59 protein-coding genes and 4 pseudogenes (2 of these 63 running past the window's edge) are annotated in these 57671 nt (G+C 36.6%); 16 read left to right on the forward strand and 47 right to left on the reverse strand.

The window, feature by feature from the left end; all coding sequences use genetic code 11:
• The 4 genes from mdh to AC3WVZ_RS21820 all read right to left on the reverse strand — a co-directional run.
• Positions 1 to 381, reverse strand: the beginning of a protein-coding gene (gene mdh, locus AC3WVZ_RS21805) for a malate dehydrogenase (protein ID WP_233935390.1). It extends 558 nt beyond the left edge of the window; 381 of the gene's 939 nt are visible here — the first part of the coding sequence; its start codon is at positions 379 to 381; the stop codon falls past the left edge of the window.
• 19 nt (positions 382 to 400) lie between these two features.
• The gene (gene icd, locus AC3WVZ_RS21810) at positions 401 to 1693 is read right to left on the reverse strand and encodes an NADP-dependent isocitrate dehydrogenase (RefSeq protein WP_000206898.1); all 1293 of its coding nucleotides are present in this window, start codon (positions 1691 to 1693) and stop codon (positions 401 to 403) included.
• A 160-nt stretch (positions 1694 to 1853) separates the two neighbouring features.
• Positions 1854 to 3002 carry a citrate synthase gene (gene citZ / locus AC3WVZ_RS21815; RefSeq protein WP_000503652.1) on the reverse strand — a complete coding sequence of 383 codons (1149 nt, stop codon included), beginning with the start codon at positions 3000 to 3002 and terminating at the stop codon, positions 1854 to 1856.
• A 387-nt stretch (positions 3003 to 3389) separates the two neighbouring features.
• The gene (locus tag AC3WVZ_RS21820; protein ID WP_000625507.1) at positions 3390 to 3851 is read right to left on the reverse strand and encodes a DUF441 domain-containing protein; all 462 of its coding nucleotides are present in this window, start codon (positions 3849 to 3851) and stop codon (positions 3390 to 3392) included.
• Between the two features lie 419 nt (positions 3852 to 4270).
• On the opposite strand from AC3WVZ_RS21820, the gene ytvI reads away from it, so the two are divergent.
• The gene (gene ytvI, locus AC3WVZ_RS21825; protein WP_233935392.1) at positions 4271 to 5389 is read left to right on the forward strand and encodes a sporulation integral membrane protein YtvI; all 1119 of its coding nucleotides are present in this window, start codon (positions 4271 to 4273) and stop codon (positions 5387 to 5389) included.
• Positions 5390 to 6021: 632 nt separating this feature from the next.
• Here the strand turns inward: ytvI and AC3WVZ_RS21830 are convergent.
• The 8 genes from AC3WVZ_RS21830 to dnaE form a co-directional block, all read right to left on the reverse strand.
• Positions 6022 to 6411: an FxsA family protein gene (locus AC3WVZ_RS21830; protein WP_000871628.1), complete on the reverse strand. Its 390-nt coding sequence runs from the start codon at positions 6409 to 6411 to the stop codon at positions 6022 to 6024.
• A gap of 196 nt (positions 6412 to 6607) precedes the next feature.
• A complete protein-coding gene (gene pyk, locus AC3WVZ_RS21835) occupies positions 6608 to 8365 on the reverse strand; it encodes a pyruvate kinase (protein ID WP_001232673.1) in 1758 nt (585 codons plus the stop codon).
• Positions 8366 to 8418: 53 nt separating this feature from the next.
• Positions 8419 to 9378, reverse strand: coding sequence for a 6-phosphofructokinase (gene pfkA, locus AC3WVZ_RS21840; protein WP_000821157.1), 960 nt, complete (start codon positions 9376 to 9378; stop codon positions 8419 to 8421).
• A 128-nt stretch (positions 9379 to 9506) separates the two neighbouring features.
• Positions 9507 to 10481 carry an acetyl-CoA carboxylase carboxyl transferase subunit alpha gene (gene accA / locus AC3WVZ_RS21845; RefSeq protein ID WP_000818804.1) on the reverse strand — a complete coding sequence of 325 codons (975 nt, stop codon included), beginning with the start codon at positions 10479 to 10481 and terminating at the stop codon, positions 9507 to 9509.
• Positions 10469 to 11338: an acetyl-CoA carboxylase, carboxyltransferase subunit beta gene (accD, locus tag AC3WVZ_RS21850; protein ID WP_000942856.1), complete on the reverse strand. Its 870-nt coding sequence runs from the start codon at positions 11336 to 11338 to the stop codon at positions 10469 to 10471. The genes accA and accD overlap by 13 nt, the downstream gene beginning before the upstream one ends.
• 185 nt (positions 11339 to 11523) lie before the next feature.
• Entirely contained in the window at positions 11524 to 12168 is a 645-nt protein-coding gene (locus AC3WVZ_RS21855) for a FadR/GntR family transcriptional regulator (protein WP_000204448.1), read from the reverse strand.
• Between the two features lie 14 nt (positions 12169 to 12182).
• Positions 12183 to 13391 (reverse strand): NADP-dependent malic enzyme, encoded by a 1209-nt coding sequence (gene ystJ / locus AC3WVZ_RS21860; protein ID WP_161508111.1) that lies wholly within the window; start codon positions 13389 to 13391, stop codon positions 12183 to 12185.
• 133 nt (positions 13392 to 13524) lie between these two features.
• Positions 13525 to 16851, reverse strand: coding sequence for a DNA polymerase III subunit alpha (dnaE, locus tag AC3WVZ_RS21865; protein ID WP_233935394.1), 3327 nt, complete (start codon positions 16849 to 16851; stop codon positions 13525 to 13527).
• 42 nt (positions 16852 to 16893) lie between these two features.
• Between dnaE and AC3WVZ_RS21870 the strand changes: the two genes are divergently transcribed.
• Together AC3WVZ_RS21870 and ytrI are read left to right on the forward strand one after the other, a co-directional pair.
• Complete coding sequence (locus tag AC3WVZ_RS21870) at positions 16894 to 17307, forward strand: YtrH family sporulation protein (RefSeq protein ID WP_002005839.1); 414 nt, start codon at positions 16894 to 16896, stop codon at positions 17305 to 17307.
• Positions 17304 to 17807: a sporulation membrane protein YtrI gene (gene ytrI / locus AC3WVZ_RS21875; protein WP_001265736.1), complete on the forward strand. Its 504-nt coding sequence runs from the start codon at positions 17304 to 17306 to the stop codon at positions 17805 to 17807. The genes AC3WVZ_RS21870 and ytrI overlap by 4 nt, the downstream gene beginning before the upstream one ends.
• Before the next feature lie 51 nt (positions 17808 to 17858).
• Here ytrI and AC3WVZ_RS21880 read toward each other — a convergent pair whose 3' ends face one another.
• Positions 17859 to 18791, reverse strand: a complete 933-nt coding sequence (locus AC3WVZ_RS21880) for a DHH family phosphoesterase (protein ID WP_000545136.1) — start codon at positions 18789 to 18791, stop codon at positions 17859 to 17861.
• 159 nt (positions 18792 to 18950) lie between these two features.
• Here AC3WVZ_RS21880 and AC3WVZ_RS21885 point away from each other — a divergent pair, with 159 nt between their 5' ends.
• The gene (locus AC3WVZ_RS21885) at positions 18951 to 19256 is read left to right on the forward strand and encodes a YtpI family protein (RefSeq protein ID WP_079004416.1); all 306 of its coding nucleotides are present in this window, start codon (positions 18951 to 18953) and stop codon (positions 19254 to 19256) included.
• A gap of 7 nt (positions 19257 to 19263) precedes the next feature.
• On the opposite strand, the gene AC3WVZ_RS21890 is transcribed toward AC3WVZ_RS21885, so the two are convergent.
• Both AC3WVZ_RS21890 and AC3WVZ_RS21895 read right to left on the reverse strand, forming a co-directional pair.
• Positions 19264 to 19527 (reverse strand): DUF3949 domain-containing protein, encoded by a 264-nt coding sequence (locus AC3WVZ_RS21890; RefSeq protein ID WP_000093045.1) that lies wholly within the window; start codon positions 19525 to 19527, stop codon positions 19264 to 19266.
• 210 nt (positions 19528 to 19737) lie between these two features.
• A complete protein-coding gene (locus AC3WVZ_RS21895; RefSeq protein WP_000201572.1) occupies positions 19738 to 21051 on the reverse strand; it encodes a CBS domain-containing protein in 1314 nt (437 codons plus the stop codon).
• Between the two features lie 244 nt (positions 21052 to 21295).
• Between AC3WVZ_RS21895 and AC3WVZ_RS21900 the strand changes: the two genes are divergently transcribed.
• On the forward strand, positions 21296 to 21457 hold the full coding sequence (locus AC3WVZ_RS21900; RefSeq protein WP_000976303.1) for a hypothetical protein: 162 nt from the start codon (positions 21296 to 21298) through the stop codon (positions 21455 to 21457).
• A 40-nt stretch (positions 21458 to 21497) separates the two neighbouring features.
• On the opposite strand, the gene AC3WVZ_RS21905 is transcribed toward AC3WVZ_RS21900, so the two are convergent.
• Positions 21498 to 22181 carry a metal-dependent hydrolase gene (locus AC3WVZ_RS21905; RefSeq protein ID WP_000868919.1) on the reverse strand — a complete coding sequence of 228 codons (684 nt, stop codon included), beginning with the start codon at positions 22179 to 22181 and terminating at the stop codon, positions 21498 to 21500.
• A 149-nt stretch (positions 22182 to 22330) separates the two neighbouring features.
• Here AC3WVZ_RS21905 and pepQ point away from each other — a divergent pair, with 149 nt between their 5' ends.
• Positions 22331 to 23428, forward strand: a complete 1098-nt coding sequence (gene pepQ, locus AC3WVZ_RS21910) for a Xaa-Pro dipeptidase (RefSeq protein ID WP_233935396.1) — start codon at positions 22331 to 22333, stop codon at positions 23426 to 23428.
• Positions 23429 to 23459: 31 nt separating this feature from the next.
• On the opposite strand, the gene AC3WVZ_RS21915 is transcribed toward pepQ, so the two are convergent.
• Entirely contained in the window at positions 23460 to 23825 is a 366-nt protein-coding gene (locus AC3WVZ_RS21915; RefSeq protein WP_001079377.1) for a DUF3221 domain-containing protein, read from the reverse strand.
• Positions 23826 to 23845: 20 nt separating this feature from the next.
• Entirely contained in the window at positions 23846 to 24220 is a 375-nt protein-coding gene (locus AC3WVZ_RS21920) for a hypothetical protein (RefSeq protein ID WP_139846858.1), read from the reverse strand.
• 93 nt (positions 24221 to 24313) lie between these two features.
• Between AC3WVZ_RS21920 and AC3WVZ_RS21925 the strand changes: the two genes are divergently transcribed.
• Positions 24314 to 25141 (forward strand): DUF2785 domain-containing protein, encoded by an 828-nt coding sequence (locus AC3WVZ_RS21925; protein WP_000941475.1) that lies wholly within the window; start codon positions 24314 to 24316, stop codon positions 25139 to 25141.
• A gap of 14 nt (positions 25142 to 25155) precedes the next feature.
• On the opposite strand, the gene AC3WVZ_RS21930 is transcribed toward AC3WVZ_RS21925, so the two are convergent.
• The 8 genes and pseudogenes from AC3WVZ_RS21930 to AC3WVZ_RS21965 all read right to left on the reverse strand — a co-directional run bounded on the left by AC3WVZ_RS21930 (position 25156) and on the right by AC3WVZ_RS21965 (position 30006).
• Positions 25156 to 25362, reverse strand: coding sequence for a hypothetical protein (locus tag AC3WVZ_RS21930; RefSeq protein WP_001248908.1), 207 nt, complete (start codon positions 25360 to 25362; stop codon positions 25156 to 25158).
• Positions 25363 to 25425: 63 nt separating this feature from the next.
• A pseudogene (locus tag AC3WVZ_RS21935) lies at positions 25426 to 25566 on the reverse strand (anti sigma factor C-terminal domain-containing protein); the annotation flags it as partial.
• 228 nt (positions 25567 to 25794) lie between these two features.
• Complete coding sequence (locus tag AC3WVZ_RS21940) at positions 25795 to 26139, reverse strand: DUF6176 family protein (RefSeq protein WP_233935397.1); 345 nt, start codon at positions 26137 to 26139, stop codon at positions 25795 to 25797.
• A gap of 2 nt (positions 26140 to 26141) precedes the next feature.
• Positions 26142 to 26930: a GNAT family N-acetyltransferase gene (locus AC3WVZ_RS21945; RefSeq protein ID WP_233935398.1), complete on the reverse strand. Its 789-nt coding sequence runs from the start codon at positions 26928 to 26930 to the stop codon at positions 26142 to 26144.
• Positions 26927 to 27259: a cupin domain-containing protein gene (locus AC3WVZ_RS21950; protein ID WP_000450925.1), complete on the reverse strand. Its 333-nt coding sequence runs from the start codon at positions 27257 to 27259 to the stop codon at positions 26927 to 26929. Before AC3WVZ_RS21950 ends, AC3WVZ_RS21945 begins: the two co-directional genes overlap by 4 nt.
• Positions 27260 to 27303: 44 nt before the next feature.
• Positions 27304 to 27726, reverse strand: a complete 423-nt coding sequence (locus AC3WVZ_RS21955) for a hypothetical protein (protein WP_000534935.1) — start codon at positions 27724 to 27726, stop codon at positions 27304 to 27306.
• A gap of 140 nt (positions 27727 to 27866) precedes the next feature.
• Positions 27867 to 29000, reverse strand: a complete 1134-nt coding sequence (gene ald / locus AC3WVZ_RS21960) for an alanine dehydrogenase (RefSeq protein WP_001219403.1) — start codon at positions 28998 to 29000, stop codon at positions 27867 to 27869.
• Between the two features lie 214 nt (positions 29001 to 29214).
• A complete protein-coding gene (locus AC3WVZ_RS21965; protein ID WP_002024902.1) occupies positions 29215 to 30006 on the reverse strand; it encodes an SDR family oxidoreductase in 792 nt (263 codons plus the stop codon).
• Between the two features lie 147 nt (positions 30007 to 30153).
• Here AC3WVZ_RS21965 and AC3WVZ_RS21970 point away from each other — a divergent pair, with 147 nt between their 5' ends.
• Complete coding sequence (locus AC3WVZ_RS21970; RefSeq protein WP_233935400.1) at positions 30154 to 30612, forward strand: universal stress protein; 459 nt, start codon at positions 30154 to 30156, stop codon at positions 30610 to 30612.
• A gap of 41 nt (positions 30613 to 30653) precedes the next feature.
• Here AC3WVZ_RS21970 and AC3WVZ_RS21975 read toward each other — a convergent pair whose 3' ends face one another.
• Positions 30654 to 31349 (reverse strand): hypothetical protein, encoded by a 696-nt coding sequence (locus tag AC3WVZ_RS21975; protein WP_001252877.1) that lies wholly within the window; start codon positions 31347 to 31349, stop codon positions 30654 to 30656.
• A 95-nt stretch (positions 31350 to 31444) separates the two neighbouring features.
• Between AC3WVZ_RS21975 and AC3WVZ_RS21980 the strand changes: the two genes are divergently transcribed.
• Positions 31445 to 31624: a hypothetical protein gene (locus AC3WVZ_RS21980; RefSeq protein WP_000342760.1), complete on the forward strand. Its 180-nt coding sequence runs from the start codon at positions 31445 to 31447 to the stop codon at positions 31622 to 31624.
• 43 nt (positions 31625 to 31667) lie between these two features.
• Here AC3WVZ_RS21980 and AC3WVZ_RS21985 read toward each other — a convergent pair whose 3' ends face one another.
• From AC3WVZ_RS21985 to AC3WVZ_RS21995, 3 genes are all read right to left on the reverse strand, one after another.
• Entirely contained in the window at positions 31668 to 32021 is a 354-nt protein-coding gene (locus tag AC3WVZ_RS21985) for a DUF3139 domain-containing protein (RefSeq protein ID WP_000725032.1), read from the reverse strand.
• A 98-nt stretch (positions 32022 to 32119) separates the two neighbouring features.
• Complete coding sequence (gene argH / locus AC3WVZ_RS21990) at positions 32120 to 33508, reverse strand: argininosuccinate lyase (protein WP_000041246.1); 1389 nt, start codon at positions 33506 to 33508, stop codon at positions 32120 to 32122.
• Positions 33505 to 34710: an argininosuccinate synthase gene (locus AC3WVZ_RS21995; protein ID WP_000412315.1), complete on the reverse strand. Its 1206-nt coding sequence runs from the start codon at positions 34708 to 34710 to the stop codon at positions 33505 to 33507. The genes argH and AC3WVZ_RS21995 overlap by 4 nt, the downstream gene beginning before the upstream one ends.
• A 166-nt stretch (positions 34711 to 34876) precedes the next feature.
• Here AC3WVZ_RS21995 and AC3WVZ_RS22000 point away from each other — a divergent pair, with 166 nt between their 5' ends.
• Positions 34877 to 35194, forward strand: coding sequence for a radical SAM protein (locus AC3WVZ_RS22000; RefSeq protein WP_090977624.1), 318 nt, complete (start codon positions 34877 to 34879; stop codon positions 35192 to 35194).
• Positions 35195 to 35208: 14 nt separating this feature from the next.
• Here the strand turns inward: AC3WVZ_RS22000 and AC3WVZ_RS22005 are convergent.
• Positions 35209 to 35414 (reverse strand): annotated as a pseudogene (locus tag AC3WVZ_RS22005) (hypothetical protein).
• A gap of 854 nt (positions 35415 to 36268) precedes the next feature.
• Between AC3WVZ_RS22005 and AC3WVZ_RS22010 the strand changes: the two are divergent.
• Positions 36269 to 36931, forward strand: a complete 663-nt coding sequence (locus AC3WVZ_RS22010; protein WP_233935401.1) for a YitT family protein — start codon at positions 36269 to 36271, stop codon at positions 36929 to 36931.
• Between the two features lie 31 nt (positions 36932 to 36962).
• Here AC3WVZ_RS22010 and AC3WVZ_RS22015 read toward each other — a convergent pair whose 3' ends face one another.
• Together AC3WVZ_RS22015 and AC3WVZ_RS22020 are read right to left on the reverse strand one after the other, a co-directional pair.
• Entirely contained in the window at positions 36963 to 37796 is an 834-nt protein-coding gene (locus AC3WVZ_RS22015) for an EcsC family protein (protein ID WP_001256850.1), read from the reverse strand.
• A gap of 162 nt (positions 37797 to 37958) precedes the next feature.
• Complete coding sequence (locus AC3WVZ_RS22020) at positions 37959 to 38666, reverse strand: IS6 family transposase (RefSeq protein WP_100910607.1); 708 nt, start codon at positions 38664 to 38666, stop codon at positions 37959 to 37961.
• Between the two features lie 88 nt (positions 38667 to 38754).
• Here AC3WVZ_RS22020 and AC3WVZ_RS22025 point away from each other — a divergent pair.
• A pseudogene (locus tag AC3WVZ_RS22025) lies at positions 38755 to 38847 on the forward strand (DUF1796 family putative cysteine peptidase); the annotation flags it as partial.
• Positions 38848 to 38917: 70 nt separating this feature from the next.
• Complete coding sequence (locus tag AC3WVZ_RS22030) at positions 38918 to 39352, forward strand: NUDIX hydrolase (RefSeq protein WP_000283500.1); 435 nt, start codon at positions 38918 to 38920, stop codon at positions 39350 to 39352.
• 23 nt (positions 39353 to 39375) lie between these two features.
• On the opposite strand, the gene ackA is transcribed toward AC3WVZ_RS22030, so the two are convergent.
• The 5 genes from ackA to AC3WVZ_RS22055 all read right to left on the reverse strand — a co-directional run bounded on the left by ackA (position 39376) and on the right by AC3WVZ_RS22055 (position 43735).
• The gene (gene ackA, locus AC3WVZ_RS22035) at positions 39376 to 40569 is read right to left on the reverse strand and encodes an acetate kinase (protein WP_000034575.1); all 1194 of its coding nucleotides are present in this window, start codon (positions 40567 to 40569) and stop codon (positions 39376 to 39378) included.
• Positions 40570 to 40868: 299 nt separating this feature from the next.
• On the reverse strand, positions 40869 to 41855 hold the full coding sequence (locus AC3WVZ_RS22040; protein ID WP_233935403.1) for a class I SAM-dependent methyltransferase: 987 nt from the start codon (positions 41853 to 41855) through the stop codon (positions 40869 to 40871).
• A gap of 198 nt (positions 41856 to 42053) precedes the next feature.
• Positions 42054 to 42554, reverse strand: a complete 501-nt coding sequence (gene tpx / locus AC3WVZ_RS22045; protein WP_000024529.1) for a thiol peroxidase — start codon at positions 42552 to 42554, stop codon at positions 42054 to 42056.
• Between the two features lie 134 nt (positions 42555 to 42688).
• Positions 42689 to 43084, reverse strand: coding sequence for a GerW family sporulation protein (gene ytfJ / locus AC3WVZ_RS22050; RefSeq protein WP_000350003.1), 396 nt, complete (start codon positions 43082 to 43084; stop codon positions 42689 to 42691).
• Between the two features lie 12 nt (positions 43085 to 43096).
• The gene (locus AC3WVZ_RS22055) at positions 43097 to 43735 is read right to left on the reverse strand and encodes a DUF2953 domain-containing protein (RefSeq protein WP_002164419.1); all 639 of its coding nucleotides are present in this window, start codon (positions 43733 to 43735) and stop codon (positions 43097 to 43099) included.
• Between the two features lie 205 nt (positions 43736 to 43940).
• Between AC3WVZ_RS22055 and AC3WVZ_RS22060 the strand changes: the two genes are divergently transcribed.
• Positions 43941 to 44744 (forward strand): NAD kinase, encoded by an 804-nt coding sequence (locus tag AC3WVZ_RS22060; protein ID WP_000785177.1) that lies wholly within the window; start codon positions 43941 to 43943, stop codon positions 44742 to 44744.
• Between the two features lie 152 nt (positions 44745 to 44896).
• Here AC3WVZ_RS22060 and AC3WVZ_RS22065 read toward each other — a convergent pair whose 3' ends face one another.
• The 6 genes from AC3WVZ_RS22065 to AC3WVZ_RS22090 form a co-directional block, all read right to left on the reverse strand.
• Complete coding sequence (locus AC3WVZ_RS22065) at positions 44897 to 46465, reverse strand: amidohydrolase (RefSeq protein WP_233935405.1); 1569 nt, start codon at positions 46463 to 46465, stop codon at positions 44897 to 44899.
• A gap of 71 nt (positions 46466 to 46536) precedes the next feature.
• Positions 46537 to 46968, reverse strand: a complete 432-nt coding sequence (locus AC3WVZ_RS22070) for a VOC family protein (RefSeq protein WP_000600348.1) — start codon at positions 46966 to 46968, stop codon at positions 46537 to 46539.
• Positions 46969 to 47070: 102 nt separating this feature from the next.
• Complete coding sequence (gene mbcS, locus AC3WVZ_RS22075) at positions 47071 to 48657, reverse strand: acyl-CoA synthetase MbcS (RefSeq protein ID WP_000817773.1); 1587 nt, start codon at positions 48655 to 48657, stop codon at positions 47071 to 47073.
• Positions 48658 to 48854: 197 nt separating this feature from the next.
• Positions 48855 to 49052, reverse strand: coding sequence for an alpha/beta-type small acid-soluble spore protein (locus AC3WVZ_RS22080; protein WP_000091640.1), 198 nt, complete (start codon positions 49050 to 49052; stop codon positions 48855 to 48857).
• 80 nt (positions 49053 to 49132) lie between these two features.
• The gene (gene thiI, locus AC3WVZ_RS22085) at positions 49133 to 50347 is read right to left on the reverse strand and encodes a tRNA uracil 4-sulfurtransferase ThiI (RefSeq protein ID WP_233935406.1); all 1215 of its coding nucleotides are present in this window, start codon (positions 50345 to 50347) and stop codon (positions 49133 to 49135) included.
• A gap of 7 nt (positions 50348 to 50354) precedes the next feature.
• Positions 50355 to 51497 carry a cysteine desulfurase family protein gene (locus AC3WVZ_RS22090; protein WP_000638992.1) on the reverse strand — a complete coding sequence of 381 codons (1143 nt, stop codon included), beginning with the start codon at positions 51495 to 51497 and terminating at the stop codon, positions 50355 to 50357.
• A gap of 495 nt (positions 51498 to 51992) precedes the next feature.
• Here AC3WVZ_RS22090 and AC3WVZ_RS22095 point away from each other — a divergent pair.
• Positions 51993 to 53361, forward strand: a pseudogene (locus AC3WVZ_RS22095) (IS1182-like element ISBth7 family transposase); the annotation flags it as partial.
• A gap of 105 nt (positions 53362 to 53466) precedes the next feature.
• Here AC3WVZ_RS22095 and ezrA read toward each other — a convergent pair.
• Together ezrA and AC3WVZ_RS22105 are read right to left on the reverse strand one after the other, a co-directional pair.
• Positions 53467 to 55179: a septation ring formation regulator EzrA gene (gene ezrA / locus AC3WVZ_RS22100; protein ID WP_000377303.1), complete on the reverse strand. Its 1713-nt coding sequence runs from the start codon at positions 55177 to 55179 to the stop codon at positions 53467 to 53469.
• Between the two features lie 210 nt (positions 55180 to 55389).
• Positions 55390 to 56229 carry a LysR family transcriptional regulator gene (locus AC3WVZ_RS22105; RefSeq protein ID WP_000362528.1) on the reverse strand — a complete coding sequence of 280 codons (840 nt, stop codon included), beginning with the start codon at positions 56227 to 56229 and terminating at the stop codon, positions 55390 to 55392.
• Between the two features lie 124 nt (positions 56230 to 56353).
• Here AC3WVZ_RS22105 and AC3WVZ_RS22110 point away from each other — a divergent pair, with 124 nt between their 5' ends.
• Complete coding sequence (locus AC3WVZ_RS22110; protein WP_001036054.1) at positions 56354 to 57298, forward strand: DMT family transporter; 945 nt, start codon at positions 56354 to 56356, stop codon at positions 57296 to 57298.
• Positions 57299 to 57309: 11 nt separating this feature from the next.
• Here the strand turns inward: AC3WVZ_RS22110 and refZ are convergent, their stop codons facing one another.
• Positions 57310 to 57671: the 3' portion of a forespore capture DNA-binding protein RefZ gene (refZ, locus tag AC3WVZ_RS22115; RefSeq protein WP_000814923.1), read on the reverse strand. It continues 277 nt past the right edge of the window; the window shows 362 of its 639 coding nt (coding positions 278-639); its start codon lies off the right edge, out of view; it ends in the stop codon at positions 57310 to 57312.

Genomic DNA, 57671 nt, shown 5'->3' on the forward strand with positions numbered 1-57671 from the left:
AACTGGATTTGTTAACACAACAATAATTGCATTTGGTGAATATTTTGCAATGTCGCGCGTAATACTTTTCATAATTTTAGAGTTTGTTGCTACTAAGTCATCACGGCTCATACCAGGCTTACGTGCAATACCTGCTGTAATAACGACAACGTCAGAATCAGCAGTATCTGCGTAATCAGATGTTCCAATAATGTTAGCATCAAAACCTTGTACTGGGCTCGCTTCTAACATATCTAACGCTTTCCCTTTTGTTGGATTTTCCAGTTGTGGAATGTCCACTAATACAACATCTGCAAGTTCTTTTTGTGCTAATAAGAATGCCGTTGTTGCTCCTGTAAATCCTGCACCGATGACTGAAACCTTCTTGCGTTTGATTGTCATAATTTACCCCCCGCTTTAATTATGCGTTTTTGATTATCGCTACATCCATGTTTTTAATAAGTTCATTAGCGAACTCAGAACATTTCACTTCTGTTGCACCTTCCATTAAGCGTGCGAAATCATAAGTTACTACTTTTGAAGCAATTGTTTTCTCAACAGAAGCAGTTACTAATTTCGCAGCTTCGTTCCATCCTAAGTGTTCTAATAATAATACACCTGAAAGAAGAACAGAAGATGGATTTACTTTATCTAAACCTGCATATTTTGGAGCTGTACCGTGTGTAGCTTCAAAGATAGCATGTCCAGTCACATAGTTAATGTTTGCACCAGGTGCAATACCAATTCCACCTACTTGTGCAGCAAGTGCATCAGAGATATAGTCACCATTTAAGTTCATTGTTGCAACAACATCGAACTCACGTGGACGAGTTAAAATTTGTTGTAAGAAGATGTCTGCAATAGAATCTTTTACGATGATTTTTCCAGCCACTTCAGCGTCTGCCATCGCTTTATTCGCTGCATCTTTACCATCTTTTTCAACGATACGATCGTATTCAGCCCAAGTAAATACTTTGTCGCCGAATTCTTGTTCCGCTACTTCGTAACCCCAGTTTTTGAAAGCACCTTCTGTAAATTTCATAATGTTTCCTTTATGAACTAATGTAACAGAAGAGCGTTTTTCGTTAATTGCATATTGAATTGCAGCACGAACAAGACGCTTTGTCCCTTCTTCTGAAATTGGCTTAATACCAATACCAGATGTTTCTGGGAAGCGGATTTTATTAACACCCATTGCTTCTTTTAAGAAAGCAAGAACTTTTTCTGCTTCTGGAGATCCTTGCGCATATTCAATTCCAGCATAAATGTCTTCTGTATTTTCACGGAAAATAACCATATCAGTATCTTCCGGACGTTTTACAGGTGAAGGAACACCTTCAAAATAACGAACTGGACGTAGACATACATATAAATCTAATTCTTGACGAAGTGCTACGTTTAGAGAACGAATACCACCGCCAACTGGAGTTGTAAGTGGACCTTTAATCGCGATTAAATATTCACGAATTAAGTTTAAAGTTTCTTCTGGTAACCACTCGCCTGTTTGGTTGAATGCTTTTTCCCCTGCAAGCACTTCTTTCCAAACGATTTTCTTCTCACCATCATAAGCTTTTTCAACTGCTGCTTCTAGTACGCGAGATGCAGCTGCCCAAATATCAGGACCAATTCCATCTCCCTCGATAAATGGAATAATCGGATTGTTTGGTACATTCATAACACCATTAGTTACAGTAATTTTTTCACCTGTCGTCAATGTGATAACCCCCATGTTTGAAATTTCATATGTATGAAACTGAGGGAATAACCCCTCAGTTCAAACCGTTAGTCAAATTAAAATATTCTAATCATTACATCTTTCCGAAAAAATCAGACTTTTGAAAGCGTATTTTCACTATCAAAATAGTGTTATTCGCTTATCGTTGTGCAATTGGAACATACACTTGATGCGTTGGTCCATTATAATCAGCACGCGGACGAATTAAACGGTTGTTTTCATATTGTTCTAGAATATGAGCTAACCAGCCTGACATACGGCTAATTGCAAAAATAGGTGTAAATAAGTCATGGTCAATTCCTAAACAATGGTATACAGAAGCTGAATAGAAATCAACATTTGGTGGAAGACCTTTTTCTTTTGTTACAATGTCTTCAATTTTGATAGACATATTATACCATTTCTCTTCTCCTAAAAGCACGCATAATCTCTTAGACATTTCACGTAAGTGTTTTGCACGTGGATCACCCTGCTCATACACACGGTGGCCAAAGCCCATGATTTTCACTTTATTTTGAAGAGCATTATGAATATATGACTCTACATTTTCTTCTTCACCAATCTCAGTTAACATCTTCATTACATTTTCATTTGCCCCACCGTGAAGAGGACCTTTTAATGCACCGATTGCTGCTGTAATACCAGAATATACATCTGAAAGTGTAGCTACGCAAACACGTGCAGTAAATGTAGAAGCGTTTAACTCATGATCTGCATGAAGTACAAGCGCCTTATCAAAAGCTTCAATTTCAACTTCATTTGGCTCGCGATCATTTAACATGTACAAGAAGTTTGCAGCTAATGATAAATCCTTTCTTGGCTCAACAATATCTAAACCTTTACGGATTCTCGCGTAAGCAGCAACTAAAGTTCCTACTTGCGCCTGTAATTTAACCGCTTTCAAATAATTGGACTTTTCGTCCATAATTTCAGCGCTCTCATCGTATAATGATAGCATGGAAATTGCAGTTCGTAAAACAGACATCGGATGTGCAATTTTTAAATCTACTTGTTTCAAATATGTTAAAATCTCACCTGGAACTTTATAGTATTCTGATACAATTTCATTAAATTCTGCTAGTTCTTTTTCATTAGGAAGCTTGCGGTGCCATAATAAGTACACTACTTCTTCAAACGTAGCATTCTCAGCTAAATCATCAATATTATACCCAACATAAGTTAATGTATCATCAATAATAGAGCTCACAGATGATGTTGTTGCTACTACCCCTTCTAAACCTCGAATAACAGTCATGACATTCTCTCCTTTTCCTGAAAATTCTCCCAACCTTGCTCCTTATATCTATTTGCTCCCCTTATGAATTATGAACGCCCGTTCACTCTTTAGGCAAGCAAAATGCACGATCATGCAAATTTGTTGCGATGTTCCCCTCTTATTGTCCATTGTTTACATGGAAAGCATGAGCGTGAATGTCTCCCCGAATCCTCACGCTCAAAACAACAAGTTAGTGAGGAAAATACATTCCGAAGAGTTTTATGATAAAAACAACATAAAACAATATCATTATAAAATTGTTTTATGTTGTTTTTATTTTATCTGGTGTAAAGTCTCTGCTGTTATGTAACTTTTCAAAGTTTCTAATCCTATTATAAACAATTATCTGACTTTTGTGAACAGAAAGAATTCAAAAATTTTATATTACTATAAAATTCCTTATTTAAACATTTGTATAATACTCATAACCGCATAGGCAATTCCAGCCCCAATTAACGGACCAACAGCAACCCCATTAAATAGCGCAACCGCTATAATTGTCCCAAAAACAAGCGCAGTTGTAATGTGGGGATCCGTTGTCAACAATTGTACGCCGCCTTTCGCTAACAAAGCGACCGCTACACCTGAAGCTAAAGCAATCCACGCATAATAAGATTTTGCCGCTTCTCCAAGTTGTTTAAAACCTATTTCCCCCGTCGCAATCGGTACGAGCACCGCTATTGTAATGACCGTTACACCTAGGTTAATTCCTTTCGTTTGTAAATAAGGAAAGACCTTATCTCCTAAAAACGTAAACTTCAATAAAAATAACACACCAATAGCCACAGTAAGCGATTGGTTTTTCGCAATAAGTCCTATAATAAGTAGTATGAATAAAAATAACGTTGACTGACTAATCATGTTTGCACTTCCTTTCTGAAAATAATGAACTCATTTCCAAACAAAAATACCTTTAAACCTATCGTTATACATGATATATCGATGCCTATTCAACATGAATCACTTCATTTTTTATGTATTTTAAAATGATAAATTGAGACTTTCACCATAAAAATTTAAGCGTGTATACATTTTAAAAAACAGACGTCTCTTCTTTCTTTTCTAATTAGAAACAGGTAAAATAAAAAGAAGAGACAATGAAGTTTTTACCATATAGTAGAAGCATCAACACCAAGCTTTCACAGTCACTCACATACTGAAAAAGCAGGAAAAATCCATCATTCCACTATAACATAAAGTGAAACTTTAATCAGTGGGGCACACTCGTTATAAGTTGAACGAATTAGGATAATCCAAATTGGAATGGGAGGTATACATCTTTGAACCGAAACTTACTATATATGATATTGCGACTCATATTTATCATTGTAGCAACGGTAGCTGGGTTCTATGTATTACTATACATGTCAGGGCTTATCTATCCTTTTATTATCGCTTTTGCATTTGCTTATTTGATTAATCCTGTCGTCAATTTCCTTAATCAAAAACTACAATTTCCTCGCGCACTAGCAGTACTCGTTAGCTTAATTCTCGTATTTGGAGCTATCGTTGGACTTGTTACATATCTTGTGACTGAAGCAATATCTGCCACAACATACTTACTACAACTTGTTACAGTAAAGTTTCCAGATATCGTTACATTCGCTCAGCAATTTGCACTTAATCATATTATGCCTCTCTACGATGATTTAATCTCTAAATTTAATCATCTTGGAGAACCACAGCGCTATACAATTACACAAAACATTCAAAACTTAGGAACAGAAGCGACAACACAAATGAAAGAACTTTTAACCGCCATTATAAGCGGGTTAACGAATTTCATTAGTGCACTGCCAACAACTTTAACTGTCCTTGTATTCATTTTATTAGCCACTTTCTTCATTAGTTACGATTGGCACCGTCTTGCTCAGAAAGCAAGAAAATTGCTACCGAATCGTGTACATGGCTATGGAAAAACTATTTTTGTCGACTTAAGAAAAGCTTTGTTTGGTTTTGTGAAAGCACAACTTACACTCGTATCTATGACAACTGTCATTGTACTAATCGGGCTTTTAATATTACGCGTACCATACGCCATTACTATCGCGATTATTACAGGGGTTGTAGATTTACTACCATATTTAGGAACAGGCGCAGTCTTTGTTCCATGGGTTATATACGTATTTTTCACTGGCGATACCGCATTCGCCATTGGTCTTCTCATTTTATACATCGTCGTGATTGTCCAAAGACAAATTATGGAGCCGAAAGTACTTTCATCTAACATCGGTCTCGATCCATTAGCAACACTCGTCGCTCTATTTGTCGGCTTTAAACTTTTTGGCTTTTTAGGATTAATCATCGGCCCAGTCACCTTAGTACTACTTAATACATTACACAAAGCTAATGTCTTCCATGACTTGTGGAAATATATTAAAGGTTCACCTTCAAAATAATAGTTTCTAATTCATACACAACAAAAAACTTACCTGTAATCAGTGGGAAATTCCCACTGATTATTCCTTGTACTTATTTTTCATACTTATTACATAAAACAAGAGAATTGCACTCAAAAAAGATAATTCTCTTGTTTTTTTGCATAAAAAACGCATATTCCGTGGTATTTTTACATATTTATTCTATTTATTTTATAATTATTATTTACATTTATTACTTTTTATGTAAATGAATAAATATACAAAATAGCATAAAATAAGACTTCAACTAACAATCTCCGCCTTTTTATATGAATTTTTTACACCAATCGTTCCTCTATATAAGAAAGCAAAACTTTAATTTAGCAGTGTTTCCCTCCATCTTATTCATCTAAATTAATAGCACTAAAAAATCACAAGTTTAATCGAAGTACACACAAGAGTTCAAACGAAAATTATATAGCAAATATAATAAGCGAACGTTTTGTTCATCCCCACTCATCATTCGCCCCACATCAGACACTTACGAGCAGCCCAGCTTTGAGATAGAAATTCCCCCCCACAAATAGCGCGGTAAAACAAAGCTTCAATCAGCAAGTTCCTCTCCTTTTACAAGACAAAAAAATAGCACTTAGATTTCTACAATCTAAGTGCTATTTCTGAATAATAATAGTAGAATTCTTTCTAAATTTCCATTCCATCCACTTCATAACAAGCGGCTTCAATAAAGCTCTCGTAATAGGGATCACGCAGATAAACCCTAGCATATCTGTCACATACCCAGGAAGCACTAAGAGAATACCTCCTACAAATACAAAAATACCATCTAGTACCGCCTCACCTGGCATTTCCCCTCTATTCAACTTAGATTGAATCTCTCCAAGCACTTTAAACCCTTGTCTTTTCGCCAAATACACACCTACAACACCTGTAAATACAATCATAGCGAACGTAGACCATAAACCTATTACATGACTTGATCCAATTAAGACCGTAATCTCAATCGCCGGTATTAAAATAAACAAGAATAGTAACCACTTCATAGTTCTACACCTCTCTCACATCTCACTTTTAACGCCCTCACAATGCCTATATACATCATATGAAATATAGATACCCTTTCATATTAAAACCCATAACAAACAGCTTTTAAAAGCAATTCTAGGCGCTTTAAGCTAATTTTATCTCGTTTTTGTGTAAAAAAAAAGAGAAGGACTCCGACCCTTCTCTCCGTATTACTTATAGCACTTCCGCATGTCCATTATAAACAATTCCGCGTGCTGCATCAACTGTTACTTCTTGGCCATTTTTTAAAGTTGCTGTTACGCCGTTTACACCAACGATAACAGGAATACCGATTGATACACCTACAACAGCTGCATGGCTTGTTAAGCCACCTTCTTCTACAACTAAAGCTGCAGCTTTTTCGATTGCAGGAATCATATCTTTATCAGTGCTTGTTGTAACAAGGATATCACCTTCGTTTACGTTCGCTACAGCTTCAGCAGCTGTTTTTGCTACAACTACTTTACCTTTTGCAGCTTTACGACCGATTCCTTGTCCTTTAGCAATTTCTTCACCAACAACGTGGATTTTCATTAAGTTTGTTGTACCAGTTTCAGCAACTGGAACACCAGCAGTAATCACTACAGTATCTCCAAGTCCGATTAGGCCTGCATCCATACCTGTTTGAATTGCTGTATCTAACATTTCGTCAGTTGAAGCTGCGCGCTTCTCAGCCATAAATGCTTGTACACCCCAAACAAGTGCAAGACGACGTCCTACTTGCTCGTCAGATGTTACAGCTACGATTGGAGATTTTGGACGGTATTTAGAGATCATTTTCGCAGTATATCCACTTTCTGTTGGAGCTACGATTGCAGCTACATCAAGAGCAAGTGCTGTATGTGCAACAGATTGGCTAATTGCATCTGTAATTGTTGGAGTGAACTCTTTAATACGTTTTTTGAACATATCTTCATATTGTAATGATTTTTCAACACGTACCGCAATGTTAGCCATCATTGTTACTGCTTCTACTGGGTATTGTCCAGCAGCTGTTTCACCTGAAAGCATGATTGCATCTGTACCATCGAAGATTGCGTTAGCTACGTCACTTGCTTCCGCACGAGTTGGACGTGGGTTACGTTGCATAGAATCTAACATTTGTGTTGCAGTAATAACTGGTTTACCTAACACGTTACATTTTTTAATTAGACGTTTTTGTACTAACGGTACTTCTTCTGGCGGAATTTCTACACCCATGTCACCACGAGCTACCATTAAACCGTCAGAAACTTCTAAGATTGAATCGATGTTGTCGATACCTTCTTGGTTTTCGATTTTTGGTACGATTTGGATGTATTGAGCGTTATGCTCTTCTAATAATTCACGGATTTCTAATACGTCAGACGCTTTACGTACGAATGAAGCTGCAATGAAATCAACTTTTTGCTCGATACCGAAGATGATATCTTTTACGTCTTTTTCAGTGATACCAGGAAGCTTAATGCTTACGTTTGGTACGTTAACACCTTTTTTATTTTTTACAGTTCCGCTGTTAAGAACTTTTGTACGGATGTTTCCATCAGCTTTTTCGATTACTTCTAGTTCGATAAGACCGTCATCGATTAGAATACGAGAACCTGGGTCTACATCGTCATAAAGACCAGCATAAGATACAGAGAACTTCTCTGCAGTACCTAATACTTGCTCAGTAGAAAGAACTACTTCTGCACCTGTTACAAGCTCAGCTTGTCCGTCTACGAAGTCGTGAGTACGGATTTCTGGACCTTTTGTATCAAGTAAGATACCAACTGTTTTACCAGTTTTCTTTGAAGCTTCACGAATGTTTTTAATACGAGCTCCGTGCTCTTCATGGCTACCATGAGAGAAGTTTAAACGAGCAACGTTCATACCTGCTTCGATTAATTGCTCTAATTTTTCAATACTTTCACTAGCAGGACCTATAGTACATACAATTTTAGTTTTACGCATATTGCACCTCCGAAAATTATGAAACCGTTCCCAAATATCTGACATTACGCCGATTAGATGGATAATTCTTTAGATAATTGATACATGTCTTTATCGATTGTATGCTTTTGAGCTAACGCTTCGATAATGTCATGATCAACAAGTTTGTTATCTTGAATACCTACACAACGTCCGCCTTTACCAGCAATTAATAATTCAACTGCTCTTGCGCCAAGACGACTTGCTAATACACGGTCTTGTGCACTTGGTGATCCACCACGTTGTACGTGACCTAATACAGTTACACGAGTATCAAAGTTTGTTGCTTCTTCAATGTGCTTACCGATGTCAATTGCACTTCCAACACCTTCAGCTACAACGATAATACTGTGTTTTTTACCACGTTCACTACCACGCTTCAGACGAGCGATAACATCATCCATGTCATACTCTTCTTCTGGAATTAAGATCGTTTCCGCACCATCAGCTAAACCAGCCCATAATGCGATATCACCAGCGTGACGTCCCATTACTTCGATAACATATGTACGTTCATGAGATGTAGCTGTGTCACGAATTTTATCAATTGCATCAATAACAGTGTTTAAAGCTGTATCGAAACCAATTGTGAAGTCTGTTCCAGGGATATCATTGTCGATTGTACCTGGTACACCAACACATGGGAATCCTTGTTCAGTTAATTTTTTAGCGCCTTGGTAAGAACCATCTCCACCAATAACAACAAGTCCTTCGATACCGTGTTTCTTTAATTGCTCGATACCTTTTAGTCGTACTTCTGGATCTTTAAACTCAGGACATCTTGCTGTATATAATTTTGTACCACCGCGGTGGATAATATCGCCAACAGAACCAAGTTCTAATTTTTCAATGTGACCAGAAATTAATCCAGCGTATCCATGGTAAATACCATATACTTCAATATCATGGAAAATCGCTTTACGAACAACTGCACGAATGGCAGCATTCATACCAGGTGAATCTCCACCACTTGTTAATACACCAATACGTTTCATTTGTACTCACCTCATAAAGATTATTTGCCTTATAATAAAATAACACGAAAAAATATAAAAATACAATGGAGAAGATGTGTCTTTTCATAATAAAAACGTGCATTCGCGAAGTGGAACGCACGCTTTTCTTATTTTATCCAAATGGAAGCGTTTGAAAACGAAACTTGCCCAATTTTCATATATTTTTCATAACGTTTTTCGATTAATTCATCTTTCGAAATTCCGTTTAATTGTTCAAAAGTTTTTCGAATCATTAAGTCTATATTTTCTGACTGTTTCAAAATATTACGGTGAGCTCCGCCTCTTGCTTCTGGAATAATTTCGTCAATCACACCTAATTCTTTCAAATCTGCTGCTGTAATTTTCATTGCCTCTGCAGCTTCCTTTGCTTTTCCTGCATCTTTCCAAAGAATTGCCGCTGCACCCTCTGGTGTAATAACAGAATAAGTGGAATTTTCTAGCATATGAATGTAATCTCCAACTCCAAGGCCTAGCGCACCACCACTACCACCTTCGCCGATAACGATACAAATAACAGGTACCGTTAAACCTGCCATTTCAAATAAATTGCGGGCGATAGCTTCACTTTGACCACGTTCTTCAGCAGCTTTACCAGGATAAGCTCCTTTCGTATCAATAAAACAAATAATAGGACGATTGAACTTTTCCGCCTGCTTCATTAAACGTAATGCTTTTCGATATCCTTCTGGATGAGGCATTCCAAAGTTACGGCGAATATTTTCTTTCGTATCTTTTCCGCGCTGATGCCCAATTACAGTTACAGGCATCCCTTTATATTTCGCAATGCCGCCGACAATCGCTGCATCATCGCCAAATAGACGATCTCCATGACATTCGAAAAAATCAGTAAATAAGTGCTCAATATAATCGAGCGTTGTCGGTCGTTCTGCATGACGAGCAATTTGAACACGGTCCCATACTTTCAGATTGCCGTATATATCTTCCTCTAAATTTTCTAGCTTTTCTTCCAAAATACGAATCTCCTCACTGAAGTCCATCTGGCTGTTTTTCGTATAGTCTTTCAGTTCACGAATCTTATTTCTTAGCTCAACAACTGGTTTTTCAAATTCTAGCTCTGCCATACAGCCATTTCCCCTCCTTGATGAACTTCTAAAATCTTGCGAAGTGATTCTCTCATATCATCACGATGCACCACCGCATCTAATTGACCATGATCTAGTAAGAATTCTGCCGTTTGGAAATCTTCTGGTAGTTTCTCCCGCACCGTTTGTTCAATTACACGTCTACCAGCAAATCCGATAAGTGCACCTGGTTCTGCAAGATTATAATCACCAAGTGAAGCGAAACTCGCTGAAACCCCGCCCGTCGTTGGGTGAGTCATAACAGAAATAAATAATCCTCCTGCATTACTATGCTTTTTCAAAGCTACGCTTGTTTTTGCCATTTGCATTAAACTTAATATACCTTCTTGCATACGGGCACCACCCGAAGCAGTAAAGATAATAAATGGAACTTGTAAGTCGTACGCCTTTTCAACCGCACGGGCGATTTTTTCTCCTACTACAGAGCCCATGCTCCCCATTCGAAAACGAGAATCCATTACTGCAACAACAACAAGCATGTCATCAATTGTTCCTTCACCAGTTACAACCGCTTCGTTCAATTCAGTCTTCTTACGATCGCTCTCTAGTTTCTCTTCATAACCTGGAAACTCGAGTGGATTTAATGAAACCATTTCTTTGTCATACTCACGGAATGACCCTTCGTCCAATATACTATCAAGACGTTCCCATGCATTCATAGGATGATGATATCCACAATTCACACATACTTTTAAATTTTTTAGAAGTTCTTTCGTATACATGATTTTTTTACATTCCGGACATTTTGTCATAACGCCATCTGGTACATCTTTTCGTACTTGTTCTGAAGGTATTGCAGCGTACTTTTTCTTTTTCACGAATAAATCTCTTAGCACAATTTGACCCCCTTCGTTGAGAGCTAAGGTTAGCGTAAGAAGAAAATGGGGCTAACACCAAAGTTTGATGTTAGCCTTATCTTCTCAATCTGTCTAATAACCTCACTCTTTACGTTTAACTTTAACCGCTAAGCGGTAGAATGTTTGTCATAACGTGTCATGGTCATTTCGACAAATTTTATACATTACGAGTGAAACTGTATATTCTCTACTAATTCATCGTAAATTTTTAGTGCATCATTTTCTTGTTTTTCTTCCAAAGTAGCATAAAGCTTTCTATACATATCGATAGAATCTCTTGAAACTTTACAAGAAAGAGTTGCTACGTAATCATTTACGATCATCCAAATGCGATATAGTAAATAATTATCGACTTGTTCAATAAGTGTTTTAAAGAACGTTTGATGAAGCGTTGGGACCGAGCTTTCATTTCCTTCAAGTACTTGGTGTAATCTACTTAGTACTTTAGAAAACGTTTCTTTCGGTAAATTACATACAATTCGAATCATATCTTTCTCAAGTAATCGTTTCGTTTGTAATAAATCACGAATTGTTTTCTCATCTTGCAATAAGAACGGAGCAATTAATTGTACAAGACCGTTATCATAAAAGTTTCGAATAAACGTCCCTTCACCACGTCTCGTTTCAATCAATCCTACCAGTTCTAAAGCACGCAATGCTTCTCTTACAGAGGAACGTCCTACGTTTAAGCGTGAACTTAACTCACGCTCAGACGGCAAACGATCCCCCGCCACCAAACCATCCTCTTCCATAATGGAACGGATTTTTTTTACAATTTCGAGATATACTTTTGTATTTGATGATGTCAATGGAAATTCCTCGCTTATTCTTTACCAATCAGCGCTAATTGTTTTGTTTTTTCAGCGATCTCATTTGGATCTACTTGACGGCGAGCTACTCCTGTCTCCATTGCTGCTTTTGCAACGTAAGCCGCTACTTGAGGCGCTACACGCGCGTCAAATGGTGCCGGAATGATATAGTCTGCATTTAACTCATCTTCTGCTACAAGCTCAGCAATAGCCTGTACAGCTGCCATCTTCATTTCTTCGTTAATTTGTGTCGCATGTACGTCAAGTGCACCGCGGAAAATACCAGGGAACGCCAGTACATTATTTACTTGGTTCGGGAAGTCAGAACGACCTGTTCCAACAACAGCTGCGCCCGCTGCTTTTGCCAATTCTGGCATAATTTCTGGAACTGGATTCGCCATTGCAAAAATAATCGCATCGTCATTCATTGTACGAACCATCTCTTCTGTTAATGCACCTTCTGCAGATACACCAATGAATACGTCCGCACCTTGTACAACATCAGCTAAAGAACCTTCTATACGATTCTTATTTGTATATTTTGCAACTTCATCCTTCACCGGATTCATACCTGTAGGACGACCATCATAGATTGCGCCTTTACGGTCACACATAATAATGTCGCGTACACCATAGCGATATAAAAGTTTAATAATTGCAATACCTGCTGCACCTGCGCCATTTGCGACAACTTTAATGTCAGACATTTTCTTTCCAACTAATTTCAGTGCATTTACAAGACCTGCTACTGTTACAATAGCTGTTCCGTGTTGATCATCATGGAAGATAGGAATATTTGTTTCTTTTTTCAAACGCTCTTCAATAATGAAGCAGTTTGGTGCTGCGATATCTTCTAAGTTAACGCCGCCAAAAGTTGGCTCCATTAATTTTACAGTTTCAACAATTTTATCTACATCGTTTGTATTTAAGGCAATTGGGAATGCATCTACACCAGCAAAGCTCTTGAATAATACAGCTTTACCTTCCATTACTGGAAGAGATGCTTCAGGTCCAATGTTACCAAGACCAAGTACAGCTGTTCCATCTGTCACAACTGCTACCATATTTCCCTTCATCGTATATTCATATACCTTACTTTTATCGTCATAAATTTCTTTACAAGGTTCTGCAACCCCTGGAGAATATGCAAGACTTAAATCTTTTGCATTTTCTACTTTTACTTTTGATACAGTTTCTAATTTTCCTTGATGCACTTTATGCATGTGAAGTGCTTCTTCACGAAGTGTTGACAAACTATCCACTCTCCTCAAATTATTCTTGCTGATATCAATTTCTCCAAGTGGTCTGACCACGAACACTACTACTATAATAATCGAAGTGTAGGGAAATTGTCCATTATATTTTCACAACTACATTTTCTTCCCCGACAATTTCACGAAGTGCTCCTAAACATTCTTCACTTGGATGAATCGATAAACTCCGAGATAATTGTACCATTTTATGTTCCTTTTCATAATAAATTAGTACTTTCGCAAAACCTGAATAGTCGAACAATATTTTCGTAACCTGATTTAAAAGCTTTTTCTCATACTGAGACGGCAATTTCACGTAAACAGATGCGTCTTTCTTTTCTTCATAAACATCCATTTCCTCTAGCGGATATAGTCCATTTACAATCCATTGCAGCTTATGATTTCTTAGCTCAATCGTACCGTCAACTAAAACAATTGCTCCTTCTTGCAACTTATCCGAGAAATGTATATACGTTTCCGGGAAGAGGACCGCTTCCATTTCATCATTTTGATCACAGAATGTAATAAATGCCATCTTTTGAAACTTTTTCGTACGAATCACTCTCACACTTGTTATATACACAATAGCTCTTTGTACTTTTTTCTTGTGTCGCATCGCCTGAGCGAGAGATGGAATTTCTAATTCTTTCGCTAACTTCACATATTGCGCTGTCGGATAACTTGATAAATAAAAGCCAAGCGCTTCCTTCTCTTTATTTAGTTGTTCAATAAAAGATAACTCTTCTCCTTGTACATATTTTGATTTTGGAACAGCATCTCCTAAATCACGTGCGAGATTCGCGTACTCTAACGCCCCTTTAATACTTTTCCATAAATTCGTTCTCGAAACACCAAAATCGTCAAAACATCCCGACCAGACGAAAGCTTCTAAATTACGCTCCGTTACGAACTTTGACGGCATACGAAGACAAAATTCAAATAAATCTTCGAACATTTTTTCCTCTCGTTCTTCTAATAATGCCGTCACTGTAGCCATTCCAATATTTCGGATCGAAAGTAAACTGTAACGTATCGCATTCCCTTCTATTTGGAAGTTGTAGCCACTCCTCTGAAGAGACGGTGGCAAAACGTGAAAACCTTTCCGCTTCGTTTCTCGTATATACTGTACAATCTTATCTTCATTTCCAATTGCGCTTGATAATAATGCCGTCATAAATTCCAGCGTATAATTCGCTTTCAAATAGGCAAGCTGATATCCGATCATACTGTAAGCTACAGCGTGACTTCGGTTAAAACCGTAATTCGCAAATCTTACAATTAAATCATAAATTTTCTCTGCGGATGTCTCATCATAACCATTTCGCAAACATCCTTGGACGAAATGCTTACGTTCCTGATCTAAAATATCACGATTTTTTTTACTCACCGCACGGCGCAGTAAATCTGCTTCTCCGAGCGAAAAACCAGCTAACTTCGATGCAATTTGCATAATTTGTTCTTGGTATACAATGACGCCGTATGTTCTTTCTAAAATTGGCTTTAAATCCGGATGTAAATATTCAATTTTTCTTTTTCCATGTTTCGATTCAATAAAAGTCGGTATCTGTTCCATCGGTCCTGGTCTGTATAACGAGTTAACAGCTACGATATCTTCAAACTCATTCGGTTTTAACCCGCGAAGTACATTTCGCATACCACCCGACTCAAGCTGGAATACACCTGTTGTATCCCCTCTCCCTAATAATTGGAACGTCTTTTCGTCTTGAAGAGGTAAGTTTCTTATATCGATTTCTTTCCCTGTTTTGTTCGCGATAAATTTTATAATATTTTCAAGTAACGTTAAATTACGTAATCCTAAAAAGTCCATCTTAAGCAAACCAAGTTCTTCTAGCGCATCGGCTGGATATTGCGTAACATAAACATCGTTATGTCCTTCTTGAATTGCTACACTTCCTGTTAGCGGTTCTTGACTCATAATAACACCAGCCGCATGAATAGACGTATGACGTGGTAAACCTTCTACACGTTTTGCGATTTCAAATACACGCTCATGCAGAAGATTCCCTTGTATAAACTCACGAAGTGATTGTGATTCTTCATATGCATCTTTTAACGTTATACCAAGCTTTGATGGAATAAGTTTTGAAAATATATCAATATCTCGCGGCGGAAGCCCCATTACGCGGGCAATGTCTCTAATTGCCGCTTTTGCTGCAAGCGTACCAAACGTTACAATTTGCGCAACACGGAGCTGACCGTATTTATCTTTCACATAGCGAATCATCTCATCACGTCTTACGTCTGGAAAATCAATATCAATATCGGGAAGCGTCACACGTTCAGGATTTAAAAACCTTTCAAATAATAGATCGTATTCAATTGGATCAATATCTGTAATTTCTAATACGTATGAAACGAGTGAACCAGCTGCCGATCCACGACCTGGTCCTGTTAGAATATGATTTTCATGTGCATACTTCATAAAATCCCATACGATGAGGAAATAATCACTAAATCCCATACGAGAAATAACATTTAATTCATGATCCAAACGCTTTATATGCACTTCTTTCGGTTCACCATATCGTTTCCGCAAACCTTCTTCACAAACACGACGCAAGTATATATCACTCGTTTCATTAGACGGAACAGGAAACTTCGGAAGTTGATTTACATGGAACGGTATTTCTACTTGGCAACGCTCTGCAATTTTTATTGTATTTTGGATTGCTTCCGGCGCATGGGAAAATAGTGCTTCCATTTCATCCGATGACTTTAAATAATACTGATCTGTTTTCAGCCTCGGCCTATCTGGATCAGTCATTTTCGTTCCACTTTCAACAGATAGTAAACATTCGTGAACAAGCGCGTCACTTTGATTGATATAGCGCACATCGTTTGTTGCAACGACTGGAATATTAACCCTACTAATAAATTCAGGTAGTTTCTCTTGTAAAAGCAACTCATCTTGAATCGCATGATGCTGCAAACTCATATAAAAATGGCCAAACATATTTTGATACGTGCGAGCTACTTCTTCAGCCTGACTCTCATTGTCTTCTAGTAATAATTGCTCAATTTCGCCATCTTTACCTGGTGAAATTGCAATTAATCCTTTCGCATAATGCGCAAGCCACTTCTTAGGAATACCTTCTTTGGACTTTGTCATAATACTGCTAGAAATCTTTAATAAATTTTGGTAGCCTATTTCATTCTCAGCAAGTAATACAAGCGGATAAGACCTTTCTTCTTCTTCACTAAAAATAGAAGCGGTTAATCCAATAACGGGCTGTATACCATGTTTCTTACATGCTTTATAAAACGGAATAACGCCATACATAACATTTTCATCCGTAATAGCCAGCGATGAAAAACCGAGTTCTTTCGCCCTGACTACAAGCTCATCAATTCTACAAGCACTTTTTAATAAACTAAAAACGGTTTGACATTGTAAATGCACAAACTTCACTGTTGTACCCTCTCTTTACCTATTTGACTACTTTTATTATAGGTGATGAGGAAAGCGGAAATCAAAACATACTTCTTATACTTTGTCCATATATATGAAGAAGAAAGGGGAATGACGATGGATGTAAGAGAACATACTTTTTTCTCTCTGCTTATTATTAGTTATTTTATTGCCTTTGGGGTTATACTTGGCGGTTCATTAATTGGTGGATTTGGTGCGTTTCTTATCGGAAAACCAGCTCTAACTTACATTAATCAATTCGCCCAAAATTTAAGAATTTGGGCACTCGTTGCAGCAATCGGCGGAACATTCGATACCTTTTATAGCTTTGAAAGAAGTTTCTTTGGCGGAGATATGAAAGATATCGTAAAGCAAATTCTCCTTATTTTTTTCGCAACTGGTGGTATGCAAACAGGTCTCATTATTATTAAATGGCTAACGCAGGAACATGTATGAGAGTACCAAGTGCCAATACAGCAAAAAGATGGTACTTAGTATTAGCTGGGGCTGCTGTTGGAGGCGTGTTGAGCTGGTTTATTTTTTTGTACATATACGGTGTTTTTCAAGAAGAACAAGCTAGTAAAATAGCAGAACAAAGAGAAATTATAGAAAAACAAGAAGCAAAGCTCCACGTCCTTCTCGAAGATCAAGAAAAATTGAACACTGAAAATAAACGGCTCTTAACCATTCAAGAGATTAAAATAAAACTTATCAATCGAGAAAAATACGATTTAGACAATCTCACACTCGAAAATATGACTACATCTATCCATAATGACCTCCAACATCTTTTAACGAAAAACATTCAAAGTATCGCAAAAAATAAAGACCTACTTAAAAAGGTAATCGAAAATAAAACGTACAAACATTACGATCGGCTATACCGTTTTAAAGTCGATACAATATCTTTTGATACAGTGCTTGAAATTAGCATTACTATAGAGAAAGAAAAATAAAGAAGGAGGGCTTTAGCGCCGCTCCTTCTTTTCGTTCTAACATATAGTCTCTTATTTACAAATCTCACGTAAATCAGCAAAAAGACGATCCGCTTCTTCCCAAGAAGATGCCTTCGCACCAGAAGCCATCGGATGCCCCCCGCCGTTATATTGCATTGCTAATTTGTTTATAACTGGTCCTTTTGAACGAAGACGAACACGAATTACGTCGTCTTCCTCTAAAAATAGAACCCACGCCTTTAATCCATCAATATTGCCAAGCGCTCCAACAACACCAGATGCTTCAGAAGGAAGTACATCAAACTCTTCTAATACTTCTTTCGTTAATTTAATGTAAGCTGCTCCTTCTTCTACCATCGTAAAGTTTTGTAAAATATAACCGTTTAAACGAGCAATTTTTTCTTTTGTCTTATACATCTCATTGTATAAATCTGTGAATTTCACACCCATGTCAACAAGCTCACTTACGTAACGAAGTGTTTTTGCTGTCGTATTCGGGAATAAGAAACGACCTGTATCTCCAACAATTCCTGCTAAAATAAGGCGGGCTGCTTCTTTTGTTATTTTTAATCCTTTATCTTTTCCATAGTTATAAAACTCATAAATCATTTCACTTGTAGAACTCGCTGTCGTATCTACCCACGTAATATCTCCATATGGATCTTCATTTGGATGATGATCAATTTTAATTAACATCTTCCCTTTTGTATAGCGTTGATCGTCAACACGTTCTTGATTCGCAGTATCACAAACAATAACAAGCGCATTTTCGTATACACTATCTTCAATATCATCCATTACTCGTAAGTATGCTAGTGACGGCTCATTGTACCCAACCGTATAAATATTTTTCTCTGGAAACGATTCTTGTAGAATTGTACCAAGACCACCCTGTGAACCTAACGCATCTGGATCCGGACGCACGTGGCGATGAATAATAATTGTATCAAACTCTTTAATTGCTCCTAAAATTTGCTCATGCATATGTATAATCTCCTTTTTAATCAACTTCTTCACTTTATCCTCCATTATAACGGAAAGTATTTCATACATGCGAACAATTGCTTTATAATAAAAGTTAGAAAGTTTAGATATTTCTTTTTCTTTTCTATTATCTTTCACAAAGCGATGGGAGTGTTCATTATGCCAGTATTAGTCTTCTGTATTATCGTCTCATTTATGTTGTACCTCTTTTACAAAACAAAATACTTTCGTACAAACCGCCCAATGGAGAAAGGTTGGCTCTCAGGAAAATCCGCAATGGCACTCGGTTCATTCGTTTTATTTTTCGGGATAAACCAATTCTTTTTAGAACTTTCAACCGCTCGTATTATCGTTGGTGTTTTATTCGTTCTATTTGGTAGTGCAAGTGTATTTAACGGGTTTCGCCAATACAAACGTTTCTTGCCATTAGCAGTTAAAGAAGCTGAAGTCTATGAAGCAACGTAAAAAAGCATCAATATTGTGATGCTTTTTTACGTCCCTTAACTTTCAAAATCATATACGCAACAAACGCAGATGGTATATTAAATGGGTTCCCTTGTACGTGAAAATGTAATTGTTCTTCTCCAAAAGACATTTTTTCATATAGCTCTCGCTGAGATAATCCTGTCTTTTCCTTTTTTTCATGTAAACCTTGTAAATATAAATATTGAATCGGTATCATTACAAGAAAGTAAAATAGTGCGATACTACCAAAAAAGAGTACGGCTGACGACATAATGTATACCACCTCTCACAATTCCATTTTCTTACAATATAATCATAACACAATATACAACTAAATTGAATTATTATTCCGTCTTTTCTCACATTACTTTTCCACTCCATCCCATACATATTTCACCAAAACTCCCATCTAAAATCATACCTTTCAAATTTAAAACAACAAAAAAAGATGGAACAAATCAAAACGATTTGTTCCATCTTTTTATTTATCGATTAACTGAACCATAAGTAATGCTTTTCCAACAACATTACCTTCATGATGCACCTCTACATCGACCTTACCAAATTTACGTCCAATTTCTAATACTTTCGGATGAACAGATACAACATTATCAATTTGAACCGGCTTTACGAAATAAATCGTTAAGTTTTCAACAATTAAATCACTTTTCTTTTGCGCACGAATGACGCGATTTGTCGCTTCTGTCACAATTGTTGCAAATACACCGTACGATAACGTCCCGATTGAGTTCGTCATTTGCGGCGTCACCGAAAATTGATATAGATGCTCATTCTTCGCTTCTTTTGGTGTCATAAATTGATTCGTTACAATATCATCAATGGTTTCTCCAACTTGTGGCTGACGTTGAATCATTTGCAGTGCCTGAAGTACATCTTGACGGCTAATAATACCTTGCAGTTTGTTTCCTTCCTCAACGACAGGAAGTAATTCAATTCCTTCCCACACCATCATACGTGCCGCAGCTGCGACAGACATTTTACCGTTCACTGTAATTGGGTGTTTTGTCATTACTTTATCAATTGGTGTTTCTTTCGCTACTCCGATCATATCTTTTGAAGTTACGATTCCTAGTACTTTGTTACTTTCATCGACAATTGGATATCTTCCGTGCATTGTCTCTTCGTTATATGCATGCCATTGCTGTACTGTATCACTCGGCTTTAAATATAACGTTTCTTCAATTGGCGTTAAAATATCTTCAACGAGTACAATTTCTTTCTTAATAAGTTGGTCATAAATTGCACGATTAATTAACGTTGCGACCGTAAATGTATCGTAGCTACTTGAAATGATCGGCAGCTTTAATTCGTCTGCTAATTTCTTCACATGATCTTCCGTATCAAATCCGCCCGTAATTAATACAGCCGCTCCAGTTTCTAGCGCTAATTCATGTGCATTGGTACGGTTACCAATAATGAGTAAATTCCCAGCTTCTGTATAGCGCATCATCGCTTCTAATTTCATAGCTCCGATTACGAATTTATTTAATGTTTTATGTAGTCCTTCTCTGCCTCCAAGTACTTGACCGTCGACAATGTTAACGACTTCTGCATATGTCAGTTTTTCGATATTCTCTTTCTTCTTTTGTTCAATTCGAATTGTTCCGACACGTTCAATTGTACTAACATATCCTTTATTTTCTGCATCTTTAATTGCACGGTAAGCGGTCCCTTCACTTACACTCAAATCTTTCGCAATTTGTCTTACAGAAATTTTATGGCCTACTGGCAGGCTATTAATATGTTCTAAAATTTGGTTATGCTTGGTAGCCAAATGGTTTCACCATACTTTCTTTTCCCTAAATTCTTCATGTGTTGTACTTTCAGTATACTATATTTTCAAAACTGTTACACTCTCTCTTTGCATACCTGTACTATTTTTTTTATAACAAAATGACGCTTACATTCCACCAGTCATTCTATTACAACAATGTAATGCTATTGTCATCTCATTCGATAGTTCGCCCACTTAATTGCCTATACAATTAAGACAAGAAATAAAACAAAGGAGCGAACACATGATGAAAAAACTTTTAGAGGTTGTAGGTGCTGTATTTTTAGCTTTCGTAGATGGGAAAAAAGTTGCAATGGAATTGAATGAAACACCTGAACAACCACGTACCAAAAGAGAAGAATCACCAAAACAAATACAAGCATTAAAAGCTGTCCTACACACGTAAAAAACCCTTCACTTTTCTTTTCAAATGAAGGGTTTCTTTTCTATAGTGTAATACTTTCTCCAGCTTCTAATACTTTCCCTGTACAATTTTGTAGCTTTTCTACAAATTGATATGGATCTTGTTCAATAACTGGGAACGTATTGTAATGCATCGGTACAACAGTTTTCGCATTAATCCATTTTGCCGCTAGTACAGCATCTTCTGGTCCCATTGTGAAATTATCACCAATTGGTAAAAATGCTAGATCAACTTTATTTAATTCCCCAATTAACTTCATATCAGAGAATAGTGCAGTATCTCCTGCGTGGTATACAGTTTTCTCTTCTGCTGTAAATAAAATACCTGCTGGCATACCTGTATATGTAATCGTCTTATTTTCTTCATCAATATAACTAGAGCCGTGGAATGCTTGTGTAAACTTCACTTTTCCGAAGTCAAATTCATGTGAACCACCAATATGCATCGGGTGTGTATTTACACCTTGCCAACTTAAAAATGTTGCTAGTTCAAATGGCGCTACAACAACTGCATTATTTTTCTTCGCAAGTTCTACTGTATCTCCAACATGATCACCGTGTCCATGCGATAAAAGAATTGCATCCACTTTTACATCTTCAGCTTTTAAATCTGTTTTCGGATTACCTGTTAAAAACGGGTCAATTAAAATAACTTTTTCATTCGCCTCAATTTTCACAACTGAATGTCCATGATAAGATACTTTCATTATTACATTCCTCCCCTGTTCACATTCTCACTTTGTATTCTACATGATTTTTCAATTCCCTGTCTTTTCTAACATCTATTTACTTGTCATAACGCTTTCTTCCGAGTTAAAGTTATATTTGTAATTAAATATCTCGGGGGTGCCAATCGATGAATGCTAGATTAGAAAATTTAATGCAATGGCTAAAAGAAAAAAACGTAGAAGCTGCGTTCTTAACTTCTACACCAAACGTCTTCTACATGACAAACTTCCACTGTGAACCACACGAAAGATTACTTGGTATGTTTGTATTCCAAGAAAAAGAACCTATTTTAATTTGCCCTAAAATGGAAGAAGGTCAAGCACGTAACGCTGGCTGGGCACATGAAATTATCGGATTTACTGATACTGACAGACCATGGGATATGATTGCAAAAGCAATTAAAGACCGCGGCATCAATGCAAATGCAGTTGCAATTGAAAAAGAACATTTAAACGTAGAGCGCTACGAAGAATTAACGAAATTATTCCCAAATGCAGCTTTCAAATCAGCTGAGGAGAAAGTTCGCGAACTTCGTTTAATTAAAGATGAAAAAGAACTTTCTATTTTACGCGAAGCAGCTAAAATGGCGGACTATGCTGTTGAAGTTGGTGTAAATGCAATTAAAGAAGATCGTAGTGAACTAGAAGTATTAGCAATTATTGAACACGAATTAAAAACAAAAGGCATACATAAAATGTCATTTGATACGATGGTATTAGCAGGTGCGAACTCAGCTCTTCCACACGGTATTCCTGGCGCAAACAAAATGAAACGCGGTGATTTCGTACTATTTGATTTAGGCGTAATCATTGACGGTTATTGCTCTGATATTACACGTACAGTGGCATTCGGCGAGATTTCTGAAGAACAAACTCGTATTTACAACACTGTACTTGCTGGACAACTACAAGCAGTTGAAGCATGTAAACCAGGTGTTACACTTGGCGCAATCGACAACGCTGCTCGTTCTGTTATTGCAGATGCAGGTTACGGAGACTTCTTCCCACACCGACTTGGTCATGGACTTGGAATTAGCGTACACGAATATCCAGATGTAAAAGCTGGTAACGAGTCTCCATTAAAAGACGGTATGGTCTTCACAATCGAACCTGGTATTTACGTACCAAACGTAGGTGGCGTTCGTATTGAAGATGATATTTACATCACAAAAGACGGATCAGAAATTTTAACGAAATTCCCGAAAGAGTTACAATTTGTAAAATAATAGAAAAAGGCAGCGGGAGTGCTGCCTTTTTCTATTTCCCTACTATTTCAAATTTCTCTACAATCATTTTTGCTGGATAACTTTCAAGTATTTGAGAAAACCATACTTTTATTTTATCCCCTGTTTTTAACTGTTTATATGCGTCTTTGTCCTTAAAGCTCAAGACTATATGTGCTGGATGCTCTTTATTCATTTGTTGTTCTATATAATGTTGCAACTCTACTTTTGTTTCAACCGTTTTATCATCGGCAAAAAACATCGTGTCATTTCTTAATATGATATACCCTTCTTTAGGTACTTCTTTTACCGTTACTTGCTCTACTTGTTTTGTATCACACGCTGATAATACGACTAGAAATACACTTAAAAACATAACAATTTTCATATGCCTATTCATTTTTAACTCCTTACTCTAGGCTATTTCAAATTTAACACCATCTTCTCCTCATACTTATCATCCCATTTAATCACAACTTCTATAGGTTCATCTTTAGAGATAGGCGCGCAACTTACACAAGAAGACTTCATTTCAACCTTTGCTCCTCTATGAACTTCTGACGTTTGTGTCATTGTACTAAAGGCTCCATTAACAGCAATCTCTAAGTTTTTAAATTCTGTCTTTCCATCCCCACCCTTATATTGAAACGTAAACATTCCATCTTCACTGTCATCCTTAATATGCCCTTTATATTGTCCAGTCCAACTTTTGCTCTCGCTAGAAAAAGTAAAATACCAAATCGAGCAGCTTCCTAAAAAGAAAATACTAATGAAAAAGAATAACGCTCTCTTCATCATGCCCCTCCATTCAAATGCACTTATTTATTGTCTATTTCTTCCTTCTATTATACTATTAAAATACAGAATTTTCTAAAATAGGGGGTTTATATGTTACAACAACAGTTAGAAGAAATTCGTAATAATAATTACATACTGGATAACACACTTAACATTGATTCTTTAAGTTCCAATATGCTTGAGCAAATTGGCGATACTGATAGCTATTTAAGGGACAAACTCATCTACTCTACTTTTTTTCATCTCATCAAGAAGGAATATCTTTCACACACACAATTACAGAAACTATTATTAGAAAGCATCGGTGAAAAATATTTATTGTATAAGATTCATTCAGATGATGAAGATGCGGTATTTACCCGAGCATTTACAACATTATTAATTGCCCTCATTATTGATGCTGATACAAATCATAATTTCTTATCACAGACTGATATTTCAAATGTAAAAGATCAACTAATTCTATATATGAACAACGAACATGATTTCCGGGGATATGTGCAAAAACACGGCTGGGCACATAGTATCGCTCATGCTTCTGATACATTTGAGGCGCTTGTGAATAGTCCTAAACTGGAAACTTTATATTACGAAGAAATATTACAAACTTTATTAAACAAAGTTTGTGTTCATTCCATCTATTACAAATATGAAGAAGATGAACGTATCGTTTATCCGATTGTCGCAATGCTACAAAATGGCTTAAAGGAAGAAGCACTCATATTAGCCCTTCGTGATTTAGTAGCTCAATTACCCGTTCAAAAACAAACATTACATATTGAATCATACGAGTTTCTATACGGAAATATAAAATCTTTCTTACGCAGCTTATTTTTCAGACTGCGCAAGCTTTCTATATGTGAAGAAACAGAATGCGAAATTGAAAAATTGCTACAAGAACTTCCAAAATATTATTAAAAAAAGAAGGCCACTCAAAAAGTGCCTTCTTCTATTTCACTAATATTTAATTGAAATTTCACGATCCAAACTGAGAAAAGGTGGACAAGAAGCGCAAACGCCATACATGCTCCGCTTAAAAAAGTTAGTATAGGATGCGAATACACGTGCCCCAATCCATAGGATACCGCCACGAAAAACATTGTTATGTAAATATAAATTGCTCCATGTATTTGCCTCATATAAACCTCCTTTTCCCATATTATAACATAAATTTTCTGATTATTCACATTAATTGCTTGTAATCAATATTTCTCAACTGTTACACCTCTTACAGCAGCCTTAATATATGGTGCTCCTTGTAAACTTTGTAAATCCTCTGTTTTGCCTGTTACGACTACACCGTATATTGGTAGGTCTTTTGGTTTGGTGTTTTTTATTTCTTTATCCCGCATTAACGGGCAGTAAGACCTCACATCAAAATTCAGCGGAAGCAAGAAGTTAGATGGGGGATGAACCCCACACTGATTAAAGTTTCACTTTATAGTTTATCCTAAAATATTCTCAGTATCCCTCTTTATTTTCACTTAAAGACATCCAAATGCAGCTTTTATAAATTGTTTCATAATAAAAAGCACATCCATTTTGATGCGCTTCTCTGAAATACTATTCTATTATTTCATCGCGTCCTTCACAACATCTTGAATCATAACGACTTCTGTTTTCATATCAACAGAGGGTGCTTCTTCATCAATACACTCATACCAAAATTCCAAGTGCTTTTTATCAATTTCATAATGAGGATTTTCGACAAGAGCCCCACCTTCTCCTTGCACAGAATACCAATATAAGTACTCTTCTCCATCTCTTATTTCCCGGAAAATTGTCTCAACGTACATCTTTTCGTCGTTTAATGTCAAAAGTACTTCTTTCATATTGTCATTCAGAAGCTGCATCCATTCATCTACACGATGACTTTTATCTTGTTTCACTTTAAATCTCGTTAACTCCACATTCATTTTTATTCCCCCGTTTTCTTACGTACAAACAATCTATATTCTATTGGATGATAAAAACTTAATTTACTAGCTAATTTTTGCGAAGGAATATTGTCTACATAACAATCCCAGCACGGTATAATATCATTTTGTATGCAATGTTCAATAAACCTTGCTGCAACAGCTTGGGCTAATCCTTTCCCTTGATATGCTTTATGCGTCACAATATCAATTTCAGCACATCCGTTCCCACTAAATATTGAAACACATTCCGCTACAATCATTCCTTCTAGTTCTATACAAAATCCAAAACCACCGTTTAAAAACGTTTCTTTTGATCCCCAATATTCTTTGTAGTACTCCTCTGTAAATTCACTGCTTCGTTCTATATCTCTTCTATCAATACGCTTCACTTCATATGTATTTTTGTTACAATCTCGTTTTCTCTCTTCAAAGGTTACGCTTTGAAATTTCATTCGCGGAATGTTTCGAAGTACATGACTAAAACGTTCTTCTATCATCATTTCCCACTCGTTACTCGAAGAGAACAATGTAAATCTCTTCTCTGTTTTTTCAATAGCCTTTTTTATAAAAGAAAATAAATCTTCGTTATAATTTTGATCATCAGTATCACCAAATAAATAATAAATACCGTTAGCTGTACGAATTAGTCCTGCTGTTAATTTCTCGTTTGCAAAAACCTCACCATCTATCACTTGATCACATACCGCATAAGCAAACGTCGTCGTTTTTGTATGACTTTCTAAAATCGGAAGGATTTTTCTATACTCGGCTACGGATAATTTTTTCATAATTGCTCCACTTTAATCGTATCCGCCTCTATATGTTCAAAACAAAGATTTACAGTTCTCTTTAATGCTCTCGTTCTATGAATCTTACATGCTGGAATTAAGATTGAATCATTTGGCTTTAAAACCGCTGTTTCTCCATCTTCAAAATCAATAAGTAATTCTCCCTCTAACACAATAAATAATTCATCCGAATTAGAATGATAGTGCCAATCATATTCACCAGTAAATACAGCGATTCGTAAGCAATGACTGTTTATATTTGAAACGACGAAGTTTTTATGTTGATCTTTAATATCCTTTGTTAATTCTATTAAGTTCACAGTCTCCATCTTTCATCCCATCCTTTCATTAGTCGTTCTTCTAAAAAACTAACTTAATCTCCACCTCCTCCGCAATCTCCTCCACCATCACTTGAGCTACTACAGTCATTGCTACTGTAGTCACCGAATCCACTTGATGAGCTTGAAGCGTATGAAGATTTTTTGCTTCTTTTTCTATCTTTTTTACTTTCATGACTAGGCCAAACCTTATCAAATAATATAAAGAATAAGATTCCTTCTACCATAACAAGCATAACGCCAAAAATACCTTCAATAACATTAGGGGTTATCCCCAAACATTTAACCATCCCACATAAAAACACACAAAAAATCACATACAAGAACATACAAATATACCGAAATGTTTTCTCTATTGTAATGACTACTTTTTGTGAAAAAGGTATGTTCTGCTCCTGTTTTTTCTTTATGTACTTTTGTCTCTTTGCTTGCTTTTTCTTCCTCTTTTTACTCCCCATTGAATCCCCTCTTTTTATTATATAATTCTAAATTATCATAATAAAAAATGATTTACACCAATAAATAACAATTATTCACATGTTATTTCCCCATATAAAAAAGACCCTCCTCATAAAGGAAGGTCTCAAATGTATTTCTATTATGATAAAGCAGGAGCTTTTTCAAGTAGCTCTTTCGCATCAGCGTATTGTAAGCCGTGAGCTTCTGCAACTGCTTCGAATGTTACATATCCATCTAATGTGTTAATACCTTTTAGTAATGCAGTGTTGCCTAAGCAAGCTTCTTTGTAGCCCTTGTTAGCAATTTGTACTGCATATGGTACTGTTACGTTTGTTAACGCAAGAGTTGACGTACGTGGAACTGCACCTGGCATATTAGCAACTGCATAATGAACAACGCCATGTTTTTCGTAAGTTGGGTTGTCATGAGTTGTAATACGATCAGTTGTTTCGAAAATACCACCTTGGTCAATCGCGATATCTACAACGACAGAACCTGGTTCCATTGATTGAATCATTTCTTCAGTTACAAGTTTTGGCGCTTTTGCACCCGGAATTAATACTGCTCCAATAACAAGGTCAGATTCTTTAACAGCTTCTGCAATGTTGTATGGATTAGACATTAATGTTTTTACTTGGTTACCGAAAATATCATCTAATTGACGAAGACGTTCTGCACTTAAGTCAATGATTGTTACATCTGCACCTAAACCTACTGCAATCTTAGCTGCGTTTGTACCAGCTTGACCACCGCCAATGATTGTTACTTTGCCGCGTTTTACCCCTGGAACGCCTGCAAGTAAAATACCTTTACCGCCTTTGTTTTTCTCAAGGAATTGTGCACCGATTTGTGCAGACATACGACCAGCCACTTCACTCATAGGTGCAAGTAATGGTAAAGAACGATTGTCTAATTGTACTGTTTCGTATGCGATTGATGCAACTTTGTTATCGATTAATGCTTTCGTTAATTCTGGTTCTGGAGCTAAGTGTAAGTATGTGAATAAGATTAAGCCTTCACGGAAATAGCCGTATTCACTTGCTACTGGCTCTTTTACCTTCATAACCATATCTTGATTCCATGCTTCTTCAGCAGTTTCTACAAGTTTCGCACCAGCTTGTACGTATTCTTCATCTGTAAAGCCAGATCCTAAACCTGCTCCTTTTTGAACAAAAACTTCGTGACCATTTTGTACTAAATGTACTGCTCCCGCTGGCGTCATTGCCACACGGTTTTCATTGTTTTTAATTTCTGTTGGAATACCGATACGCATGATTAGTTCCCCCTTGAGTTATGAAATGACCCCTGAATCATTTTTTAAAGCGCTTTCTACGCTCTTATATTTTAACATAATATCTCAATATTTGACAAAAAAATAACACGAGTTTTCCGATAGATTTAATTTTATATTAAAGGACAGTATTATCCGCACCTCTCAGCACAATGGATAAACTGTCCAATTATTCGAAACTTCATCTTATTTTATTCTATCGATGTCTATGAATAACATCCACTGCACCAGTCACTTCAATAATTGTACCGGTAATCATATCGGAATCGTCCTCACATAAAAACGAAATGGTTCTTGCAATATCTTCACCTGTTCCAGATCTACCAATCGGTGTGTTATGCTCTTTCAGCTGACGTGCTTCTTGAATAGTTGCCTCTTTCATATCGCCAATAATATCACCAGGACATACCATGTTCGCAGTGATACCATACTCCGCTTCTTCATAAGCAACTGTTTTCGTTAATGAAACAAGTCCTACTTTCGCTGCGGCAAAAGCTGAACGATAAATCCATCCCGGTGCACTATCCGCCCCTTGAAATCCGTAATTAATAATACGGCCAAAGTTCTGTTTTCTCATGACCGGAACGACAAGTTTTAATAAATGAAATACCGCTGTTAAATTTCCCTGAATCATTTCATTCCATTCATCTTCTTCATAATCAACTAACTTTTTTCGTTCAAATACATATGGACCAGCATTATTAATTAAAAAGTCAATTTTGCCAAAACGGCTCATCGCTTCTTCTACTATTTTATGTAAATCTTCCTTTTTCGTGACATCCGCTTGCACGAATTGTAGACGCTCTTCCACATCTTTATATGTTTCTTTCATCGTTTCCATAGCCGTGATATCGCTATGGTACGTTACTGTTACTGAATAGCCTTTAGCCAATAACTTTTCTGTTACTTGCTTTCCTAAACCTTTCGTACCGGCTGTAATGAGCGCATGTCTCACAAAACTGCCCCCTTTTAAATTGCTATACTTCATATGTAACAAGTTCTCGCTCCAATTACAACTAAAATGAATTGAAACAGAGTTTTCAAAATTCTGTAACGTTTCTGGCAAGCACGTTACCAAAATTTGTTTTATAATTAAGTTGTAAACAGTTATAAAACAGATTGGGAGGAATTTACTATGAATAATACATATACAAATATTTTAATCGCAGTGGATGGTTCTAAAGAAGCAGAAAAAGCCTTTAAAAAAGCAATTCAAGTCGCAAAGCGCAACATTGCAACATTAACAATTGCTCATATCGTTGATGTAAAAGCATACTCAGCAGTAGAAGCTTATAGCCGTGCAATTGCGGAACGTGCAAATCTATTTGCAGAAGACCTATTAGAAGACTACAAAAAAACTGCGCTTGAAGCTGGTCTTGAAAAAATTGAAACTGTATTAGAATTCGGTAATCCTAAATCAAAAATTTCAAAAGAAATCGCTCCAAACCATAAAGTAGATTTAATTATGTGTGGTGCGACTGGTTTAAATGCTGTTGAGCGTTTCCTAATTGGTAGCGTCTCTGAACATATTATTCGCTATGCGAAATGCGATGTCCTTGTTGTTCGTGGTGATGAAGAGCAAGGTGAGCTTTAATTTATAGATAAAACACCAAGTCCACATAGGCTTGGTGTTTTTCATTTTATAAACTTCACTATAAACAAAAGACATGCTACGACAACAACGGTAATTGCCAACACATAAGGCGGAAGAAACTTCAAAGACCATAATGCCATCATAATCGTCGCAACCGTTAAGTACGTTCGCCTTGCACCTTCTGTCATTTTTTTACGAAATAAGAAAACATACAAATAACCAATTGGCGGCGTAATAAAGCAAAGAACGTATATGATTTTTGATTTTAAATACCACTTTTGTTCTCCAAGTTTCTTTATATCCCCTTCTATTCTCTTATGCTCTTGTTCTTTCGCTTCTTCTACAAGCGGATTTTCCTCTTCTCCTCGCTTTTCTTTCATATAAGGAAGAAAGTGCATAAAAAAATAGTATGCGAATACGAATGCTCCAAATCCAATATTTACTCTTTCTAATGGAATATGTTCACTAAAAAAAGCAGCAGTAAGCACTAAAGACAAACAGTATGTCATCATCCAAAAGGAACGTTTTCTCTTTTTCCGTTCCATTTCTTTTTTGCCTTGTATATCTTTTCTTTTCGAAAGCCATATAGAAATAAAGCAATCTACTACAAATAGAGCAAAAATAAATATCGCAACGTGTACTGTTTCTAAATCCTCAAATGAAAAGATATTTGGGAATGCAACATGTAATACAATGAATGTGTACAAAATTAGCCCTATAAAATAAATACGTCTCATTTTCCATCCCTTTCTTATTTCCTAACATTACGTTAACATACATTTTTTAGAAATAGACGGACAAAATATATATGTGTAAAAAAGGAGGATGCTATATGGATGATTCTGAACGCATTATTTTAGATGTGAACGGCAAAGAAATTGAAATGCTAGATACGATTCGCACTCATTTTAAAGAGAAGCACGGCGTTGAACTAAGTAATGGTGCATTACTTCGTGATTTGATGGATATTGAGTATATTCGAATTACGGAAGATCGACATAAGTATGATTAAAAGAAAACGACTGCAGGCGAATGCCATCAGTCGTTTTCTTTCTTTATTTAAGCTCTTGATGTTTCCCGCCCATACCACCAGACTCATTGCTATCTTGGTGTACAGTTAGTTTATTTGTTTTCGCATCTTTTAAAACTCTATATGTATATGATTCATTTGGTTCATCTTTAAACTGTACATTCATACCATAAGAATCCATTTTGCTATAAAAGGCCGGTTTTATATATAAAATATCACTTTCTTTATATCCTTTATCTTGTAAATGCCACATCGTTGCGATAACCGCTTCTTCTCGCTTTTCTTTTTCACCAACATACATATATTTGTCCAAAAGAAACACTTTAGCATTTGCAATTAAGCTAATTAACAGTACAATGATCAACACTATTTTTTTCATAGACTTCCCCTAAATTGTTATTTTTTACTACATTGTAACTTAAATGCTAGTAAAAAATAAAGTACGCCAGACTTTACTAGACTGGCGTACTTCCCAACTCAATTCTTAATAACTTCTTTCGTTAACCCCTTCGCCTTCTCCAAAGCGTTTTTGATTTGTTCAAACCCAGTCCCGCCAGCACTGTTACGACGCTTTACAGCTGCATATGGTGACAGCACTTCATACAAATCTTCTTCAAATAAGGAGCTCATTTCTTTATATGTTTCAAGAGAGACATCTAATAAATAAATTCCTTTTTGTGTGCAATATAGCACTAACTTTCCAACAATTTCATGAGCTTGACGGAATGGTAGTCCTTTGTTCGCTAAATAGTCAGCAATTTCTGTTGCGTTGGAGAAATCTTGCGTCACAGCTTGCCCCATTTTTTCTTTGTTTACAGTCATCGTTTCAAGCATGCCCGCCATAATATGAAGGCATCCTTCTACTGTTTTAACTGTATCAAACATTCCTTCTTTATCTTCTTGTAAGTCTTTATTGTAAGCGAGCGGTAATCCTTTCATTACTGTGAGTAAACTGAATAAATTACCGTATACTCTGCCTGTTTTACCACGGATTAGTTCCGCCATATCCGGGTTTTTCTTTTGCGGCATAATGCTGCTTCCCGTTGCATATTGATCGCTCATTTCAATAAATTGAAACTCTTGGCTACTCCATAAAATAAGTTCTTCGCAAAAGCGTGATAAGTGCATCATAAGCATAGAGGAGTTACTTAGGAACTCCAGTATGAAATCACGATCGCTTACTGCATCTAAACTATTTTCATAGATTCCATTAAATCCAAGAAGCTCCGCACTATACTCTCGGTCAATGGGGAATGTCGTTCCAGCTAACGCTCCTGCTCCTAATGGCGAAATGTTAATACGTTTTAACGAATCTTCATAACGATTCACATCACGCTCTAACATCCAAAAGTAAGCGAGAATATGATGAGCAAATGAAATCGGCTGGGCACGCTGCAAGTGCGTATAGCCCGGCATAATGGTTTCAATATTATTTTCTGCTTGTTGAACAAGAACAGTTTGCAATTGTTTTGTAGCTTTTATAATATGTTCTACCTTTTCTTTTAAATACAAATGCATATCTGTCGCTACTTGATCATTACGACTTCGGCCAGTGTGAAGTTTTCCTCCTACTTCGCCAATTTGTTCAATTAACATTTTTTCGATGTTTAAATGAATATCTTCTGCTTCTACTGAAAATTGTAGCTTATTCTCTTTTGCTTCTTTCAATAAATATTGAAGACCTATCTTTATTTTCTCTGCTTCTTCTTTCGTCACGATGCCCTGCTTTGCTAGCATCGTGACGTGCGCAATACTTCCTTTTATATCTTGATTTACTAATTGTTGATCGAAGGAGATGGATGCTCCGAACTCTTCAACCCATGCTTCCGCTTCTTCTGTAAAACGTCCGCCCCAAAGTTTGCTCACGCTTCCACCTTCTTTTGATTCACTTGGCTGTATACTTTCGTCGGTAAACCGAATAATGAAATGAATCCAACTGCTGCATCATGATTAAATTCATCTTGAGCAGTATATGTTGCTAATTTTTCATCGTATAAAGAGTATTCAGATTTACGTCCTTCTACAATCGCATGACCTTTAAATAATTTCACACGCACTGTACCTGTTACATTCTTTTGCGTTTCTTGTAAAAATGCATGAAGCGCTTGTTTTAAAGGTGAGAACCATAAACCATTATAAATAAGTTCTGTTATTTTCTGTTCAATCACTGGTTTAAAATGTGCTACTTCTTTTACGTGTGTTAAATCTTCCAACTCTTTATGCGCAGTGATTAACGTCATTGCTGCTGGGCATTCGTATACTTCACGAGATTTAATACCGACAAGACGATTTTCTACGTGATCAATACGTCCAACGCCGTGTTTTCCAGCAAGCGCATTTAACGTTTTAATTAATTCTGCAAGTGAATATGCAGTGCCATTTAAAGTAGTCGGTACGCCTGCTTCAAATCCGATTTCTACAAACTCTGGTTTATTCGGTGTATCTTCTAATGCCAATGTCATCTCATATGCATCTTCTGGCGGCGCTGCCCATGGATCTTCTAAAATTCCACATTCGTTGCTGCGTCCCCATAAGTTTTGATCGATTGAAAACGGGCTATCTAAATTAATCGGAATTGGTACATCGTTTTCTTTTGCATAGGCAATTTCTTCTTCACGTGACCACTTCCATTCACGTACAGGTGCAATCACTTCTAAGTAAGGATTTAATGCTTGAATAGAAACTTCAAAACGAACTTGATCATTTCCTTTCCCTGTACATCCGTGTGCAACTGCAGTTGCGCCTTCTTGTTCTGCGATTTCTACTAATTTCTTCGCAATAAGCGGACGAGATAATGCAGAGACAAGAGGGTATTTCCCTTCGTATAATGTGTGTGCTTGCATCGCCATCAATGCATATTCGTTTGCAAATTCTTCTTGAACATCAATCATATATGATTTAATTGCACCTACTGAAAGTGCCTTTTCTTTTACAAATGCTAAGTCTTTACCTTCCCCTAAGTCTAAACAAAGCGCGATAATATCATAATTCTTCTCTTGTAACCATTTAATTGCAACGGAAGTATCAAGACCTCCGGAATATGCTAATACAACTTTTTTCTTCTCCATTTTGCATCCCCCCAAAGAATAAATATTCATTTTCTTTTATAATAATTCACACTTTACCACCTTTCACAAAATGTATCAAGAGTCATTTTCAAATTTTTTCAAACAATTTCGTCGAACTTCTTTCTGTTTTTATGTACAATATAAGCAGGAAAACGGGGGTGAACTTATGGAAAAGTATTTCTTATACGATGAACATCTAGGAATTGAAATTCCACATTTACAAGAAGACTGGGAAGAAATCCCCGAAAAAATGCAACATGCTATTTTACTAAAATGGGAACAAGTTCGCGGGAAAATTCCTGATCGTATAAAAGAACTTGAGCACTATATTAATACAAAACAACATTATTTAAATAACGAAGAAGACTTCGAAGTTTCTTGTAAACTAAATTCAGAAATTGCCAATCTTGCTTCCATCATTAATGACCTTTGGCTTTGGTATCGACTCACTCAAAATGTATCTGAGGGGAAAGCACACCAATGAAAAAAGCATGCCCCTCAATAACTTTGGGTCATGCTTTTTTTGTCATAACATGATTTACAATATATTTCTTGTGCTGTTTTCGCCAAACATACATCGAATGGACCAACTAATATACTTCTTTCGGCAACTTTACAAAAGCAACAAGCTCTTCTTCATATTGAATTTTTTTCTGACATGAAATGCATATTAATTCTTTTCTTTTGAACATGTCTTTTAGCATACCTTCACTCTCCCCTTCATCTATCTATATTAATATACTCTCATAATAGTTAAGACTTGTAAAAAAATGACACATTCTGAATCGAATGATTCATATACTATGTACAAAAGGAGGTTTAAAAATTATGCGTGCTTTCGTTATTATCACTTTAACTTTTTTAAGTGTGATTAGTTGGGATGCGTTTTTTAAAGATAAAAGTGATGAAAAGAACACAACGGAATAAAACCCTTTTTTTCTTACTTATTGGACAAACCGTTATAAACTGTCCAATCCTCCGAAATAACTTAGGCTTTTCTACAAAAATATTTAAACATAACATTTTTTGTAGATTCCCTCCGTTTATTGTCGGTTTCCATCCGCATACATTTTTTAAAAGTATGATATAATAGTATAAATCTTGAAGGAAGGGATTTTGATATCATGATCGCTCGAAGGAGCATGTGGCATCGTATTGACGAATCATACACGTAGCGTATTTTTCAGCTCAGATACTTTAGTCTAGCGAAAAAAATACGAGAGTGGGGAAATTATGATTGCCCGAAGGATAATTTGGCAAAAAAAAGACTCTTCTTACACATAGCGTTTTGTTTAGGACTTAATTGTTACTAACTAAACAAAACAAAGAAGAGCAGGATTGCTAAATGACGAATCCTACTCCACGTTTTGTTTAGTCGTTTTAAGACTTAAACTAAAACGAAGGTAGGGAGAATTGATGGACGAGAGGATTATTCGTTATTTCTTCAGCGACATATAGCGTAGTTAGTTTTTTCGTAAACTAACTGAAAGCTACATGTGAGCTCGTAGTTAGTTTACAACACAAAAAGGACTACTAACTACGGAAAGAAGGAATAACGATGAGGAACATCCAAAGTCGGCAAATTATTAAAGAAATTTTTATGGTTTTAATCAGTTCATTTATTTTAGCAGCAGCGCTATATCACATTCACTTCCAAAACCACTTAACAGAAGGTGGATTTGTAGGAATTGCACTATTCATTCAAAACTTTTATGATATTTCACCATCTATTTCAACTGTATTAATGGATATCCCAATTATTTTACTGTGCGCTTCATTTTTAGGTAGAAAAATGGTTGGTTATTCATTCCTAGGTTCAATTTCATTCGGAGTATTTTATTCCTTTATGGAAAATTATTCTCCATTTACGGTAGATTTATCAAATAACTTATTTATAGCTGCAGTAGTTGGCGGTGCGTTAGCTGGTATTGGACTCGGTTTTATATTACGATTTGGCGGTGCAACCGGTGGAGACGATATTTTAACAATTGTATTAAGTAAACGAACTCGTTTTACAATTGGGCAAATTTTCTTCGTCTTTGACGCGATTGTTCTTGCGCTTTCATTATATTATTTAAATTGGACAGAAATTGCTTTTACTATTCTTTCGATTGCCGTACAAGCAAAAACATTGGATTTAATTTATTATCCAAAAACAGAAAAAACAGCAGAAAAGCAGCCAGTATCTGTTCCAATGTCCAAAAAACATGCAACGAATTAAAAAAGCGAAAGGCTTCGGCCTCTCGCTTTTTTTATGCTCTTTTTTCTTTCTCGACTATATGGCGCACTTGATAAAATCTATTTGCAAATTCAGTAACGTTTCTTGTTAAACGATAATTCACTGTAGATCCAATTGCCATTCCAATTACCGGTATACCTTGGAATAATTTACGACGAAGAGCATAAATCGAAAATGTCTTCAAAATTTGTTTTAACACAACCTCAGTAGAAGCTGTTTGTAGCACTGCTTCGTCTCCTTCGTAAAAGAACGAATCTTCTTGCTCCAGCTCTTGCAATAAATTGTACCATGCATATTGCTGAAGTCTTCCTGGTAGTAATGACGCATGAAACACCTTTAACGCAAGCATCATTTCATACGGCTTGTTCACATCATGTCCAAATGATGTTGCAATAAGTTGGACTGCCTTCACATTTAACGCGATCATAACCGGAAAATCCGCCGTTAATAATAATAAACCTCCAGCACCTGTTGCCCCGCCTTGTACAAATGAATATAGACGATGACGTGCTGTTTGCTGCTCTGCTATGTATGTTAATTGATCAATAGATAATGCTTTCAAATCTTCAAGCTGTTCAATCGATTCATCAAATAACCTTGATGTTCCTAAAATCCGATTACGTGCATCTAACTGTGCTTGTGAACTTTGAATAAATGCATGCAAATGAAAGAGCCATCCATCTGCTTTCGTGAAGAATTCTTTTCGCTTTTTCTCAGGTAATTTCGCAACTGTAGCATGTAACCATTTATCAAACACTTTTTGAAAATCGGTCGCTTCTTGCTCAACTAATTGCGCTTCCCATTCTTTTATATTGTCTAAAATGGCTTGTTCTCGCTTCGATCGCATCGTAACAACCACCTCGTTCGATTTTTTTCTATTGTAACATATTTCTGCTTATTCTTTGCAAATATGCTTGTCTATCTTTATTCACATACCATTTTTGAAGGTTCTGGTGCAACAATAGTGGAATGTGAAAAAAGAATAGAAGATTCCTAACGGAATGGAACTTTATGCTGTTAAACCAAAGAGTTCATTGATAAGATATATCTGCTTTTGGACAGACTTCTCCCCTTGGAGAGTTTGTCCTTTTTTGATCATATGCATAGCTTCTATTCCAGTAATCATTTTTATAGCTGTAGGGAATGATTTCAATCCTAGCATATTCCGAATCCGTTTTTTGATAAACCGATGATCTTGCTCAATGATATTGTTTAAGTATTTTTTTACACGAAGTGGTATACCGTGTGGTATACACTTTTCTTCCTTTAGTTCACGTACTGCAACAGGATAGGCTTTATCGCCATCAGCAGTTATCGAACGAGGTTTTGTGGCATGAACAGAAGCCAAGGCTTTCTTTAGAAAACGTTTGGCAGCCTTCGCATCTCTTTTACGACTTAAATAAAAATCAATCGTGTTTCCTTCAGAATCAATCGCGCGATATAAGTACATTTTCTCTCCTTTGATTTTGATGTATGTTTCATCCACACGCCAAGAATCATTGGTTGGTTTCAAATGTTTTCGAATACGCTCATTTAATTCTGGTCCATATTGATGCACCCATCGCATAATTGTTGTATGTACTAAGAATAATCCTCTTTCCTCCATCATTTCCACTAAATCACGAAGACTTAAGTTGTACCGCAGGTACCAACGTACGGTTAATACAATGATATCAGGCTGATACTGTTTCCATTTGAATATATTTTCTTTTTCCATACTGATCACACACCTTTTTTTAGTAATAGCACCAGTATTGCCAAGTTTGAAAGAGCATTTTCAAATCATTTCGCTTTTTTGCACCAGAACCATGAAATGTCCTATTATGGATGTATACCAATACAATGAAGCATTTTGGCAAGACTTATTTGATGGAATTACAGTTAGACCGCACACTTAAATACACGATACTTTTATCACACCATAGATTATAATCGTCCTTATACAAAACAAATAAGGAGTGATTCTATATGTATCCACGTGCAAAAGCTTTCGGTCTTGCTGTACATCAAGATCGCCTTCTCGTACAAGAATATTATACAGAAGGCGAAATATATTATCGTCCTCTTGGCGGTTCAATTGAACTTGGCGAAAAATCAGCACATACTGTTATTCGGGAGTTTAAAGAAGAGCTTCATACGGAGATAGAAATCACCAATTATTTAGGGTGTTTAGAAAATGTCTTTCATCTCGATGGAGACATTGGTCATGAAATCATTCAACTATATTCTTTGCGTTTATTAGACACGTCACTATATGAAATGAAAATATTAAATATACAAGATGAAGAAACAGTAGCGTATGCGAAATGGATTCCTATTACGGCATTCATTCAGAAAGAAAAAATATTATATCCAGATGGAGTTTTAAAATACATCCAAAAGAAAAAAGACGAAATCCTATAGGATCTCGTCTTTCTTTTCATATATTAACCAATATCTCCAAGACGTAGTACGTCACGAGCAATCATAACTTCTTCGTCAGTTGGAATTACGATAATTTTTACTGGAGAGTGTGGGAAGCTGATGAATGCTTCTTCACCGAATACGTTATTACGTTTTGCATCGAAGTATACGCCCATGTACTCAAGGCCTTCTAATACACGCTCACGAATAATCGCACTGTTTTCACCTACACCAGCTGTGAAGATGATTGCGTCTACACCTTTCATACGAGCAGTGTAAGAACCGATGTATTTGTGGATACGGCTTACGAATACATCAAGTGCTACTTTCGCACGGTGGTCGCCTTCTTCTTCTTTCGCAATGATGTCACGTAGGTCACTAGAGTAACCAGTAAGACCTAACATACCACTCTTCTTGTTTAATACGTTAACTACTTCTTCTACTGTTTGGCCTGTTTTTTCCATGATGTATGGAATTAATGCAGGGTCAAGGTTACCAGAACGTGTACCCATTGTTACACCAGCAAGTGGTGTGAAGCCCATAGAAGTATCGATAGATTTACCGCCTTCTACTGCTGCGATACTTGCACCGTTACCTAAGTGACAAGAAAGTAAGCTTAAGCTTTCAATTGGACGACCTAATAATTCAGCCGCACGCTCAGTTACATATTTATGAGAAGTTCCGTGGAAACCGTATTTACGGATGCCGAATTTTTCATAGTACTCATATGGTAAGCTGTATAGGAATGCAGATTCCGGCATTGTTTGGTGGAATGCTGTATCGAATACTGCTACTGCTGGTACGTTTGGTAATACTTCTTGGAATGCTTTAATACCAACAACGTTTGCTGGGTTATGAAGTGGTGCTAAATCGCTTAATTCTTCGATATCAGCTAATACTTCATCAGTAATTAAAACAGAGTCAGCAAATTTTTCGCCGCCGTGAACAACACGGTGACCGATACCGCCAATCTCATCTAGAGATTTAACGATTCCGTTTTCAGTTAACTTTTTAAGAAGCATATTAACTGCTACTGCGTGATCTGGAATGTTTGTAATTTCTTTTTGTTTTTCGCCATCTACAGTAATAGTGAAGATACTATCTTCTAAACCGATACGTTCTACTAAACCTTTTGTTAATACTGTTTCACTTGGCATTTCAAATAATTGGAATTTTAAGGAAGAGCTTCCTGCGTTAATCGCGATGATTTTTGACATCTAGTCTTTCGCCCCTTTTTCTCTTGGTAGTTGTGTGGATGTTTCCACAAACCGCTCGATTTTATCTGATCAAATTCACCAAATATGAAAACGTTTCATCATTAGCAAATTTTATACTCACGATTTTAATTTAAACATCGTCCGACATATATTTCAAGTGAAAAAATTGTAACACCAAGAAAAAATATATATTACAGATTTCAAAAAAATTCAGTTAAATCTTGTATATATTTAAAAATATGACATATTATATAAAACTGTACTACATGAATCACTAATGCTGTTACATATACCCAGCTTTATTTATGTGTTGCAAACCAAGTATTTAATTGATCCATAATGTCTTCCATCGCCTTCATGTTAGAGAATTTAGGCAACTCCACTAATAACGCCTGTTTTGGCATTGTTACATTAGCGCCTTTCTTTTGGAGAACAAATATACTTTTTGCATTTTTCTCGTTTTTAAACATGGAAACAGGAAGCTGTAATAACCCTTGAATAAAGCATGTTTCTTTAATAAATGCATGTAATTTTGGTGCTTGGTCACTTTCAAAAATGAAGTTTGGTACTAAGAAGAATAAGTAACCGCCCTCTTTCGTATGTTTCACACTTTGTTCAATAAATAAGTGATGGGCATACGACATTCCTTCATCTGCTTTTAATTTATATTCACTTGCACCGATTTCGTTTGGATAATAACCAACCGGTAAGTCTGAAACGACTGCATCAACTGGATCGATATAAAGTGGTGCTAGTCCATCTTGATGGAAGAATTCGATTGCATGCTTTTGTAAATTTGCATTTACTAAAGCAAGTTTAATTAGCACTTCATCCACTTCTACACCAAATCCACTCATTGTTAGTCCTTCTTTGGCGCTATTAAACACTGTAGTCATTAAGTTACCTGTTCCAATTGCAGGATCTAAAACTGTGATCTCGTTTTGACCTTGCATAAATTTATGGAATAAGTAACTCATGAACATTCCAACTGCATCAGGTGTCATTTCGTGATTCGCTTGTACGCCTTCTTTCATTCCTTTTAAGATGGCTAACTGAAATGCTTTACGAATTTCTTCACCTTTATATGTTTCTTCATTAAACGTACTATATTCACGAATCAGCCTTTCAATTGCTGATTCGGATAATTCCTCTTGTAAAATCGCTCCCTCAAACAAGTTATCACCTGTCTCTACAAGCGCCTCTAAATATGTTACATCTAATTCTTTACGTAAAACTACCGCAGAAGAATCAAAAATAGAAAATAATGTTTCTACTGTCTGACTCACGTACATTCCTCCTTCTCTTTTTTACACATAACTTATATCATACCACAAAGTGATTTTTTCCAAAAAGAAAAAGCGACCTCCTGTAAAGAGCTCCCCTTTAGTTATATATGATATAACGTTTTTTCTCATATATCGATGCTGTTACAGAGCAATATATGAGAAAAAACGACCTCTTTATAAGAGGTCATTCTCTTCACATTACTTCGCAGATTTAGCTGCTTCTAATGCTGCTTCATAGTTTGGATGGCTTGTACCTTCGCTTACGTATTCTACGTAAACTACTTTGTCATTGCTATCTACTACGAATACTGCACGAGCAAGTAAACGAAGCTCTTTCATTACTAAGCCGTAAGCTTCACCGAATGAAAGATCGCGGTGGTCAGAAAGTGTTACAACATTTTCTAAACCGTTTGCTGCACACCAGCGTTTTTGAGCGAATGGTAAATCAGCGCTGATTGTTAATACTTTCGCGTTTTCAATACCTGCTGCATCTTGGTTAAAACGACGAGTTTGTGCATCACACACACCTGTGTCGATTGAAGGTACAACACTAATTAATTTCACTTCACCTTTGTATGTTTCTAAACTTACTGGAGATAAGTCGTTTGCTAATACTTGGAAGTTTGGCGCTTGATCGCCAACTTTAACTTCTGTTCCAACTAAAGTCATTGGATTACCTTTAAAAGTTACGTTTGCCACTTGAAAATCCTCCCTTATTTAAACAAAATATGTACAATGTAAATGATAGTTTGTCCCTATCGATAATGCAAATAAAATCGCTTTATTTACAAAAAAATTAAAGAAGCTAACCTATTGATTAGCTTCTTTATTCGTTAAATTTGAAATTCAGGATCATCTTCTTTTCGTTTATCCATCATTTCTTTCACTTTATCAACAGCTTGTGGCGCTAATTCAATTATTTTATCGATGACGTGTGTTTGTTTATCTAAGTGCAATACTTTCACACCATCTCCATTTATAACAAGAAAGGCAACAGGATTAATAGAAACTCCTCCACCACTTCCCCCGCCAAATGGATGACGGCCTGAATGTTCTACTTTACCAAATTCACTTCCACCAGCAGCAAATCCGAAACTTACTTTCGAAACTGTAAGAATTACGCTTCCATCTGCCGCTTTAATTGGGTCACCAACAATTGTATTTACATCAGTCATTTGTTTTAAATGCTGCATTGCTGTTGTCATTAAACCTTGAATTGGATGGTCCATTCTATATCCCCCCTATGCTTGAACAGATTTTTCTGTCATACCAGATCTTTGTCTTCTCATAAATACGAGTAATTTGACGCCAGTTTTTATAGCGCGGAATATACGAAAAGATGCTGTTAACTCGCATCTTGATGCAAATCCTTTCCCTTGAAAAACTGGGGTAATTTCAAATTCTGGTACGTCGACAATATGCATATATTGTCCGACAACTCCAGCAGCCATACCTTTTGTCCCCCATGCATATCCAGTGACAATTCCAGTACTAGCTGCATCGCCTGCTCCAATTTGTGTATGCCATTTCCAACCATTGATTTTCACTCGTTTGAGAAAATCTTTAACAATAGTATGAACTTCTTGAAGCTTTTTTATCAGTTCACCAATGCTGTCAAGTTGCGCCATAATTTTATTATCGAGTCCGCCGTCCTCTTCAGCTTTTTCGATTTTCTGTCCTGTCTTTTTCTGCTGTTTTTCAATTCTTTCCAACACATCAAATGTATATCGAATCATCCATATTTTCACTTGAAGCAAACATTGCTTTTCCATTTCTGAATATAAAAATGTCACCTTAAGCTTTATTTTCGACAATAGTATAAACAAAATAAAAAGAAGAAGAATTATTATTCCAATTACGAGCCACTTCATACGTATCATCCTTTCACTCCGTACCCATTATCGACAAGTTTATTCATCGTTAAACAGAGTTTTATAAGATTGAATATAAAAATTTTTCTAAAAATAAAAAGGTATTTTGACAATTTATATCGAAATATATTATTTGAACATATCATCAGGGAACGGACTCTAATGATATGTAGCACGAAAAACAGAAAATTTAACTGCAGTGGAGGGATACATAATGGCAGATCGTCGCAATTTATTTTTCTTTTATGGTGATGACAAAGCAACGCTCGTTGAAAAAATGAAACCAATCTATCGTATTTTAGAAGAGAATGGATTTACCATATTAGATCATCCAAAAAATGCAAACGCTATCGTCAGTGTTGGAGATGATGCAACCTTCTTACAAGCCGTTCGTAAAACTGGTTTTAGAGAAGATTGCTTATACGCAGGGATTTCTACGAAAGATGAAATTTCTTTCTACTGCGATTTCCATATTGATCACGTTGATACAGCCCTTCAAGAAATTACAAAAAATGAAATTGAAGTGCGAAAATATCCAACAATTCAAGTAGATGTAGATGGCAGTACATCTTTCCATTGTTTAAATGAGTTCTCATTACGTTCTAGCATTATTAAAACATTCGTTGTAGATGTTCATGTTGATGATTTATATTTCGAAACATTTAGAGGGGACGGTTTAGTGGTTTCTACCCCAACAGGAAGTACTGCTTACAATAAATCATTGCATGGTGCAGTTGTTGACCCGCTTATCCCATGTTTCCAAGTAAGCGAACTAGCATCTTTAAACAACAACACTTACCGTACGCTCGGTTCACCTTTCATTTTAAATCACGAACGTACATTAACTTTAAAACTAAGACCAGACGGTAACGATTATCCTGTTATCGGCATGGATAACGAAGCGCTTAGCATTAAACAAGTGGAAAAAGCTGTTGTACGCTTAAGCGATAAACAAATTAAAACAGTTAAATTAAAAAACAATTCTTTCTGGGAAAAAGTACAGAGAACGTTTTTATAAGATTAAAATAACCGCAGAATTATGAAATTCCATAATTCTGCGGTTATTTATTTCCCCCGATTGACGCGAACAATACTCTCTTACTATCCGGCCGTTATTCTTGTCAGTTTTTGTCGGTAATTCGATATATTCCGAAAACCGCTCATATATTTTTACGCATCTTTTCTATAGACAACTTGGCCATCTATTACGGTCATTTCTGCTTGTACTTCTTTTATTTCTTCTGCCTCAATTTCAAAAATATTGCGGTCTAATATTGTAAAATCTGCTTCATATCCTTTTGCAATTTGCCCTCGCTTCGCTTCTTTTCCGATTGCATAGGCACTTCCTGTTGTAAATAAAGAAACAGCCTCATAAATCGTTAATCTTTCCTCAGGCATATAGCATATACCGTCAATAAAACTTCTACGTGTAACAGCGCTATATATGCCTAGAAACGGATTCACTTGTTCAATAGGAGCATCTGAGCCACCGTTGCAGTGTAATCCTGCCTCCAGTAACGTCTTCCAAGCGTACGCATAACGAAGACGGTGCTCGCCTAGTTTTTCAATGACTGACGGAAAATCTGATGAAAGAAAGACTGGCTGTATATCGATAATGGCTTGCAAGTTTTTCATTCTTTCTATCAACTCTTCACGAGCAAGCTGACAATGAATAATGCGGTCACGCACCCCTTCTGCTGGTGGATATAATTCGAGTGCATCAATGACATATTCAAGCGCTAAGTCACCGATAGTATGAATCGCAACTGGCATATGTAGATCTCGTGCTTTCTTTACTAATTCCGCAAGTTCTTCACGTGAGAAAATCGCAACTCCATTTGTTTCCTTCGCATCTTCATACGGTTCACTTAATAATGCTGTTCTTCCGCCAAAAGAACCGTCAGAGAAAATTTTCATTGCTCCAAATTCAATACAATGTTCATTTTCATATTCTTTTCGTTCATGTGCTACTTCATGGTGAACGAGCAAATGGGCTTTAAATGGCATTTCTTTTATAACGTGAGAAAACGCATTATATGTTTTTCTAAAACCACCATAATAATTTAAATCTTCCGTATGCCCGCCAACAAGTCCGTATTTCCAGCAATCTTTAATCGCTGTTTGCAGAGCTCTTTGTAAATAAGCTTCATCAATTTCTGGCTGAACATGTTTAATTAATTCTTGCCCTTGTTCATATAAAAGCCCTGTTAACTTATTTGATGAATCCCTACCAATTTTCCCGCCTTTTGGATCTTCTGCCTTTTCTGTTATATTCGCTTCTTGCAGTATGTATGCATTCACCCATGTAACGTGACGACAAACTCTCTTTAGTAAAATGGGATGTTCTTTCGAAATTTCATCTAAATCACGCGCGTGAACATCTTTCGTATCTGTAAAGTTATTTTCATTCCATCCTTCTCCAATAATCCAAGAGCCCTTTGGAGCTTCTTCCACTCGCTTCTGAACAAGAGTAAGCACTTCGCCATAAGATGTGCAATTTGATAAATCTAAACGAAGCAATCTCTCCCCATGCCCAATAAGGTGCATGTGGCTATCAACGAGACCTGGAATCATCGTTTTGCCTTTTAAATCGTGCAATGTAACCGCGGCATATTGGTTTTCTAACTCTTCTTTACTTCCAATATCAACGATCGTACCGTTTTCAATGTCAACAGCTTCTACTTTTTCATTTTCTTCTCTCATTGTGTAAATGGTGCCGCCATACCAAATTTCTCCCATATATCCCATCTCCTTTATTTTTTATTGTATAAAAAAAAGCACCATTTCAAAACATGGTGCTTTTCTAAAAATTACTTTTGTTCAGTAGTAGATGTTGTAACTTGCCATTCAATATTAAATTTATCTTTTACTTGTCCGTATGCTGGGCTCCAGAATGTTTCTTGAAGTGGCATGATAACTTCTCCACCTTCTTGTAACTTATCGAATACTTCTTTTGCTTTTTCTGCATTACTAATTTGAATTGCGATTGTTACTTGAGATCCGATTGCATGCCCTTGACCTGGGAATGTATCAGAAATCATAAGATCCGTATTACCAATTTTTAAAGTAGCGTGTAAAACGCGCTCTTTCGCTTCAGCTGGAATCGGGTATTCTGGATTTTCAGGCATGTCACCAAAAGTTTGCATAACTTCTACTTTTGCATCTAAAGCCTCTTTATAAAACTGTACAGCTTCTTGCCCACTACCATCTAAAACTAAGTACGGATTAATACCTAAAATCATACGGACACCTCTTTTTTAAATTTATAAAATCGAACTTGTGTTCGTTTTTATTTTATCATTGTTTTACATTTCATTCAACTATTTACTTCACTGTTTTCAAAATTATTTTGACGGAATCTCCATCTCTTGTTTTCTAAGTTCAATACGGCGAATTTTTCCAGAAATCGTTTTTGGTAGTTCATCTACAAATTCAATTTTGCGAGGGTATTTATATGGTGCAGTGAGTTCTTTGACGTGTTGTTGGAGTGTTGGAATTAATGTTTCTTCGTTCTTTTCTATATTCTCTCTTAATACGATAAATGCCTTCACGACACTTCCACGAATTTCATCAGGACTTGCGACAACTGCACATTCTCTTACATAAGGATGTTTTACAAGTGCATCCTCTACTTCAAACGGCCCGATTGTATAACCAGAGCTAATAATGATATCATCGCCGCGCCCTTCAAACCAGAAGTAGCCGTCTTCATCTTTCTTCGCTTTATCACCTGTAATATAATAATCACCGCGGAATTGCATCGCTGTACGTTCATCGTCTTTGTAATATTGTTTAAAGAGGGCCGGCGTTTCAATGTGAACTGCAATATCACCAACTTCGCCTACTTTAACTGGAGTACCTTCCTCATTTACGATATCGACGTGGTTACCTGGCGTTGGTTTCCCCATTGATCCTGGTCTAATATCCATCCCTTTCATTACACCAACAAGTAATGTATTTTCCGTTTGCCCATAGCCGTCTCTCACTGTAATATGAAAGTGCTTTTTGAACGTTTCAATGACTTCTCTATTTAACGGTTCTCCTGCGGATACAGCGCTATGTAATGCCTCTAAATTGTACTGGCTTAAATCTTCTACCTTTGCCATTAATCTATACTCAGTCGGTGTACAACAAAGTACATTCACCTTATTATCGTCTAATAAGTTTAGGTACGTTTTCGGTTCAAACTTACCGTGATATACAAACCCTGTTGCCCCTGATCCTAAAGTTGCTAAAAACGGGCTCCAAATCCACTTTTGCCAGCCTGGACTAGCTGTTGCCCATACAATATCATTCTCTTCAATTCCGAGCCAATTTGGAGCGCTCGTACGTAAATGAGCGTATGCCCACGCATGTGTATGAACGACACCTTTTGGATTTCCTGTCGTTCCTGACGTGTAAGATAAAAAGACCATATCTTCTTTATCTGTCTTCGCCATTTCTAACATGTCACTCTCTGTTTCTAACGCTGTTTTTAAATTAACCCATCCATCTACTGACTGCTCGCTCAGGACAAATTTTCGAAGAGATTCCATCGCTTCTATATCATCAAACTGCCTAATATACGGCTCATAGCTTACTATCGCTTTTACTTCTCCATGTCCAATTCGATATTCTATATCTTTTTTACGTAACATTTCCGAGCTTGGAATTACGACAAATCCTGCTTTAATAGCAGCAATATACGTCATGTACGCTTCAATTAAACGCGGCATCATAATGAGAAGCTTGTCCCCTTTTTGCAAACCACTTTTTATAAAAGCGTTTCCAATTTTATTCGCACCTTGCATTAATTCAGCGTATGTAACTTCCCTTCGATTCCCTTTATCATCTTGCCAAATTAAAGCTAACTTCCCTTTATCACCTGTATATTTCTCTATTTCAGAAACTAAATTATAAGACGGTGGCGCCAACAATTCTTCTCGCTTCATAAAATATCCTCCCTTTTCTTTATGCCTCCTTTATATAATAAAGAATTTTCTGTTAATTTTGAACCCTCTTCTTTTGACAAATTTTTCAGTTCTGTCGAATTAGTAAACGAAATTACATCGACTTACCGACAAATAGCGACACAACACAAAAAAAGAAAGAGCGGGAGAACCCGCTCTTTCTAAGCCATCATATGGGATTATTTTTGGTAACCGCCTAATTGTTGCTCAGCTAGTGAAACTAGACGTTTAGTGATTTCACCACCAACAGAACCGTTAGCGCGAGCTGTTGCATCAGCTCCAAGTTGAACACCAAACTCTTGAGCGATTTCGTATTTCATTTGGTCTAATGCTGATTCAGCACCAGGAACCGCTAATTTATTTGTGCTACGTGACATGTTATATCACCTCCTTGTGAGTATAGAGTGTGATAAATAACATGACTTCATACACGTTTTAGATATGGTAATTTATGGTTTTAGAAAAGTTCTTCAAATTTTTCTTCTTCCGCCACTACTTCTACCGTTTGTAACACCATTGTTTCTTTGTTCGCTACAGCTTCATCGATCAATGGTGTGAAATCGTATTTCGCTTCAAAACGATTTGCTTTTTCACGTTTCGGCTTCGTCGCTGGGCTTGCTGGTGTGAATACAGTACAGCAATCTTCATATGGACGAATTGAAATATCATACGTGCCGATTTCTTCAGCGATTTTAATAATCTCTAATTTATCCATCGTAATAAGCGGACGAATAACTGGGTAGTTTGTTACTTCGTTAATCGTATGCATACTATCTAACGTTTGGCTTGCTACTTGTCCAAGACTTTCACCAGTCGTAATTGCAAGTGCGTTACGCTCCTCAGCAATACGTTCTGTAATACGCATCATCATACGGCGCATAACCGTCATTGAATAGCTAGATGGGATTTCTTTATTAATCGTTTTTTGCACTTCTGTAAACGGAACAAGGTGAAGCGTTACTCGTTTACAATACTTCGTTAACTCTTGCGCTAAATCGATTACTTTTTGTTTTGCACGCTCACTTGTGAAAGGTGGACTATGGAAGTGAACTGCTTCCACAGATACGCCGCGTTTCATCGTTAAGTAAGCTGCTACTGGGCTATCAATACCACTAGAAAGAAGTACCATTACTTTTCCGCCAACGCCAACTGGTAAACCGCCAGCTCCCATACGCTCATCGCACATGATATAGCTATAGCCACTGCGGATCTCTACACGTACATTTACATCTGGATTATGAACATCTACTGTAATATCTTCTGTATTTTCTAGAATGTGTCCGCCAATCTCAGGTAATAATTCCATCGTTCTCATTGGGAAATGCTTATAAGAACGGTGTACAGTAATTTTAAATGTTTTCACATCACCTTTTACTTGTAAGAAAGCTGCTAATGCACCTTCTTTAATGTCTTCTAATTCTGATGGTACTTTCATCGCTAAGTTAAATTTATGAATACCGAATACATCCTTCAATCTTTCAGAGACTGCTTCATGATCTTCACCATTTAACTGGATGTACATACGATCATGTGTTGCATCGATTTTAATATTTGGGAATTTTTTCAGTTTGAACTTCACGTTATCTTTTAATGTGCTTACAAACTTAGAACGGTTCTTACCTTTTGTCGTCATTTCTCCGTAACGCACTAAAATATATTCATATTTCAACATAATTTCTTTACCTCATCACTTCATATAATTTTGGCATCGTCTCTTTTACAATACCTTCAAATTGTTTTACTTCTTCCATTGTGTTTTCTGGTGCCAAACTAATACGAATAGCGCTTGCAGCTGCTGCATGCGGTACTCCCATTGACACTAACACTCTGCTCACTTCATTTGCTTTTGAAGAACAAGCAGATTTCGTTGACACATATACACCGTGTTCTTCTAAAGCATGAACGACTACTTCTGGTTTTAAACCAACAAATGATACATTTAAAATGTGCGGTGCTGCATATGCAAGCGACGTGTTAATCGTTACATCTTCCATCTCTTTAAAGAAACGAACAAGCTCTGCTTGTAAACTTTGCAAATGAGCTACCTTTTCTTTCACTTGTTCCATTGTCATGCGAAGTGCTTTCACCATCGCTACAATGCCAGGTAAATTCTCTGTACCAGAGCGATACTTAAGCTCTTGTTGACCACCTGATAAAATCGGATCTAATCTTACGCCATCGCGTACATATAGAAGACCCGTTCCTTTTACACTGTGGAATTTATGTCCAGATATTGAGCAAAGATCAATATGAGACGCATATAAATCAAGCGGTACTTTCCCTATCCCTTGTACATGATCTACATGGAATCTTATTTTCGGATGATTCGATAATAACGTTCCAATTTCAGCAACGGGCTGAATTGCTCCAGTTTCGTTGTTCACATGAATAATTGACACAAGAATCGTATCTTCACGAAGTGCTCGTTTCACATCTTCTACCGACACAACACCATGCTCGTTAACCGGTAAATATGTTACATCAAACCCGAGTTCTTCTAATTGCTTATATGCCTCAAACACAGACGCGTGTTCAATATTTGTTGTAATGATATGTTTGCCGCGCGAACGATTCCTCATCGCTATCCCTTTAATCGCAAGGTTATTCCCTTCTGTTCCACCTGATGTGAAAATAATTTCAGAAGGTTTAACACGAAGAAGCTGCGCTGCAATCGTTCTTGATTGTGTTAATAGACGCTCTGCCTCTCCTCCAAGCGAATGAATAGAAGAAGGATTACCAAAATATTTCCCAGCAACCGTCACGTACGATTGAAGAGCTTCTGGATATGGCTTCGTCGTCGCACTATTATCAAAATAGATCATCGTTCTTCCCCTTTCAGCGCTATCACATCGTATAATCATATCATAAATACGTGTCATTACGCTAAGACTACGCAAAGGTTCCGTTTTATCTCGATTGGTGAAGGCTAATAATTGTCGAGGATGCCCTCCTATTACAGTTTCACTTTATCCCGCATGAACAGGCAATAAGACTCTCACCTCAAAATCCAGTTAGAGCAAAGAAGTTAGGTAGGAGTCGGGCTGTCCGTAAATGCCCGATTGGTGAAGGCTAGTAATCAATGGGGATGAATCCTCCTACTGATTACAGTTTCACTTTATTTTGAAACGAATAACCTTGCTGTATTCCGCTATTCATTATAGCAACATCGTCTGCAAAATTACACAAAAAAACAAACCCTTTTATGAAAGGGTTTGTTCACAGGCTGTGGAGAAAGTCTTCTCCACAGCCTGTTTTTGTGTCTGAACCTCTTTTTATGTGTCAACACTGATAAAAAAGAGGAAAAGGAGAGATTTTTTATGATGGGTGCTTTAAAAAATCATCGTGATGAGCGTGTATCTGTTTCTGTAGAAGAGTTGGTTCCACAAGATCATTTCCTTCGTGCAATTGAAGCGACAATTAGTTTTGATTTTATTGAAGAGAAGTTACGCCCTTATTACTGTGAAAACAATGGACGCCCGTCCATTCATCCTATTGTTTTATTTAAGATGATGTTTATTGGATATTTTTACGGTATTCGTTCTGAGCGTCAATTGGAAAAGGAAATTAAAACGAATATTGCCTACCGTTGGTTTTTAGGGTTTTCTCTATCGGATACTATTCCGGATCACTCTACAATCAGTTGGAATCGTCGTACTCGTTTTATTCATACAAATATTTTCGAAGAAATTTTTGATGAGATTGTGAGACAAGCGACGGAGCACCGGATGGTAGGAGGACGTGCACTGATGACAGATTCTACACATATTAAGGCCAATGCCAATAAAAATAAATTTGTACATAAATATAAAAAAGAAAAAGCAAAGTTTTATATAGACGAGCTAGAAGCTGCGGTAATCGAAGATCGTGAGGTACATGGAAAAAAGAATTAAAACCTAGAAAGGAAAGTGATACCCCTACCAAAAAAACTCGTATAAGTACAACGGATCCAGATAGTGGATTTTTAATGAGAGATGGAAAACCAAATGGTTTTCATTTCTTGGATCATCGTACGACTGATGCGAAGTACAATATTATTACAGATACCTATGTAACGGCTGGAAATATGGCAGATTCCGAGCCGTATTTAGCACGCCTCCAAGCTCAGATTGATAAATTCGACTTCAAAGTAGAAGCTGTTGCCCTTGATGCTGGCTATTTTACAGGATATATCTGTAAGAAACTATCAGAACGGAATATATTTATGGTGATGGGGTATCGCCGATTTGGAAAACGGAATAAAGAAGTACCGAAAAGCCAATTTAAATATGTAGAAGAAATGAATGTTTTCGCTTGTCCGATGGGATGTATTCTAGAATATGTAACAACTGATCGTGAAGGATACCGTCAATACAAATCGAATCCAGAAGACTGCGCTGTTTGTCCGTTACGTGAGGTGTGCTTTTCAAAGAAACAAAAACAAAAAGTTATCACTCATCATGTGTGGGAGAAATATAAGGATATTGCTAGAAAAAACAAGCAACAGCTACAGGGAAAAGGTTGTATAAAGTACGCTGTTCCACTATAGAGCGAAGCTTTGCAGACGCCAAAGAACTACATGGCTACCGCTATGCCCGGTTTCGAGGGCTGAAGTCTGTCCAAATGCAAGCTTATCTCACCGCAGCTTGTCAAAACATGAAAAAAATAGCCCTCCACCTGACCAAAAAGGGTCAGGTGGAGGGCTATTTTTTAAAATTCTATTATTTTATGTTGTTTTTATTCGCTAAAATCAAAAAAGATTCCAGAGTGTTGGGAACCCTAAAGGGTTTCCCAACACTCTGAAAACAAACCCTTTTATGAAAGGGTTTGTTCATTGTCTACATATTCAGCTATTTTTTGAACAACGCCAGGTTCAAGTTGCTCTAATACTGAAGCCGCTTGTTCTAAAGCTGCATCATATTGATATTCACGGAATAATTTCTCAGCATAATTTAAACTTTCTGCTAGGTTTTCATCATGACTACGGTAACGGTTACCGTACTGAATTAATTTTTCCACTAAATATGCTTGTCCAATTAACTCTTCTGTCATTTCAGCCACACCGTTCACAGTTGTGTATGCTTCTTCTAAACTGCTATTTACAGCGTTCATATTTAACGGCTTCACTTCTAATTGTTCATATACAGCTTGCATTGCCATTTGCCCTCTTTTTAAATCTTCCATAATACTCTCTGGAAGACCTGGCAAATTCGACTTTTGCATAAAGCGTTTCGTTTCGAAAATAGTATTTCGCATTTCTTGTAACTTCTCACGTGCTTCAAATTCTTCTTTGCGCATCGCTTGCAGCATTTCTTTATATTCTGCATGAAGTACTTTTAACGTTTCACATTGCTCATAAACCTCTTCTAGTTCCTCACGAATAATAGAGAAGGCAATATCTTGTTCTGCAACGCGTAATTGTAGCATTTCAAAACGTTTCGTTAAAATGTGCATTTGCTTTTCAATTACTTTTTGAGACTCAATGTCTTTATCTTGTAACTGATAGCTTTGTTTCACAAGTTGTGTTTCTGTTTTCGTTTCAATCGTTTCGATACGCATTTCTTCTAAGTCATCGTAAACAGAAAGTGTTTTTTGCTCCACATAATGTCTCGCATGTACTTCTTGTTCCAATTGATCGTAGAAGCCATCTAAACGTGTTTTTAAATTTTCTACTTTTTCAGCCGCTTCTGTTATATGAAGCTCCTGTATATCCATTAAACATGTTTGTAGTTGTTTCGTCATATCGCGAACTTCTTTAGGGACTTCCAAATAATCTAATACATAACCTTGTCTTACCATATCATTATGTCCGTGTAATAAATCTTCCAGCTGAACTGGTAACGTCGCTTGACACTCTACCAATAAATCTGGAATTTGGTGAATAATGATTTCTAAATCTGCTAAACCTTCTTCCAAACTAATAACAATTTCTCTCGCTTTTAAATAGTCGCCATTGTTTGTTGCTTCTTCAAAGGTTTTAAATTTCTCAGATTCAGCGTCTAGCATCTCTTCGATTTTCTGCTCTGCTGCTCCATACATATGTCTATGAGCAAGAACACTCTTTTTCATACTACGATATGTATCACGTAACCCTTCAATTTCCGAGCTATTTTTCTCATGGCTTTCTAACAATTGCTGTAATTCATTTAAAATGTCAGTAATACGATTATCAGCGTCATCTAAACCACTTATGGATTCGTTCATCGCATGCTTTGCTTTTCGGAAGGAGAATTGCGAGGCGAATTTTCGCGCTTGCGCTAAATCTTTGTCAGCTTTCGGAAGGGTTGTTGATACAATTTCATCCCATTCTTCACGCCATTTACCAAACAGTTCTTCTGTTTGACCCGTCATGTTTAAATCTTTTACCCGTTTTAGTTCATCTGCCACAGGTTTATCTTTTATCTCTTGTTTCCACTGCTCCAGTGCTTCAATATCTTTATATGAACGATTTCTTATCACAAGCTCTATCATGAGCAGCACTAGAATAGAGCTTACTACAATGATAACGATCGTCAGGATAGAATCCATGCAAAAAAGCCTCCTAGTTATATCTCTTTTTTTGTCCGTTCCGTTTATGAAATGGAAGGCATTATGTATAAAAAGGGAATTCCCCTATATTTAACAACTAACAATGTACTAATCATACCATGTAATGGTTTGTTTTTGACCTAGTTTTTTTTAAAATTTCATGTTTCTTTCAATGTGATTGTAATCTTTCTCAATATTCCGCCTACCTCACTACCTATCCTCAAATGATTGTAATAACAAACAATCTTTCGTATGGGATACGAAATAAATTTTCCGCATGAGTGGTGGTTCAACAGAAATTACATGTACATTTCCTTGCCTTACAGACTGCTCCACTGCCCTTTCTGGAAGTAACGTGATACCAAGGCCAGCTTTTACCATTGCAAGCATCGGTTCTGCGTAAGATGTTTCCACAGCTATAGTTGGTTTTACACCTATTTCATGAAACATGTTCATAATCATTTTCCTTACATCACATATTTCTGGATATACAATTAATTTTTCATTGTGTAGCTCTTCTATTTGAATGACTATCTTCTCTTTGTACGGATGATTATTTGAAACGGCACAAACAATTTTCTCTTGTTGCACTTCTTTTATATACGTAGCACCTTCTACTACTGAATCGATGAACATCGCGTCAATCTCCCGCGCTTTAAATAAATCTCTTAATACTTCCGTATGCCCGATTTGCCATTCCACTTCGAACTCATCACCTAATATATCTTTACATTCTGATATGTAATGCTCCGCTAAACTCGGTAGTATACCAATTGAAAACTTCCGGTTCTCTTGATACCCCCTCATTTCTGTTTTCACTTCATTTATTTGCTCCAAAATCGGTAACATTCTTTTTATAAATAACTCTCCTGCCTCCGTTAACTCTACTCCTTGCGCAGAACGCTTAAGTAACGTAACCTCTAAATCCGCTTCTAACTTTTGAATTTGTTTACTAAGCGCTGGTTGCGATATATGTAAAATCTTACTTGCCTTTGATAAACTTCGCGTATGCTTCACTTCAATAAACGATCGTACTGCCTCCAAATCCATCGTACACACCTCTAACAAAAAGTTATAACCGTTATAAGAAATCGATATTTCCTCCTATAAACAATTACTCTTTATACTTATTTCATCAACTTACTATAACGAAATGTAAAGGGGAAAGATACTCTTGAACAAAAAACAAATGCTACTCGGATCCTTTCTATGCTTACTCGCTGTCACTGCCTGGGGATTTATGTTTCCTGTAATGGCAAATGCTCTGCAATTTATCGATCCATTCTTCTTCACAACGATTCGCTATGGATCAGCAGCTATTATTTTTCTTATTTTGCTATTAATTACTGAAGGAAAGACTTCACTCCGCTTAGAAAAAAGAACACTTTCTCTATTCTTTTACGGGACAGTCGGTTTCGCGGGGTATGGTTTTCTCGTTTTCTACGGACAGCAACTTGCCGGACCTTCCGGAGCAATCCATGCAGCTATGATTCAATCCCTTATGCCACTGATTGCCTTATCACTGCAATGGATAACCCAAAATCGCCGCCCACAAAACTATACATTCCTTTGTATGTTCGTTGCATTACTTGGCGTTATGCTTGTCATTTCAAAAGGAAATATTGAATTACTATTTGGAGCTGCAAGCCACTTATCAACAAATATATTGATGCTATGCGGCGTTACTTGCTGGGTCATTTATACAAACGGGGGTGCTCGTTTTCAATCTTGGTCACCACTTAGGTACACGACATTAACTTGTTTATTTGGCTCCATTTCACTCATCGTTATTGTTACTTTCTTAACGTACACAAATATAGTTACTATGCCGTCACTGCGTACAGTTGTGAGCGTTCGTTTTGAGCTCTTTTATATGTCGATTATCGCAGGCGTTATCGCTGTATTTTGCTGGAATATGGGAAATCGCTATATTTCATCTATTAACGGCATATTATTTATGAATTTAGTTCCTATCCTTGCACTCATTGGTTCTATCTTTCGAGGTTATACAGTCGATAAAATTGAAATCGCTGGGGCTGCATTAACAATTATCGCGCTATTATGTAACAATTTATGGCAAAGAAAAGTAAACATAAAAATCCCCACCTCAGTTCGTTAGGTGGGGATTCTTCACATATGAACAGCTCTTGGCCATTCATGGTACATATTCGCTTTACATAATGCTTGTTCCATCCATTGCTCAATCTCTTTCGTATACATTTCTATGAAAAATGTCTCAGACGGGAAAGAATGGAGTACTTCTGATATATATTGTGGATATAAAAACGGCATACTTATCATACCTTTTAATTGCGTCATAAACATTGTAAATGATACTTTCTGAAATTCTTGTTTCATTTGTCCTTGTCTAATCATTTGTTCTATATAATATCTTTCTTTAGAAAAATAAACGGTCATCACTTCACGAATTAATGTCGTATCAAGCGAAAGCTCTCGGTAGAAGAAACGTGTTAGTTCTCTATTTTCAAATT

This window comes from Bacillus sp. CPT56D-587-MTF, assembly GCF_058792335.1.

What these genes read in the sequence shown, in the direction of transcription:
- AC3WVZ_RS22060 (WP_000785177.1), top strand. Translation starts at nt 43,941, where the DNA reads ATGGCAGATCGTCGCAATTTATTTTTCTTTTATGGTGATGACAAAGCA.
- pepQ (WP_233935396.1), top strand. Translation starts at nt 22,331, where the DNA reads ATGAATGCTAGATTAGAAAATTTAATGCAATGGCTAAAAGAAAAAAAC.
- AC3WVZ_RS21890 (WP_000093045.1), bottom strand. Translation starts at nt 19,527, where the DNA reads ATGTCGTCAGCCGTACTCTTTTTTGGTAGTATCGCACTATTTTACTTT.
- AC3WVZ_RS22105 (WP_000362528.1), bottom strand. Translation starts at nt 56,229, where the DNA reads ATGGATTTGGAGGCAGTACGATCGTTTATTGAAGTGAAGCATACGCGA.
- AC3WVZ_RS22015 (WP_001256850.1), bottom strand. Translation starts at nt 37,796, where the DNA reads ATGCGATCGAAGCGAGAACAAGCCATTTTAGACAATATAAAAGAATGG.
- AC3WVZ_RS21945 (WP_233935398.1), bottom strand. Translation starts at nt 26,930, where the DNA reads ATGAAAAAATTATCCGTAGCCGAGTATAGAAAAATCCTTCCGATTTTA.
- AC3WVZ_RS21975 (WP_001252877.1), bottom strand. Translation starts at nt 31,349, where the DNA reads ATGAGACGTATTTATTTTATAGGGCTAATTTTGTACACATTCATTGTA.
- AC3WVZ_RS21915 (WP_001079377.1), bottom strand. Translation starts at nt 23,825, where the DNA reads ATGAATAGGCATATGAAAATTGTTATGTTTTTAAGTGTATTTCTAGTC.
- AC3WVZ_RS21970 (WP_233935400.1), top strand. Translation starts at nt 30,154, where the DNA reads ATGAATAATACATATACAAATATTTTAATCGCAGTGGATGGTTCTAAA.
- AC3WVZ_RS21885 (WP_079004416.1), top strand. Translation starts at nt 18,951, where the DNA reads ATGCCAGTATTAGTCTTCTGTATTATCGTCTCATTTATGTTGTACCTC.
- AC3WVZ_RS21820 (WP_000625507.1), bottom strand. Translation starts at nt 3,851, where the DNA reads ATGATTAGTCAGTCAACGTTATTTTTATTCATACTACTTATTATAGGA.
- AC3WVZ_RS21880 (WP_000545136.1), bottom strand. Translation starts at nt 18,791, where the DNA reads ATGCATGAGCAAATTTTAGGAGCAATTAAAGAGTTTGATACAATTATT.
- ezrA (WP_000377303.1), bottom strand. Translation starts at nt 55,179, where the DNA reads ATGGATTCTATCCTGACGATCGTTATCATTGTAGTAAGCTCTATTCTA.
- AC3WVZ_RS22030 (WP_000283500.1), top strand. Translation starts at nt 38,918, where the DNA reads ATGTATCCACGTGCAAAAGCTTTCGGTCTTGCTGTACATCAAGATCGC.
- AC3WVZ_RS21830 (WP_000871628.1), bottom strand. Translation starts at nt 6,411, where the DNA reads ATGAAGTGGTTACTATTCTTGTTTATTTTAATACCGGCGATTGAGATT.
- ackA (WP_000034575.1), bottom strand. Translation starts at nt 40,569, where the DNA reads ATGTCAAAAATCATCGCGATTAACGCAGGAAGCTCTTCCTTAAAATTC.
- AC3WVZ_RS22000 (WP_090977624.1), top strand. Translation starts at nt 34,877, where the DNA reads ATGGAAAAGTATTTCTTATACGATGAACATCTAGGAATTGAAATTCCA.
- AC3WVZ_RS21925 (WP_000941475.1), top strand. Translation starts at nt 24,314, where the DNA reads ATGTTACAACAACAGTTAGAAGAAATTCGTAATAATAATTACATACTG.
- AC3WVZ_RS22055 (WP_002164419.1), bottom strand. Translation starts at nt 43,735, where the DNA reads ATGATACGTATGAAGTGGCTCGTAATTGGAATAATAATTCTTCTTCTT.
- AC3WVZ_RS22090 (WP_000638992.1), bottom strand. Translation starts at nt 51,497, where the DNA reads ATGATCTATTTTGATAATAGTGCGACGACGAAGCCATATCCAGAAGCT.
- AC3WVZ_RS21995 (WP_000412315.1), bottom strand. Translation starts at nt 34,710, where the DNA reads ATGGAGAAGAAAAAAGTTGTATTAGCATATTCCGGAGGTCTTGATACT.
- AC3WVZ_RS21900 (WP_000976303.1), top strand. Translation starts at nt 21,296, where the DNA reads ATGATGAAAAAACTTTTAGAGGTTGTAGGTGCTGTATTTTTAGCTTTC.
- AC3WVZ_RS21985 (WP_000725032.1), bottom strand. Translation starts at nt 32,021, where the DNA reads ATGAAAAAAATAGTGTTGATCATTGTACTGTTAATTAGCTTAATTGCA.
- AC3WVZ_RS22080 (WP_000091640.1), bottom strand. Translation starts at nt 49,052, where the DNA reads ATGTCACGTAGCACAAATAAATTAGCGGTTCCTGGTGCTGAATCAGCA.
- thiI (WP_233935406.1), bottom strand. Translation starts at nt 50,347, where the DNA reads ATGTTGAAATATGAATATATTTTAGTGCGTTACGGAGAAATGACGACA.
- pfkA (WP_000821157.1), bottom strand. Translation starts at nt 9,378, where the DNA reads ATGAAACGTATTGGTGTATTAACAAGTGGTGGAGATTCACCTGGTATG.
- ystJ (WP_161508111.1), bottom strand. Translation starts at nt 13,391, where the DNA reads ATGCATAAAGTGCATCAAGGAAAATTAGAAACTGTATCAAAAGTAAAA.
- AC3WVZ_RS21930 (WP_001248908.1), bottom strand. Translation starts at nt 25,362, where the DNA reads ATGAGGCAAATACATGGAGCAATTTATATTTACATAACAATGTTTTTC.
- AC3WVZ_RS21920 (WP_139846858.1), bottom strand. Translation starts at nt 24,220, where the DNA reads ATGAAGAGAGCGTTATTCTTTTTCATTAGTATTTTCTTTTTAGGAAGC.
- AC3WVZ_RS21955 (WP_000534935.1), bottom strand. Translation starts at nt 27,726, where the DNA reads ATGGGGAGTAAAAAGAGGAAGAAAAAGCAAGCAAAGAGACAAAAGTAC.
- AC3WVZ_RS21905 (WP_000868919.1), bottom strand. Translation starts at nt 22,181, where the DNA reads ATGAAAGTATCTTATCATGGACATTCAGTTGTGAAAATTGAGGCGAAT.
- AC3WVZ_RS21980 (WP_000342760.1), top strand. Translation starts at nt 31,445, where the DNA reads ATGGATGATTCTGAACGCATTATTTTAGATGTGAACGGCAAAGAAATT.
- AC3WVZ_RS22070 (WP_000600348.1), bottom strand. Translation starts at nt 46,968, where the DNA reads ATGATTTTAGGTATTAATCCGTACTTAGTTTTAGATGGTAGTGGGCAA.
- ald (WP_001219403.1), bottom strand. Translation starts at nt 29,000, where the DNA reads ATGCGTATCGGTATTCCAACAGAAATTAAAAACAATGAAAACCGTGTG.
- AC3WVZ_RS21950 (WP_000450925.1), bottom strand. Translation starts at nt 27,259, where the DNA reads ATGGAGACTGTGAACTTAATAGAATTAACAAAGGATATTAAAGATCAA.
- AC3WVZ_RS21940 (WP_233935397.1), bottom strand. Translation starts at nt 26,139, where the DNA reads ATGAATGTGGAGTTAACGAGATTTAAAGTGAAACAAGATAAAAGTCAT.
- AC3WVZ_RS22065 (WP_233935405.1), bottom strand. Translation starts at nt 46,465, where the DNA reads ATGGGAGAAATTTGGTATGGCGGCACCATTTACACAATGAGAGAAGAA.
- AC3WVZ_RS21965 (WP_002024902.1), bottom strand. Translation starts at nt 30,006, where the DNA reads ATGAAGTATAGCAATTTAAAAGGGGGCAGTTTTGTGAGACATGCGCTC.
- AC3WVZ_RS22010 (WP_233935401.1), top strand. Translation starts at nt 36,269, where the DNA reads ATGAGGAACATCCAAAGTCGGCAAATTATTAAAGAAATTTTTATGGTT.
- ytrI (WP_001265736.1), top strand. Translation starts at nt 17,304, where the DNA reads ATGAGAGTACCAAGTGCCAATACAGCAAAAAGATGGTACTTAGTATTA.
- accA (WP_000818804.1), bottom strand. Translation starts at nt 10,481, where the DNA reads ATGGCAGAGCTAGAATTTGAAAAACCAGTTGTTGAGCTAAGAAATAAG.
- pyk (WP_001232673.1), bottom strand. Translation starts at nt 8,365, where the DNA reads ATGCGTAAAACTAAAATTGTATGTACTATAGGTCCTGCTAGTGAAAGT.
- AC3WVZ_RS22020 (WP_100910607.1), bottom strand. Translation starts at nt 38,666, where the DNA reads ATGGAAAAAGAAAATATATTCAAATGGAAACAGTATCAGCCTGATATC.
- mbcS (WP_000817773.1), bottom strand. Translation starts at nt 48,657, where the DNA reads ATGAAGCGAGAAGAATTGTTGGCGCCACCGTCTTATAATTTAGTTTCT.
- ytfJ (WP_000350003.1), bottom strand. Translation starts at nt 43,084, where the DNA reads ATGGACCATCCAATTCAAGGTTTAATGACAACAGCAATGCAGCATTTA.